The sequence below is a fragment of the Paenibacillus sp. FSL E2-0177 genome, assembly GCF_037992975.1.
GTDB lineage: Bacteria > Bacillota > Bacilli > Paenibacillales > Paenibacillaceae > Paenibacillus_AQ > Paenibacillus_AQ odorifer.
The window spans coordinates 3344950-3402620 of sequence record NZ_CP150307.1 but is presented as its reverse complement, the minus strand read 5'-3'; the positions used below and the strand labels follow the sequence as shown (position 1 = coordinate 3402620).

44 protein-coding genes and 1 pseudogene (2 of these 45 only partly in view) are annotated in these 57671 nt (G+C 42.8%); 10 read left to right on the top strand and 35 right to left on the bottom strand.

The window, feature by feature from the left end; genetic code table 11:
* The 10 genes from MHI25_RS15300 to MHI25_RS15255 all read right to left on the bottom strand — a co-directional run.
* On the bottom strand, positions 1-83 hold the beginning of the coding sequence (locus tag MHI25_RS15300; protein WP_340395623.1) for a glucuronate isomerase. It extends 1117 nt beyond the left edge of the window; 83 of the gene's 1200 nt are visible here — the first part of the coding sequence; it begins with the start codon at positions 81-83; its stop codon lies beyond the left edge, outside the window.
* A gap of 59 nt (positions 84-142) precedes the next feature.
* On the bottom strand, positions 143-1705 hold the full coding sequence (locus MHI25_RS15295; protein WP_076125644.1) for an extracellular solute-binding protein: 1563 nt from the start codon (positions 1703-1705) through the stop codon (positions 143-145).
* 209 nt (positions 1706-1914) lie between these two features.
* Positions 1915-3741 (bottom strand): sensor histidine kinase, encoded by a 1827-nt coding sequence (locus tag MHI25_RS15290; protein WP_076125645.1) that lies wholly within the window; start codon positions 3739-3741, stop codon positions 1915-1917.
* Entirely contained in the window at positions 3741-4766 is a 1026-nt protein-coding gene (locus tag MHI25_RS15285) for a response regulator (protein WP_248548260.1), read from the bottom strand. Before MHI25_RS15285 ends, MHI25_RS15290 begins: the two co-directional genes overlap by 1 nt.
* 171 nt (positions 4767-4937) lie before the next feature.
* Positions 4938-5801: a carbohydrate ABC transporter permease gene (locus tag MHI25_RS15280; RefSeq protein WP_076184580.1), complete on the bottom strand. Its 864-nt coding sequence runs from the start codon at positions 5799-5801 to the stop codon at positions 4938-4940.
* Between the two features lie 18 nt (positions 5802-5819).
* Positions 5820-6713 (bottom strand): ABC transporter permease subunit, encoded by an 894-nt coding sequence (locus MHI25_RS15275; protein ID WP_076190487.1) that lies wholly within the window; start codon positions 6711-6713, stop codon positions 5820-5822.
* Positions 6714-6892: 179 nt separating this feature from the next.
* Positions 6893-9253, bottom strand: a complete 2361-nt coding sequence (locus tag MHI25_RS15270; protein WP_340395622.1) for a glycoside hydrolase family 95 protein — start codon at positions 9251-9253, stop codon at positions 6893-6895.
* 170 nt (positions 9254-9423) lie between these two features.
* A complete protein-coding gene (locus MHI25_RS15265) occupies positions 9424-11238 on the bottom strand; it encodes a hypothetical protein (RefSeq protein WP_340395621.1) in 1815 nt (604 codons plus the stop codon).
* Positions 11239-11527: 289 nt separating this feature from the next.
* Complete coding sequence (locus MHI25_RS15260; RefSeq protein ID WP_076184577.1) at positions 11528-12511, bottom strand: aldo/keto reductase; 984 nt, start codon at positions 12509-12511, stop codon at positions 11528-11530.
* 15 nt (positions 12512-12526) lie between these two features.
* Positions 12527-13117, bottom strand: a complete 591-nt coding sequence (locus tag MHI25_RS15255; protein ID WP_076125657.1) for an SDR family oxidoreductase — start codon at positions 13115-13117, stop codon at positions 12527-12529.
* A gap of 156 nt (positions 13118-13273) precedes the next feature.
* Between MHI25_RS15255 and MHI25_RS15250 the strand changes: the two genes are divergently transcribed.
* Positions 13274-14182, top strand: coding sequence for an AraC family transcriptional regulator (locus tag MHI25_RS15250; RefSeq protein ID WP_076184576.1), 909 nt, complete (start codon positions 13274-13276; stop codon positions 14180-14182).
* A complete protein-coding gene (locus MHI25_RS15245; RefSeq protein ID WP_280752948.1) occupies positions 14175-14330 on the top strand; it encodes a hypothetical protein in 156 nt (51 codons plus the stop codon). Before MHI25_RS15250 ends, MHI25_RS15245 begins: the two co-directional genes overlap by 8 nt.
* A 350-nt stretch (positions 14331-14680) precedes the next feature.
* Here MHI25_RS15245 and MHI25_RS15240 read toward each other — a convergent pair whose 3' ends face one another.
* Positions 14681-16177, bottom strand: coding sequence for a glycoside hydrolase family 43 protein (locus MHI25_RS15240; RefSeq protein ID WP_340395620.1), 1497 nt, complete (start codon positions 16175-16177; stop codon positions 14681-14683).
* 143 nt (positions 16178-16320) lie between these two features.
* Here MHI25_RS15240 and MHI25_RS15235 point away from each other — a divergent pair, with 143 nt between their 5' ends.
* Entirely contained in the window at positions 16321-17184 is an 864-nt protein-coding gene (locus MHI25_RS15235) for an AraC family transcriptional regulator (RefSeq protein ID WP_076125669.1), read from the top strand.
* Between the two features lie 459 nt (positions 17185-17643).
* On the opposite strand, the gene MHI25_RS15230 is transcribed toward MHI25_RS15235, so the two are convergent.
* Positions 17644-18624 (bottom strand): aldo/keto reductase, encoded by a 981-nt coding sequence (locus MHI25_RS15230; RefSeq protein ID WP_340395619.1) that lies wholly within the window; start codon positions 18622-18624, stop codon positions 17644-17646.
* Positions 18625-18976: 352 nt separating this feature from the next.
* Here MHI25_RS15230 and MHI25_RS15225 point away from each other — a divergent pair, with 352 nt between their 5' ends.
* Positions 18977-20107 (top strand): glycosyltransferase family 61 protein, encoded by a 1131-nt coding sequence (locus MHI25_RS15225; protein ID WP_340395618.1) that lies wholly within the window; start codon positions 18977-18979, stop codon positions 20105-20107.
* 77 nt (positions 20108-20184) lie between these two features.
* On the opposite strand, the gene MHI25_RS15220 is transcribed toward MHI25_RS15225, so the two are convergent.
* A complete protein-coding gene (locus MHI25_RS15220) occupies positions 20185-20448 on the bottom strand; it encodes a dihydrofolate reductase family protein (protein WP_340395681.1) in 264 nt (87 codons plus the stop codon).
* Between the two features lie 85 nt (positions 20449-20533).
* Here MHI25_RS15220 and MHI25_RS15215 point away from each other — a divergent pair.
* A pseudogene (locus tag MHI25_RS15215) lies at positions 20534-20755 on the top strand (TetR-like C-terminal domain-containing protein); the annotation flags it as partial.
* 318 nt (positions 20756-21073) lie between these two features.
* Here MHI25_RS15215 and MHI25_RS15210 read toward each other — a convergent pair.
* The 11 genes from MHI25_RS15210 to MHI25_RS15160 form a co-directional block, all read right to left on the bottom strand.
* A complete protein-coding gene (locus MHI25_RS15210) occupies positions 21074-22939 on the bottom strand; it encodes an ABC transporter ATP-binding protein (RefSeq protein ID WP_340395617.1) in 1866 nt (621 codons plus the stop codon).
* Positions 22926-24665 (bottom strand): ABC transporter ATP-binding protein, encoded by a 1740-nt coding sequence (locus MHI25_RS15205; RefSeq protein ID WP_076309405.1) that lies wholly within the window; start codon positions 24663-24665, stop codon positions 22926-22928. The genes MHI25_RS15210 and MHI25_RS15205 overlap by 14 nt, the downstream gene beginning before the upstream one ends.
* 18 nt (positions 24666-24683) lie before the next feature.
* A complete protein-coding gene (locus MHI25_RS15200) occupies positions 24684-25169 on the bottom strand; it encodes a nitroreductase (protein ID WP_340395616.1) in 486 nt (161 codons plus the stop codon).
* Positions 25156-25548, bottom strand: coding sequence for a hypothetical protein (locus MHI25_RS15195; RefSeq protein WP_076217567.1), 393 nt, complete (start codon positions 25546-25548; stop codon positions 25156-25158). The genes MHI25_RS15200 and MHI25_RS15195 overlap by 14 nt, the downstream gene beginning before the upstream one ends.
* 201 nt (positions 25549-25749) lie before the next feature.
* A complete protein-coding gene (locus MHI25_RS15190) occupies positions 25750-27354 on the bottom strand; it encodes a response regulator (RefSeq protein WP_339282092.1) in 1605 nt (534 codons plus the stop codon).
* Positions 27344-29110, bottom strand: a complete 1767-nt coding sequence (locus MHI25_RS15185) for a sensor histidine kinase (RefSeq protein WP_340395615.1) — start codon at positions 29108-29110, stop codon at positions 27344-27346. Before MHI25_RS15185 ends, MHI25_RS15190 begins: the two co-directional genes overlap by 11 nt.
* Positions 29111-29213: 103 nt before the next feature.
* A complete protein-coding gene (locus tag MHI25_RS15180) occupies positions 29214-30053 on the bottom strand; it encodes a carbohydrate ABC transporter permease (RefSeq protein ID WP_076302063.1) in 840 nt (279 codons plus the stop codon).
* The gene (locus MHI25_RS15175) at positions 30053-30952 is read right to left on the bottom strand and encodes a sugar ABC transporter permease (protein WP_076125692.1); all 900 of its coding nucleotides are present in this window, start codon (positions 30950-30952) and stop codon (positions 30053-30055) included. Before MHI25_RS15175 ends, MHI25_RS15180 begins: the two co-directional genes overlap by 1 nt.
* Positions 30953-31009: 57 nt before the next feature.
* The gene (locus MHI25_RS15170) at positions 31010-32365 is read right to left on the bottom strand and encodes an extracellular solute-binding protein (protein WP_076302062.1); all 1356 of its coding nucleotides are present in this window, start codon (positions 32363-32365) and stop codon (positions 31010-31012) included.
* Positions 32366-32590: 225 nt separating this feature from the next.
* Complete coding sequence (locus MHI25_RS15165; protein ID WP_340395614.1) at positions 32591-32920, bottom strand: hypothetical protein; 330 nt, start codon at positions 32918-32920, stop codon at positions 32591-32593.
* A 42-nt stretch (positions 32921-32962) separates the two neighbouring features.
* Positions 32963-33208: a hypothetical protein gene (locus MHI25_RS15160; protein WP_340395613.1), complete on the bottom strand. Its 246-nt coding sequence runs from the start codon at positions 33206-33208 to the stop codon at positions 32963-32965.
* 154 nt (positions 33209-33362) lie between these two features.
* On the opposite strand from MHI25_RS15160, the gene MHI25_RS15155 reads away from it, so the two are divergent.
* Both MHI25_RS15155 and shc read left to right on the top strand, forming a co-directional pair.
* Complete coding sequence (locus MHI25_RS15155) at positions 33363-33809, top strand: OsmC family protein (protein ID WP_076125698.1); 447 nt, start codon at positions 33363-33365, stop codon at positions 33807-33809.
* A gap of 134 nt (positions 33810-33943) precedes the next feature.
* Complete coding sequence (gene shc / locus MHI25_RS15150) at positions 33944-35836, top strand: squalene--hopene cyclase (RefSeq protein ID WP_340395612.1); 1893 nt, start codon at positions 33944-33946, stop codon at positions 35834-35836.
* Positions 35837-37050: 1214 nt separating this feature from the next.
* Here shc and spoVB read toward each other — a convergent pair.
* On the bottom strand, positions 37051-38607 hold the full coding sequence (spoVB, locus tag MHI25_RS15145; protein WP_340395611.1) for a stage V sporulation protein B: 1557 nt from the start codon (positions 38605-38607) through the stop codon (positions 37051-37053).
* A 471-nt stretch (positions 38608-39078) separates the two neighbouring features.
* On the opposite strand from spoVB, the gene MHI25_RS15140 reads away from it, so the two are divergent.
* Positions 39079-42558, top strand: coding sequence for a sugar-binding domain-containing protein (locus MHI25_RS15140; RefSeq protein WP_340395610.1), 3480 nt, complete (start codon positions 39079-39081; stop codon positions 42556-42558).
* 92 nt (positions 42559-42650) lie between these two features.
* On the opposite strand, the gene MHI25_RS15135 is transcribed toward MHI25_RS15140, so the two are convergent.
* The 8 genes from MHI25_RS15135 to MHI25_RS15100 form a co-directional block, all read right to left on the bottom strand.
* Positions 42651-45440: a glycoside hydrolase family 3 C-terminal domain-containing protein gene (locus tag MHI25_RS15135; RefSeq protein WP_340395609.1), complete on the bottom strand. Its 2790-nt coding sequence runs from the start codon at positions 45438-45440 to the stop codon at positions 42651-42653.
* 180 nt (positions 45441-45620) lie between these two features.
* On the bottom strand, positions 45621-47102 hold the full coding sequence (locus MHI25_RS15130; RefSeq protein ID WP_076125716.1) for an Lsa family ABC-F type ribosomal protection protein: 1482 nt from the start codon (positions 47100-47102) through the stop codon (positions 45621-45623).
* 301 nt (positions 47103-47403) lie between these two features.
* Positions 47404-48312 carry an NAD(P)/FAD-dependent oxidoreductase gene (locus tag MHI25_RS15125; RefSeq protein ID WP_076302056.1) on the bottom strand — a complete coding sequence of 303 codons (909 nt, stop codon included), beginning with the start codon at positions 48310-48312 and terminating at the stop codon, positions 47404-47406.
* A gap of 279 nt (positions 48313-48591) precedes the next feature.
* Entirely contained in the window at positions 48592-49104 is a 513-nt protein-coding gene (locus tag MHI25_RS15120; protein ID WP_076184561.1) for a DinB family protein, read from the bottom strand.
* Positions 49105-49517: 413 nt separating this feature from the next.
* Positions 49518-50063, bottom strand: coding sequence for a CueP family metal-binding protein (locus MHI25_RS15115; protein ID WP_076125722.1), 546 nt, complete (start codon positions 50061-50063; stop codon positions 49518-49520).
* A gap of 212 nt (positions 50064-50275) precedes the next feature.
* The gene (locus MHI25_RS15110; RefSeq protein WP_076184560.1) at positions 50276-51142 is read right to left on the bottom strand and encodes an SDR family oxidoreductase; all 867 of its coding nucleotides are present in this window, start codon (positions 51140-51142) and stop codon (positions 50276-50278) included.
* A gap of 195 nt (positions 51143-51337) precedes the next feature.
* Positions 51338-53089 carry a HAMP domain-containing sensor histidine kinase gene (locus tag MHI25_RS15105; protein ID WP_340395608.1) on the bottom strand — a complete coding sequence of 584 codons (1752 nt, stop codon included), beginning with the start codon at positions 53087-53089 and terminating at the stop codon, positions 51338-51340.
* On the bottom strand, positions 53086-53841 hold the full coding sequence (locus MHI25_RS15100; RefSeq protein ID WP_340395607.1) for a response regulator transcription factor: 756 nt from the start codon (positions 53839-53841) through the stop codon (positions 53086-53088). Before MHI25_RS15100 ends, MHI25_RS15105 begins: the two co-directional genes overlap by 4 nt.
* A 191-nt stretch (positions 53842-54032) precedes the next feature.
* Between MHI25_RS15100 and MHI25_RS15095 the strand changes: the two genes are divergently transcribed.
* Both MHI25_RS15095 and MHI25_RS15090 read left to right on the top strand, forming a co-directional pair.
* Positions 54033-55064, top strand: a complete 1032-nt coding sequence (locus MHI25_RS15095; protein WP_340395606.1) for a M23 family metallopeptidase — start codon at positions 54033-54035, stop codon at positions 55062-55064.
* A gap of 200 nt (positions 55065-55264) precedes the next feature.
* Positions 55265-56140, top strand: coding sequence for a deoxyribonuclease IV (locus tag MHI25_RS15090; protein ID WP_340395605.1), 876 nt, complete (start codon positions 55265-55267; stop codon positions 56138-56140).
* A gap of 44 nt (positions 56141-56184) precedes the next feature.
* Here MHI25_RS15090 and MHI25_RS15085 read toward each other — a convergent pair whose 3' ends face one another.
* Positions 56185-56508: a hypothetical protein gene (locus MHI25_RS15085; protein WP_248548239.1), complete on the bottom strand. Its 324-nt coding sequence runs from the start codon at positions 56506-56508 to the stop codon at positions 56185-56187.
* 84 nt (positions 56509-56592) lie between these two features.
* Positions 56593-57671: the 3' portion of a GNAT family N-acetyltransferase gene (locus MHI25_RS15080; protein ID WP_076302051.1), read on the bottom strand. 142 nt of this gene lie beyond the right edge of the window; the window shows 1079 of its 1221 coding nt (coding positions 143-1221); the start codon falls outside the window, past its right edge — the gene reads right to left on this strand; its stop codon occupies positions 56593-56595.

The window sequence follows — 57671 nt, the reverse complement described above, 5'->3', positions numbered from 1 at the left end:
TTTAGCTTATCGCCGACGAGATGGGTATGTGTATCGATTACAGGCAGACGCATGATTTCATCACACAGAGCAGTTTGACTCATTGTTCTCCCTCCTAACTGGCAGGAAGCCCTTCGAATGAAGAGGCTTCCTGAGAATCTATCTATTTCCGGCTTTGCTGATTAAGGATTCCCTCATTATTTTTGTAGCGTTCTGTTGCTTCTTTTAAGATTTCTTCGCCGCCCTTTTGCTTATATTCCTCGATGACTTTTGGGAAATCGCTAATCGGTTCTTTGCCATAAATCATTTTGACCATATGGTCTATGATCAGTTTTGGTGCCTGATCGGGACGTTTGGAGGCAAGATCAGGGAACTTGCTGAAAGACTCCAGATCAGGTACAAATCCGATGCCCCCTAAGCCTTCTTTACTCAGAGTTTCATCCAATGCTTTCAAAACATCTTTACCACCCGTAAGCAGCTCAGTTCGTTCGCGGTTGATTGTTCCGTCCCCTACCCAGCGCAGCTGTGTGCGGAATTTCTCTTCATCTTGGGCAGCCTTGTTCTCTGGCAGCTTATAATCAACTTTTCCGTCTTTTACCGTGTAATTCTCGCCTTCAATCCCAAAGCTATAGAAATTACTGGCTTCCGGGGTCTGCATCCATTCAAACATTTGGACAATCCGGGCAGCCTTTTCTTTACTGACCTTATTGTTGATATACAGTGAGGTATTGACCGAACTATACAAACCGTATCCTTTTTGTCCATTGTCACCGGTTGGCGACGAGATAATATCCACTTTCGCTTCCGGATTGGACGCGGCGATCTGGGTCCGGAAATCCAGGAGATTCTGCGCATTAGCTGTCCAGATCCCTGCATTGCCTGCAGCAATATTTTCACCATACTGTGCCGTTTGAATTGTCGCAAAATCCTTCTGAATGAGGCCTTCGTCATACATCGTCTTGTATACGTTCAGTGCTTTTTCCATATTCTCGGAATTATAAAATTTGGGTACGATCTCTCCATTATCCTCTGTAAACTGATAGCCAAGCGCGTCATATGCACCAAATGCGATATCTGCATACTTGAAGTTCTCACGCATCTGATAAGGAGCGCTCACACCGAGTTTCTTAAAAGCGCGCAGCACATTCAAGAAATCTTCAATCGTTACTGGTACCGGAAGGCCAGTTTTCTCCAATAAATCAGTTCGGATAAAGGTGGCACGTCGAGACGGATTGCTGAGCCAAGTCGGAATGCCATATATTTTTCCGTCGTAGCTGACTTCATCCCATGCTTCCTGCGGGACAACCTTCATCAGGTTGGGCGCATTCTCCTTCAGCAGATCATCCAGCGGCATAAAAACACCAGCCTGAACCGACCCCGCCATCGATTTATCCGTAGCCCCTCCGACATTTTGAACCACATCCGGGATATCACCGCCGGCAAACATAACAGCCATTTTGGAATCAAAGTCCTTCAAAGGAATTAACTTAATGTCTAAATCGACATTCGCCCGTTTCTCTAACTCCTTGACCCACTTATCGGTGTTAATGTCTTTAGAACTTTCCGTGTAAGCGTTTCCGCTTGTGTTTAACGAAATACTAAATTTAAGCGGTTTTGTTTCGCCTGCTGCATCGACGTTACCGTCCGATGTTTCATTGCTTCCGCATCCTGCGACGAGACTTGAGACAAGCGCCGTGGATAGGATCAGACTAACCCATTTTTTCATCTGGATAATCCCCCTTATTAGTATAAAAAGGTATTTGGTTTACCTGTACCCATCATAAAGCTGTATCAACAGCACTCCCATGGGGTGGATTATTGTGGGATGTGTTTTTTTGTGATCGGTTATCGTTTTAAAAAAAGGCCATCCCCAAAAGTCCGCGGCTCGGACCTCAGGACAGCCTTTTGATCCTCTTTCTCTTCGGCGATTAGCACCTATGCATTAAGTACTTGATGTTCCTTCCTTCCGGAAATCGGCATTCTCATGATCATGCGTGTTCCGCATTCTGGACTGCTTTCTACGTCAACGCCGAATTCTTCTCCGAAGACAAGCTGAATCCGGCGATGAACATTTTGCACACCGATGCCGCCTGGGCTTCCTTTCCCTTCCTCCACATCGGCGAGTCGATTTTCACTCAGTTTGAGGCGAAGTTCTTCAAGCCGCTCCGGGGTCATCCCGCTGCCATTATCCGTAATGCTGACCCAGAAGATATCGCCATCCTCTCCAGCATCAATCGTAATTGTGTGATAATCTTCAACACCATAACGAAAGGCGTGCTGGAACACATTTTCCACAAGTGGCTGTAAGGTCAAGCGAACCATTTTGCGCAGAAGCATTTCAGGCTTTATCCGCACATCGATTTCAAACGGCCTTCCGATCCGGTGATTGATAATGACCATATAATGGATGACATGCTTCAGCTCATTTGCTACGGTTATCTCTTCAAGATTGGTGCGCACCGAATAATGCAGCATGTAGGACAGGGCTCCGACAATTTCTGATATTTCATCTGAATCCTGAATTACTGCATAGCAGACCACCGTTTCGAGCGTATTGTATAAAAAATGAGGGTTGATTTGCAGCTGTAAGGATTGGAATTCGGCCTTCTGCCGCTCAGCTTCCATTTCCTTGTTCTTCAGTTCTGACTGATACACGGTGTCCACAAGCTCTGACAGGCGGGTTACCATCAGATTGTAACGAACGATAAGCCCAGTGACCTCATCCTGGCTTTTCGGAAGGGAGATTAATTCCCAATTTCCTTTTTCGGTCTGGCTCATTCCTTTCATCAGTATACGGATGGGTGTAGTAACGGACTTACCAAATCGGCTTGCCAGAAACAGCGCTATCATAAATGTCAAAATCGCGACAACAATAATATAATTCCGGATGGTAATTAGCGGCTTTTGCAGCTGAGTGTCTGGGATGGATACAACCAGATGCCAACCGGAATATTCCGCATTACGGCTGATATAAGATTTTTCCACGCCCTCTGCCGAACTGCGGAACATCGCCTCTCCTGCTTGCTCAATTTGCTTGCCAAGACTATCGGGAATCAACGTCCCTACTTTGTTTTGATCGTTATGATATTGAATCCTGCCTTCGCCATCTACAATAAAAAAATAGCTTTCGGGACCAAGATCGATTCCTTTCCATAACGTAGAGAGCTCCTCCGCTTTGACTTCGATGCCTACGAATCCTTTCATCTCTGGTGACTGAAGACCGCGAATGCTGCGGATTAAGGTCAACATCGGCGTTTGATCCCCACGGATACTGTAATTGATTACATTCAACTGTCCACTGACATCTGTATGTTCTTTGAAATACCGGATCTGTCTAGCGGTGTCTTCCTGTGTAAAAGATGGCGCTGAACCGCCATTATAATAATAAAGCGCATTCCCGGAATACCCGATAATATATAGGGCTTCAATCTCGGGATTGCGAATCCATACAGGTTCAACAATAGCATCGCGAATATCGGTCGTGTAGCGGTAATTTTCATATTCCTCACGATCTGCTGATAGATCAATATATCTTTTAACTCTCAAATCCGTTAGTAGCGCCACGGTCGACCGTTGATAGGATGAAATATATAGATTGGTATGATGAACTGCATTATTTACGATCTGAATCATTTGGTTTTCAGTGCTTGACTGCAATTGCTTGGCAGAAATGCTGTAAAAGGAAATCCCCAGCGCTGACAGGGAAAGTAAGATGACAATGGTAAAATAAAATAGCAGCTTCCGGCTGAGGGTTGCTCTCATTATTCAATGCCAAACGAAGCACGGTATTCCGAAGGTGACACACCCACGAGATTTTTAAATGTCTTCGTAAAATGAGGATAATCCTCGTAACCTACATGAATCGAGATGTCACTGATTGTCATGGTGGGTACGGCAAGAAGTCTGCGCGCTTCCTCCATTCGTCTCCGGATCCGATAGTGTACGAAGGTTTCCCCCGTCATTTTTTTGAATAATGCGCTGAAGTAGGTGCGGGCAAGTCCCACCCGTTTGGCTACTTCTTCTAACGACACATCCTCAGCCAGATGTTTATCAATGAAAGCTTTTGCTTCTTCAACCGGGTCCTTATAGTTGCCTTTGCGAGTAAGCTGCAGCTCCGCAAGTATACCGTTTATTATCGCGACAAATGCTAACATCGTTTCTTTTTTCGTATTGGGGGCTTTTACCCCTCCACAGCACCGGGACGGAGGCTTCCAGCCTCGGCGTTCCAAGCGATCTACGATCATTTGCAGACAATCATTCAGCACTGCATCCATGCTAAAGACGTTCAATCCTTCAAATAAACCCGATGTTTCTCTTTCATCAAGCAGACGGTTTGTCTCATCACGTTGCAGCAGCCAGATGTGTTGTTCCAGCTGTTCGGCCCAATCCACGTATTTATGAACAGGAATAATGCTGCCTGTCATGCCGGATATCAGTTCTCTCAGCATATCATGCACATCCTGCTGGAGAACCGGCTTCAGTAAATACCGCTTAACGCCATAAGCCATTGCTCGTTGTGCATATTGAAAGTCATTGTACCCGGAAATGACTGCCACCTGGACATGACTGTAATCACGGTGAATTCGTTCACATAAATCAAGGCCATCCATCCGCTTCATGCGCAAATCTGTCAGCACTAAATGCGGTTCTAGCTTTTGGATAGTTTCTAAAGCTGCTTCTCCGTCGTCGGCTGTATAAATCGCGGTGAATGAGACCGGATAACGCTGGACCATCTTCACCAATCCTTTTTGAATGACAGGCTCATCTTCTACAATCAATACTCGCACTTGTATCAAATCCCTTCCGGAATGGAATCAGAATCAGTTGTCTTGTGGTATGAAATTGATTTGAAGTTGCGATTATTGGCAACGCTTCCATTTTTGAGTTTGGATTATATCTTACCATATTTTGATAAGCAGATGGCTGTTTCTTTTAAAGGATGATGCAAGCTGATTAATTTAAGACTTAATAGATCCGATTAACATCCCTTTGATAAAATACTTTTGCAGAAACGGATACACGATAATAATCGGTATGACGGAGACGACAATAACTGCCATTTGCACACCTGCCGGAGATACTTCATTTACGTTTTCTAATAAGCTGCCCGCTTGCCCAAGGTCGTTACTCAGTACGATTTCCCGAAGCCGCAGCTGAAGTGGATAAAGCGCTCGTGTATTGATAAAATACAACGCCGATGAATAAGAATTCCAATGGGATACCGCGTAAAACAAGCCCATAGTTGCCATAACTGGTTTGGACAAAGGAAGGATGACGCTCCACATCGTGCGCAGCTCTCCCGCTCCATCCATTCGCGCGCTATCTATCAGCTCAGTAGGCAGGGCTGAGAAAAAAGAACGCATGATGAACAGGTTATATGCACTGATGGCCGATGGGATGATTAATACCCATAAAGAGTCGATCAAGTGCAAGTTTTTGATGACCATATAGTTCGGTATGAGCGGAGCGTGAAATATCATCGTAATTAGGATTAAAATCAGAACTCCTTTGCGCATCGAATATTCGGATCTGGATAAAGGATAGGCCAGTGATGCAGTTAAAATCAGATTAATAAGCGTTCCGACAACTGTAATAAATATACTTACCATGAAAGCTCTCCAGATGGAGGTATCCCCAAGAATAACTTGATAATTCATAAGCGTCCAATCTACAGGGAATAGCTTAACCTCGCCTGCATTAATGGCATGAGTGCTGCTAAATGATTTGGCGAGCACATGCAGCAGAGGGAAGACCATCAAGCACCCGACCAGCATCAGAAACATATAGTTGAAAACGTCAAATAGGCGACCTTTATTTTTCATTTACTCTTCGACTCCTTTCTAGTAAAGTCCATCCCCTGATGCTTTTTTACTAAGCGTATTCCCGATCATGACTAGCAACAGTCCGACGACCGATTTAAAGAGGCCTATAGCTGTTGTATAGCTGTATTGCTGATCAATAAGACCCACTCGGTATATATAAGTATCGAGAATATCTCCATTGGTCTCATTAAGCGAATTGATAAATACAAACACTCGCTCAAAGCCAAAATCAAGGAAGTTACCGATATGAAGCAGGAACATAATCATGATAGTAGGCAAGATCGTCGGGATCGTTATAGATAAGGTTTGTTTCCAACGATTTGCTCCGTCAATCCGAGCCGCTTCGTACAGCTCAGGATTCACAGCAGCGAGTGCGGCTAAATAAACAATAGTTCCCCATCCACTGTCTTTCCATATGCCTGTTCCAACCAGGATGGTACGAATATACGAGTCCTCGCCCAGAAAATAAACGGAGTCGAGCCCAAAAGTATTTAAGATCTGGTTCACGATACCTGTCGTTGGGGACAAAATGCCAATCATAATCCCCCCAATAATGACCCATGAGAGAAAATGGGGCAAATAAACGACGGTCTGCAAAATCCGTTTATAAAAAGCTTTTCTCACTTCATTAAGAAGGAGGGCGAATATTATGGGAACCGGAAACGCAAAGACCATATCATATAGGCCGATCAGGATAGTATTTTCAAGAATTCTCAAAAACTCTGGATAGGTGAACATCCGCCGGAACTGATCAAGGCCAACCCACGGACTGCCTGTAAAACCTTTGAATATGTTGTAGTTTTGAAAGGCCATGATGGAACCCGCCAAGGGTAAGTATTTAAATACGATAAAAAAAATAATGCCTGGAAGTGAAATGAGATATAGCGCCTTATATTTGCGCAAATTGGTCATTCGTCTTTGGAATGGGGAAAGATCTGGCCTGCTCGCTGGCAATGCGGCTGGCACTTGTTGTGGCATAAATATCGCTCCTTTGGTTGCAGTTTGGATTTTGTTGTATGGCTAATGTTAATCCAATATCCAGGTCTTCAAAATGGAGATTTTTCGGCTTGCCTGTGTTTTATTACGATTGACTATTGTGCACAAATCTTGCGGGACTTCCCTGCAACTGAAGAAAAAGTATATTCAAATCCCTGACCATCGCTAATAAGAGATTGTTCTGGCAGATCGAGCGGAACGGCAGACCAAATTCGATATTCAGCGGTAACCGTAGAGTGAATCGTCGCTTCATCCAGCTTTCCTTGGCTCCAAAAAAGATCAACGGTAAAACCACCTCTTGCTCTCATCCCCCTTATGCTGCCTGAAGACCACTCCTTGGGAAGGGCAGGTAATAGTCGAAGTTCTCCTCGGTGGGATTGCAGCAGCATTTCTGCTACCCCTGCTGCTCCACCAAAATTGCCGTCTATTTGAAAGGGTGGATGGCAGTCTAAAAGATTCGAATACGTGGAGGAGGCTAACAGTTTAATTAAATGCTCATAGGCTTCCGTACCCATACCGAGACGGGCATAAAAGTTGACGATCCATGCCCTGCTCCAGCCGGTATGACCTCCACCTCCGTCAAGGCGGCGTTCAAGCGTTCGCCGGGCTGCTGCAGCAAGCTCAGGGGTGTGCCTCATGTCAATCTGTTCCCCCGGATGTAATGCGAACAACTGAGAAATATGCCGGTGACCTGCGTCTTGCTCTTCGTAGTCAAACAGCCATTCCTTAATCTGTCCATGACTGCCCACACTCGGCTGTGGAATGTGTTCAAGCATCTCATGTAGTTCAGAGAGAAACATTGTATCTTCTTCTCCGATAATTAATGCCGCTTCTGAACAGGCGGATAGCAATGTATATGCGATTTGCAAATCCATGGATGGTCCCATACAGAGGCTGCCGTTGCTTCCGTCCGAAAGTAGGAAGCGGTTTTCCGGGGAGACAGAAGGCCCAGTAATTCGTAAGCCACCTTCCTCTACCATGTAATCAAGCAGAAAAATCGCTGCTTCCTTCATCACTGGATAGGCCCTTTCCTTGAGAAAAGAAAGGTTCAGTCCAAACCGGTAGTGTTCCCACAAATGAAGGCATAACCAAGCAGCACCCATTGGCCAGACCGTGCAGGTAATTAGGATGCCTTCTGGTCGGGTTTCCGCCCATAAGTTAGTGTTATGATGAGCAACAAAACCGCGACAGCCATACATTTCTTTTGCCGTTTCTTGACCGTTCAACTGCATCCGTTCGATCAGATCAAACAGCGGTTCATGGCATTCAGCCATATTTAGGACTTCGGCAGGCCAGTAATTCATCTGGAGGTTAATATTAATTGTATATTTTGATTCCCATGGCGGGGTAAAGCTATCATTCCATATGCCTTGCAGATTAGCAGGCAACGTACCTGGTCGAGAACTGGAAAGCAGTAAGTAGCGCCCATACTGTACATATAGTGCAACTAGTCCCGGATCACCAGACTCATTGGGATTGCTTCTTTCATCTTTTGCTTGCTGTAAACGCTGTAATCTCTTATCGGTAGGAAGCTCTGCGAACGGGTCTCCATCCCTAGTTAAATCGATTGAAAATCGAGCAAACCGGGACTTGTATTCCTCCTTATGCTGCTTTATTAGAGTTGCAAAAGACTGAGCCGTAGCTTGATCCAATTGCTCTAGACAGGCTTTTTCAGGTTGATCTACACGGAAGGTACTCTGCGCTGCCAGCATAAGGGTGACGGAGTCTGCCCCCTCAATAGAGATGAAATCCCCGATGAGCCTCTGGCGGCCCCCTTGTTGAACTGCCCTTAGTGCTGTGCAAAAGCGAACGCCATCCGCTCCGCATTCCCCATTCATTAAAACTGTGTTTGCAGGACCAGTGCTACAGCCGGTATCGAACGGACGACGCATAAGATTCGCAGCCAACGTGATCTTGCCAAGTCTGTCAGCTGTCAATCGGACTACCAATACACCGTCCGGTTCACTTATAAAATATTGCCTGTAATAGCGAACCCCGCCACAACGGTACGATACCGTAACGACCGCTTGCTCCAAGTCGAGCTCCCGCTCGTATTTTTCTATAACCTCACTGGAATCCAGAAACTTTAAAATCAAATCTCCAAGTGGCTGGTACGGCTGCTCATATTTTGGTGAAGCAGTCATAGCCATTCGTGCCAAATGTTCTGCCTCCGCCTGCCTGCCGTCTTTCAGCATTTGCCGAATCTCTGTTAAATATGGCTGAGCTGCAGGATTAGCTGCACGTCCAGGGCCGCCGTACCAAATTGAATCTTCGTTAAGCTGGATTTTATCTTGGCCGATCATACCGGACACCATTGCCCCGAGGCGCCCATTTCCTATGGGAAGAGCCTCATTCCAATTTGACGCCGGGCTTGTATACCATAATCGAAGACGTTCTGATTCCTGCTTGGTTGCCGGTAATGCTACCTCTTGTTTCGCTCGTCTTCTTTCACTCAACTCTTGTTCACCTGGCCTTTCCTATTTTCAGTTCATATCATTCGTCAGTAACTCCACTTCCTATGCTACTCTTGATCCTGATGTCTCTCCATGGCATAGATTGTTAGGGGTTGTGTTTTTTTATGATCCAAACTAAAAAGGATGCGGAAAATTCCGCACCCTACTGTAAATTATTTTTTTATATTATTGAGCGCATTTCGACCTAAACGTTCCATCAGCTGCTGCTTGTAGAGACTATTAATGACGACATGTTGACCGCAACTGCACCAATATCCATCTTCACGGGGCCGGGAATCATAATCGTTAGGAAGCAGTCCGGGTATCTTGCTACCAACATGGCCAATGGCGTAGTTTTGAGCGGTTGGTGGCCGCTGTAAAGTGAGCTCTCCTTGTGTATTCCAAGTCACATAATTCGCACCTGCCCAGCCATGTCCGCTGCCTAACCACGCCCTATCCCGAATAGAGATGGGAGCTTTGATATTATCGAACAGGCCTCCGACTGACCAGCGATGATGAGGTTCACTGGTGTTATAATTTTTAACAGCTTCTCCATCCAGAAATACATTCGGCCCCGGTACCCAGCTATCGACGGTGAACGCATGCCGCGCCGTCTCTGTATAAATACGTTGAGCGAGATTTAGCTGGCCCATCTGATGTATGACATAACGGCGACCCCCAGTAACCACACTGATCATATCGTACATTTGACAGTCCTGAACCGTAACCCATTTGGAATAACGCTTCATTTGAACGAGAGAATAGGACAGATGGTAACCTCTCACCTCTCGAACCCAGCCATTCTTCACACTGTTGAACACGACGAAACGTTCAGCATGTTTTTCGTCCGCATAATAAGGATCTGTTGTATCGTTATCCATCTTAATATCTATAATACTTGGGTCAAAATCGGACTCTACCCTCATTTTCTCTACCCCCACCTGCTGAATGCGGGCATGGTCTGTATATTTATAGATCTCTCCGCCGCCCCACTGACGTTCGATAGCATTCGCCAATGGGGCATCGACCGTAATCGTATTACCTACAATAGCAGTGATGACTCGGTCAAAATCCAGATTGAACGGTGACCATTGGGTTACGGTTCCACCCGGGCGCTTATATATGTTATCCATACCAATTTCGTGAATCCAGTTTTTATTACCTATTCTGCGGACTATGATCTGATCGCCTACATTGTAAGCACCCCCGTCTTCTACATGGAAAGAACGCGAGCCTGAGGGCACATACAAATCTGAAATCATCTGCTTCGAGTTGCTGTCCAGCATAAGATCTGCATTTTCACCAATTTCAATTAGATTTCGCAGTTTCGCTCCGGTACCATAGAGAATAGTGCCCTCTTTGTCCTGACCTTCACCGCGAAGGACGATCCCGCTTTCTTTAATGAACAACGTGCCTCCGACTTCATATCTGCCTTTTTTCAAAAGGACTGCCCCGCGGAATCCGTTCTTATCGAGCGGGAGCATAGCCAACTGGTCAATTGCCACCTGAATACGGTCCGTCGCGTCTCCGTCCAAGGGTAGAACGGTCGACTTAACGGGAATATTCGGGATCTCAACACCACCACCCCTATAACCCGCATTAGAAAAGTCCAAGATCCGATTACCTCGATAATCACCGATATACATCATCATTCCATCGTTACCAAGGAAAGCGATTGTGCTCTGTCCCGCGGGGATGCTCTTTGGATCCAGCACGGTAAAATAATATGAGTCATACTGAGGAGCTTTTCCGTCCTGCTTGAGGGTCATTCGCAGTTCATAAGTACCCAGTAGATCAGCCGTGCCTAACGGTGTCCATTCCATTAACGAGTCTTTAACCATAGGAGTCTCAGGCAACTCAGTCACCAGTTTCGTTCTATCAAAAATCAATTCACCGGCAACCCTTCCGTTAACACACGGTGTGAAGGAAACCGTCGGGTACACCTGACTTGGATTGAGGATGGCTGGTTGGCCAATTTCAGTATTCATGTGCGTATGCTTCAATGTGGAATTAATAATAAAGAGTTCATCTCCTTTTCTATATTCACTCTCACATATCGGATACATATTACCTTGGCTTAAGAAGAATTAACATGTCATTTTTATCGATTGGAATGTGTTTTCTTATTCACCTATTTATGCAAACCCTTGCACCCGCATGGTGCTGAGCAACGATTAAGCCAAACTAAAGACAAGTTTCTAAAGGCACTAAATGGTAGATGAAAGTTTAGCTTAGGTAAAAAAAAGGCGCGATCCCCAAGGGTATCACGCTTTTTATCTAGCTTAGATTTCCTATAACTGGGTGTGGCACATAAGGCTCTTCCAGACTCGCTATTTCACTTGGCTCCAGCTTCACTGATACCGCTGCAACGGCGTCCTCCAGATGATTTGCTTTGGTTGCACCAATGATAGGCGATGTTACTTGCTCTTTTTGCAGAACCCAAGCAAGCGCTACTTGGGCACGTGGAATCCCGCGCTTTGCCGCAATTTCGGCAACTACCTCAACAACCTTGCGGTCAGCCTCAGCCATTTTTGCATAAAATGCCTTTCCGACTTCGTCTATCTCTGAACGAGCTGTTTGTTCATTCCAATCACGGGTTAGTCGACCTTTAGCAAGCGGACTCCATGGGATCACACCGATTCCTTCTTCCCGGCAAAGAGGCAACATTTCCCGTTCTTCTTCCCTGTAGAGTAGATTCAAGTAATTTTGCATAGAGACAAATTTAGTCCAACCGTTACGCTCAGCAACATGCTGTGCCTGCAAGAACTGCCAAGCATACATAGAGGACGCACCAATATATCTAACTTTACCTGCCTTTACTACGTCATGAAGGGCCTCCATGGTCTCTTCGATAGGAGTGTCATTATCCCAACGATGGATCTGGTATAGGTCCACATAATCTGTGCCCAGCCGTTTTAGACTGTTGTCTATTTCGGTCATAATCGCTTTGCGTGAAAGTCCTGCTCCATTTGGTCCCTGATGCATCCGGAAAAACACCTTTGTAGCAATGACTACCTCATCGCGGCGAGCGAATTCTTTTAAGGCACGTCCGACAATTTCTTCGCTTGTTCCGTCAGAGTATACATTAGCCGTATCAAAGAAGTTGATGCCAAGCTCCAGGGCTCTTTTAATAAAGGGTCTGCTCTGCTCCTCATTTAGCGACCACGGAGCCATTCCACGTTCAGGTACTCCGTAACTCATACAACCAAGACAAATTCTAGATACATCCAAACCAGTACGACCAAGTTTTGTATATTCCATTAGTTTGTGTCTCCTTTAGATTTTGGGTTTGTTTACTCCTAAACTGCGGCGAATTTCCATATCTGGTGACTCGGCCAATTTAACAACTAATGCAGCCACACTTTTTCGCGACACTTCTCTCCCTTTAAAAGGTTCACCTTTCTGAGTTGTTTCGTAGTCTATCTCGTCTTTATAGGTAAACCATCCAGGTCTCAGAATTGTATAGTTAAGATTTGAAGCTTCAATAATTTCTGCAGATTTACGATATGGATCCAATATACTGCTGTACTTCTCTCCTGGAACTTCATCGTAAATGCCCATTGAGCTGATAAAAATCAAACGTTTAAGACCAGTGGTGTTCATTGCTTCAACGATAGTCTTAGACATTTTCTCCAAATTACCTGCCAGATTAGCATAAACAACATCTTGCCCGATCATCGCTTCTTTTAATTGCTCACTATCCAACACATCTCCTTCAACTACTCGAGCACGGCTGGATGTTATATGGCTTAATCTGTCCGAGTTACGGAGATAAAGTGTTAAGCGGGCATCGGTTTCGTTCAAAAACAAATCAATCGCATGTCGTGCAATTCCGCCATTAGCGCCTATGATCAAAACATTGCTCAATTTCAAAACCCCTTTCTTAGTTCTAATTATGCGATAAATGAAGTGAACGCCGTTATCTCAATTATCTTAAATGATTGCCTATTCCTCTCACTATCACTAACACAAAAGATGTTTTTACTTTATAATTGAATAAGAACAAAACATTAGGAGGAGCACATGTCTAAAGAATTACTAGAGCGGAAAGAAGAACTCGCCAGATTGATTGAACATCATTCGAGCCAGGATGGAGTATATGAGACCGCTATCCCCTCATTGTTTGTGATTCGTAACTCCAATGTGACCGAGCCAGTATACAGAGTATACAAACCTTCTTTATGTTTCATTGCGCAGGGAACAAAGGAGATCTTATTGGCCAAGGAGCGTTTTGAGTATGGTCCCGCAAATTATCTAATATCATCAATGAATTTACCCGTTATCGGTCAGATTATAAAAGCTTCTCCCAACGCACCCTATTTAAGCTTTAAGCTAGAATTCACGCAGAGTCAGATTTTGAAAGTACTAAATGATTCCGAATTTAAACTCGCTCCGAAAGAAAATGCTAAGCGCGCTATGTATGTCGGGCAGATAGAGTTACCACTATTGGATGCGATCCTGAGATTGGTACGTTTGCTGGATGATCCCAAGGACATTCCGTTTTTGGCTCCGATTTATACTGATGAAATTCTATACCGGCTTCTACAGGGACCCTATGGAGTTACACTCGCTCAAATTGCGATGGAAGGTAGCAGCACCTACCGCATTCGGGAGGCCATCGAACAGATTATCGAGAACTGTGATAAACCTTTGCGGATTGAAGAGCTTGCTGAAACAGCCAGTATGAGTATTTCTTCGTTCCATAGACACTTCAAAGAGGTAACTGCCATGAGTCCTATTCAGTTTCAAAAGCATCTGCGCTTACAGGAAGCTCGCCGCCTTTTATTATCTGAATCAGCGGATGCAGCGGATGTCGCGTTCCGAGTTGGCTATGAAAGTGCATCACAATTCAGCCGCGAATATTCTCGGATGTTTGGTTCACCACCTAGAGCAGACATCAAGCGTTTGAAGGAAGATATGCTCATTGGATAAAAGCGAACGTGTTCGTCATTCACAATATGGAACTATCAGCTTAACACCAACTTGTATGGGTAACCTTTGCGCACAGGCTGATTCTATCGGGCTGGTCCTATCAGGTTTATCCTATCTGCTGATCACTATCGGACCCATGGGACCTTAAACGTAGTATTATCTCACATTTGGGATGCTAAAGGACCGCATAGCCGCTATTGGCTCAGAAAACACTCAATATGAATCTATTTCGAAGTAATAGCTGCATTGGGGTCCGAAACTATGCTTAAAAAGGGATTAATATGCAAATAACATCCTCTGAGTCCTTAAGCCCAAGAGGTTGATAAATACAAGCTGAGGGAGACAACCAACGACGACAAAAAAACAACGATATCCAAACAACAACAACAACAACCAAAAAACACAAAGCAGCGATTCATCCATACTTGGAGAATCGCTGCTTTGTATTTTTCACAAGCTAACACTGCTTTTTCTGACGATCACGTAGCCGACCGCCTTTTATTTCTTTTGATAGCTAAACCAATCATAATAAGCAGTTGTTCCATAAGGAGAGTAGTTATACATGCCGAAGAATACTCCAGTAAATCCGCCTGCGACTTCAGTAGATATCAAGTGTGTCTCGGCTTCGCCAAGCAGATGCCATATTTGATCCACACCTCGATAGTAAAATATATATTTTTCAGGTAATGCCTGGATTCTCAATTCTACCCCTGTACCTTCGAAAGCCGAAGAATATGCCACATCACTAATGCTCCCTACCTGTCTGCGCAGCGTAATAACATTTTCACCTTCCATCTGCGTTAGTCCAATTGCGTAGTGATACTTCTGATCCATAAAAACTACAAGACCAGCTTCGTCACCCTCAAGAGGGCTAAATTCCATTTTGGTGGTAATTTCACAATTCAAATGCCGCTGTCTACAGCCAATAAAAGCAGGCGTACCCTTCTCATTTAATCTCACATCTGATCCACGTAAAGCTAGCCACCCTCCCCGTTCCTGCAATGACCAATCCACCTTATTAGCATTACGAATGAAATTCCAGCTCATTCTTAGGTCAGATTGATCAAAATCGTCGGTTTCAGGCTCTTCTTCCCACGGCATTGGTGAGGGCAGGTCAGCTTCCATTTCTAAACCAACCACTCCGTTATCACCAATCATTGGCCACCCCTCCTCCGTCCACTGAACCGGAGCCAAATATGTCTCTCTGCCAAGATGATGACGGTAAGGATAACCTACTGGTCGAATCCCCAGAAATACCGCCCACCAGCTACCATCCTGTGCTTCAACTAAATCGGCATGCCCTGTAGCTTGAATGGGGTAATCTGAACTTCGATGTGTCAAAATGGGATTGTGAGGAGACGATTCATAAGGCCCATATGGCGATCTACTTCTTGCCATAGTCTCCATATGTCCATATTCTGTCCCACCTTCCGCACACATCAAATAGTAGTAATCGTTTATTTTGTAAAGATGTGGACCCTCAGGGAATTTCCCTCCGCTGCCAGTCCAGATCAAGCGTGTATCGCTAAGCTTTTGACCCGTTTCAATATCAATCTCACATTGGTAGATCCCCATCCCTTGCTCGGAGCCTGTGCTTGTGAAATAAACCTTTCCATCGTCAAAAAACAAGGAGGGATCAATGCCTTCCTGCTCCACATAAAGTGGATTCGACCATTCGCCTGCCGGGTCATCCGCCCAAACGTAGAAATGACCTCCGCTATCCTGATTTGTCGTAACCATATAAAAACGACCGTTATAATAACGAAGAGTCGGCGCCCAAACACCTCCGGACACCACGGATTCATCAAATTGAAGCTGATTCTCACGAGTCAAACAGTACCCAAGCTGCTTCCAATGCACCAAATCCTTGCTGTGCCAAATGGGTATTCCCGGAGAATAGGCAAATGAACTATTTACCAGATAAAAATCCTCGTCTACTCTGCAAATGCTTGGATCTGGATAAAACCCCGGGATAATCGGATTGTTATATTTCATGTAGTATTCTCCTTCTCTATCTTAATCACTGAAACCTATGTCAAGGATTATACTGCTTCAACTGGATAGAAAGCCTTGATTATTCGGTCCTAAAATAGCATGATATAGACATTCATCTAGACAAGCTTTTGGAGGGTAACGAGTTGAGTGAATTTTATTTAAAATGGTTTACATCTGATCGTCAATTTCCATTTTTTATTCAATACGGCTATCATGACGAAGACACCGATCTACATAGACATGCGGACTTTTCAGAGCTCGTAATTGTATTGAGTGGCACAGCTACACATATTGTTAATACTGAGGAGTCTTTTATCAAAAAGGGAAATGTGTTTGTAATTAATGGTTCGACCCCGCATGCTTTTAAAGATCCTCAGGATTTCAAGATCTGCAATGTTATGTTTCAGCCTGAATTGCTATCGACGGCCGGAGCGGATTTGCGGACATCCAACGGCTTTCAAGCCTTATTTGTGTTGGAACCCCTGTATCGTCATAAACATTCCTACACAAGCAAACTCAGCTTGCCGATTCCTAACCTGGAGTATGTCTCTTTTCTCATTGCGGGTATGATTGAAGAATATCACAACAAGCTACAGGGTTATCAGACCATGCTGGGCTCCAAGTTTATGGAACTGGTCGTCTATTTGTCCAGACATTATGACCCACAGGAAAAAGGGATTCAGGGGAACCATCTGATGCATTTGGCGAATGCACTCTCATATATGGAAGATCGTTATCTTGAGCCGTTAACACTGGATCAGATCGCCAAACATTCGGACATATCAGTCAGACACTTAAACCGGATCTTTCGCTCCTACTATCAGACAACCCCGATCGCTTATCTTCATCGTTTACGTCTGGAACGGGCTTGCGGGTTATTAAAGCATTCTAATCTCAGTATCACCCAAATCTCACATGAATGCGGGTTTAGTGATAGTAATTATTTTACTCGCCAATTCACTAAAATCTATGGGATGTCACCCAAGGTCTATAGGAACAAGCTTTGAGGGTAAAAAAAGAACACCAGGCAGCGATTCTCCTATTATTGGAAAATTACTCCCTGGTGTTTTTGAATTAATGCGCATTACCTGATCAGATTATGGGCAAGTGAATATAAACAGACTAATGGTCGCTAATCGCTTTTAACAAACCTTGGACTTGAAGCGATCGGAAGTTCCTCTCCGCATTCATGTAGCTCTACGTTTTAATGGAATCTGGGAGATAACTGCATTCTATACACTTATTCCGTACGCAGAAAGAACCTTCATACTTTAACTGCACTTTATACAACTAAAAACATCCAAACCTACCTAATGGGTAGAAAATCAAGGAAATAGATGTACGAAGTACACTTATATCCCCGAGCTGAGTGATTTGAAGGAATATAGCTGTACAAAATACAGTTAAACGTTGGTAAACATCGCTGACTTCGGCTCTACGGGATTATCCTCCCCATTGATTTTTTATTAATTAAAACCAACGATGGAATGAGGTACATAAGGCTCCTCTAAAAACGCAATTTCTTCAGAGGTTAAAGTAATGGATAACGCACCTACGGCATCTTCGAGATGCGATGTTTTTGTAGCCCCGATGATAGGTGCTGTAACAGGTTCTTTTTGAAGCAACCAAGCAAGAGCGATATGAATCCGTTGAACACCGTGTTTTTCGGCGATTGTCGCAACTCGCTCCACGACTAATTGATCGGTATCGGCAGTTCCATCATATTTAGATTTTTGAATCTGATCAGTTTCTGAACGATGAGTTGATACCGCCCAGTCTCGCGTAAGTCTTCCTGATGCAAGGGGACTATAGGGAATAACACCAATATTCTCTTCCTTACAAAGCGGCAACATCTCTCGTTCTTCTTCACGATAGATAAGATTGAGATGATTTTGCATAGATACAAATCGGGTCCAACCGTTTTTCTCCGCTACATATAACGCTTTTTGAAACTGCCAAGCATACATTGCTGAGGCACCTATGTATCTTGCCTTACCAGCCTTCACTACATCATGAAGAGCTTCCATCGTTTCTTCGATAGGTGTGTGATAATCCCAGCGATGAATCTGATATAGATCTACATAATCTGTTCCCAACCTCTTGAGACTCTTATCAATCTCACTCATAATTGCTTTCCGGGATAATCCTGCTCCGTTCGGACCTTCATGCATACGGTTAAAGACCTTAGTTGCTAAAACAATCTCGTCTCGATTGGCATAATCCTTAAGCGCTCGTCCAACGATTTCTTCACTCGTTCCATCGGAGTATACATTCGCTGTATCAAAAAAATTAATACCCAGGTCAAGCGCTTTTTTTATGATAACACGGCTCTGCTTCTCATCAAGCACCCATTGATGGATCCAACGTTCGGCAACGCCAAAGCTCATACAACCTAAACACAGTTGGGATACGTCCAGCCCCGCTTTTCCAAGTTTTGTATATTTCATTTATCTCGAATCCACACTTTCCAATTAAATTGTAATATCTTAATGCCCTATCTTAAAGGGGTACATATTAATTCATAAAACAGCTCCAACGCATACCGATGAAAAGGAACTGGGGAATAGTTAACACTTCCGGCAGTACATTGCACCTAATCGATGATTTAAACGGCGTTTGAATAAACTGAATTTATATTCAATCCTAGTCCATGTCAAGCCTATTAATCAAGTAATAACAGCATTTGAATCAAATCTTGTTCATCCGCCTCTTTCCGTGTAAGTCTGTGTCCGAAGATTCTTCATTTCATAAAATAGCTTAATAAGTTTTCTGCGCTTCTACTTGGGAATATGAGGTGACATGATGTTATTTTCTGCACAAGGGGTACCACCCCAAGGATATTACCAAAGCATCTGGGACTTTACTTCCCACAACGAAAACAGTACAAAGGAAGCTGGGAATGTCGTTCCTTTTGACTTCGGACGGGCGGCTGAGTTCAGAGCGCCTAAAAGCATTGAAACGAGTATTGCTCCAGCACTAACACCTTATTGTTTAAAGCCCTTTGGCGGATACGTTGCCACCATTTCCAGAGGGAAGGTATGGGGAGAATCTGGTGCCGTTCTAACACCAGAAGGGAAATTGATCTTTGATCTTTCCCAAGAATATGATGCCAAGCAATATAGGATGCTTGAAGCAGATGAGCACCCAGTGTTTCACCGGTGGAACGGTCCGCAGCTTCAACATTTTGCCGGGACCGCGGCGGTGTTAACCTTTTGCGGAGCCCATAACTATTTTCATTGGATGTATGATGTGCTTCCTAGATTAGCGATGCTTCAATCGAGCGGAATCACTTACTCCACTATTATCATGAATCCAAATCCGTATGGACCCTTTGTGGAACAAACGTGGGCCATGCTTGGGATATCCGAGTCATTGGTGATCCGGACGAATTCAGAAGCATATGTTCAGGCTGACCAGCTACTCGTCCCTTCCTTAATGATGAATTCACATTATCCTCCTTGGACCACGGATACACTGCGGAGATTTTTGTTACCGCATAGAGAAACAACACTAGTCACTCCGGAACGTTTTTATATCTCACGAAAAAAAGCAAGCTCAAGACGGTTGGTTAATGAAGATGATGTCATCCGCTGCCTTGAGAATTTTAATATCGTACCGATTTGTCTAGAGGACTGGACGGTTTCCCAGCAAATCCAATTATTCGCCTCAGCGAAAGTAATCGTAGGTCCACATGGTGCTGGACTCGCTAATCTGGCTTTTTGCCAGCCTGGAACACAGGTCATTGAAATTTTCCATGCCCAGCATGTTGTTCCAACCTATTGGATGATCAGCAACCATAATAATCTCGAATATTATATGGTGTACGGGCAAGGTGTAGCCGATCCTGCGATTCGTTTTCCAGGATTGGAGGACATCTATGTGAACGTAGATCGTCTGAAACAAACGATGCATCTGGCAGGCTTGGAATGAGAAGATTGGTTACTACTTTTTCGAAATCAAAAAAGCGCAAAGCATATTTTGCTTTGCGCTTTTTAAGAAACATAGATTTAATCACGCCGTGTTACATACTTCAACCATAGCCCATCATCAGCAAGTTTTTCTACACTCTTCAAGCTGAAATTTGCTGGGGGCTGTTGTTTCAAAGATGCATCCATTTCAAATAAGGTCACCAAATTAGAGGCACCATCTGCGATGGGAACTATAACCAGGCTCAACTCATCAATTAAATCTTCATTCAGGAAAGACCCGTTTAAAACGCCCCCACCCTCCAGCATCAATTCATCGATTGAGAAATAATTGAGTACTTCAATAATATGATCCTCTGTTCTATTGTGACTTCCTTCTGAAATTCAAAACTCAAGATGCGCTTAAAAAGGCTGTTATTGTAAAGGTGCTCCTTATTTCCGAAATCGTTTCTTAAACTTTCTTCTCGACGAGTTTCGGCATGAAGTAAATGTCACCGCAGGAATAAACCTAGGGTTAAATGAAGAGGTTATTATTAGTTTTGTTGCATCAGCTTATGCAGGGGTAGTCGAATGGTGGTTCAAGAATGAAAGACCTGTGACCTATCAAGTCTTGGCTGAACAACTCGGAACGTTATTAGAGAGGAATTTATAAAAAAAAGCGGCGATTCTCCTATAATAGGTGAAACGCCGCTCTTTTTTATCGGGCATTAATTACGCCGATAGATTACACATCTTTTTAAGGACTTCGGTCCCAGATGACGTTATTTGGTAGTTTTCAGCTCTTGAAACAGGGCTTCGGACCTCAAGGACGTTATTCCTTAGAAAGTGACTTATATTTGGTGTTTTTCACGCCAATAGCTGCAGTGGGGTCCTTTAATCTTCTTAAAATCAGAAAATCTCGCCTTTAAGGTCTGATGAGTCCGATAAAAGCATCTACTTACAAATGTTATCGGTTCAAGTAAAGATTCTTTTAAATCGCTCGTTTGAACTGGGTATTGTACAACTCGTAATAAACGCCTTGCAGCGCAAGAAGCTCTTTATGACTGCCTTGCTCGGCAATTCCGCCACCCTGAATAACGAGTATACGATCAGCATCCTGGATGGTACTAAGCCTATGGGCGATCACAAAGCTTGTTCGTCCCTTCATTAGCTTTTCCATCGCCTGTTGAATATGCATTTCCGTACGCGTATCCACACTGCTGGTTGCCTCATCTAGGATCAAAATAGCTGGATCAGCTAGAATGGCGCGGGCAATCGTTAAAAGCTGACGCTGGCCGTGGCTCAAATTACTGCCTTCCGCATGGAGAATAGTCTCATATCCATGCGGCAGTCTATTAATAAAGGCATCTGCATTGGCCAATCTTGCCGCTTCCTCTACCTCTTGGTCAGTCGCATCAAGACGGCCAAAGCGAATATTTTCCCGAATCGTTCCCGAGAATACATGCGCGTCTTGCAATACCATTCCCAATTGACTACGAAGTGCATTTTTATCCAGTTCTCCAATATCGCGGCCATCAATGAATATGGAGCCGCCGCTCAAATCATAGAATCTGATCAGCAAGTTGACAATGGTCGTTTTTCCAGCTCCCGTTGGGCCAACAAGCGCAATTTTCTCTCCGGGTTTTGCTTCAAACGTAACCCCGCTCAGAATCGGTGAATCCGGCTTGTAAGCAAATGAAACGTCTTTGAAAATAACATTCCCTTTTAACCTTGGCAGATCGTCACTTTGTTCATCACCGTCACCGTATTCGGATGGCATATCCATAACTTCAAACACACGCTCCGCACCAGCAATTGCCGACTGAATTAGATTGTACTGGTTAGCAAGATCGGAGATCGGTCGTCCGAACTGTTTGGAATACGTAAGGAAACTAACGATTACGCCAACCGTAGCCATGTTATGAAAAGCCATCCAGCCACCCACCCCGGCAATGATCGCAAATCCAAGGTTATTAATCATGTTCATGACCGGTCCCACTAATCCGGAAACAATTTGTGCTTTAATGCCGACTTTATTCAACTCTCCACTGATTTTGCGGAACCGTTTCACTTCTGTCTCTTCCCTGCTGTATTGTTTGACTACTTTTTGTCCGCTGATGGTTTCTTCGATAAATCCACCCAACTCACCTAGATGGCGTTGCTGATTTTTAAAATAAGTTCGACTTAAACCTATGATTTTACGGCTGGACAATAACACAAGAGGGATCGTTATCAGTGAAACTACGGTCAACGGAACGTTCATCATTAACATGATCACTAGTGAACCGCTTAGGGTGATCAAACTGTTTAATAACTGGGTCACACTCTGATTAAGTGTACTGGATACGCTCTCTATATCGTTGGTTGCCCGGCTCATTAGTTCTCCGTTAGCTTGCGTGTCAAAAAACTTAATCGGTAGCTGTTGATATTTGCTGAACAGATCACGACGCAGCTCAAACACGGTATTCTGTGAGACGGATGTCATAACATAGGCTTGCACCCAAGCAACCACACTGCTTAGCCCATAAATACCTATTAGGAGTAGACAAAAACGAATAAGACCCTGATAATCGTGAGGAATTACCGCAGTATCAATCGCTTTACCGATTAGATAAGGCCCAATCAACGAAAGAATTGCATTTAACACAGTAAATACATACACAATGATTAACCCGAACCGCTGGCGGTTCAAATACATCCAAATGCGTTTGAGTGTGCCCGCTTGATTCTTAGCACGTACGATTGGCACAGCTCCGCCCCGTCCGGGACCAGATCCCGGTCCAGATCCAGATCCAGGTCCGAATCCGCCTGATCGATTAAAAGGAGTGGTGTTCATGCCATTATTAAGCTTTGACATAAGGCACCTCCTCTCCCTTCATCTGTGATCTCCAGATATCTCTGTATATTTCACTGCTGTTCATAAGCCCATCATGTGTACCTTGTACAGCAATTCGGCCATTTTCTAATACCAGAATACGATCAGCATCAATTACAGAGGTGACACGCTGAGCTATCAAAATATTCGTGCTGCTGCGCAGCCGTGTTTTTAACATCTGCCGGATTCGTGACTCTGTCGCTGCATCGAGCGCACTAGTGCTGTCATCCATAATGAGGATTGTTGGCTGAATTAAAAGTGCCCGTGCAATCGAAAGCCGCTGCTTTTGCCCACCGGACAGGTTAATGCCACGCTGGCCGAGCTCTGTATCGTAACCCTGTGGAAGTTCTAAAATGAAATTGTGAGCTTCAGCGGCTATTGCTGCTTCTTCCACTTCCTCATCTGTGGCATCCGGTCTGCCGTATCGGATATTATCGCGGATAGTACCGCTGAACAGAATAGCCTGCTGCATAACATATCCGATTCTGCTACGCAAATCTTCCAGAGCAATCATACGAGTGTCGGAGCCATCAATTGTAATGGATCCAGAGGACACTTCGTAAAACCGGGGAATGAGGCTGACCAATGATGATTTACCAGTACCGGTGGCACCAAGAATGGCCACTGTTTCTCCTGGCTCCGCAGTGAAATTAATATCGTCTAACACTAGATTTTCATCCGAAGGATTATAAGCAAAAGATACATTGTCAAATACGATCCGACCGTTGTGTATGGCATCTTTTTTAGCGTTGGCAACTTCTGTAATCTCACTAATGGTGGAAAATACTTCATTCTCCCGATCGGCAGAAACCTTGGCTCGTGAGAAGAAGGTCAACATATTGCTTAACATCAGCATTGACATCAACAATTGGGTTATATAGTTAATAAAAGCGATCAGCTGACCAACTGGCAGCCCACCGTTCCAGCTTTGCACTCCCCCAAACCATAGTACAGCAACAATACTGGCATTTAGTACAAGCATCATTAGCGGCATATTTAATGACATTAACCGTACCGCTTTTATCGCAATTTCTGTATAATCCTTGTTAGCTGTATTAAAGCGTTTCTGTTCATGGTTAGCGCGGACGAATGCTTTGACTACACGAATGCCTGATAAATTTTCCTGCAACACTGTGTTCACACCGTCTAATTTGACCTGCATTTTCTGAAACAAAGGAAAAGAAAGTCGGATTAACCCATACAAAATTAAACTCAAGAGTGGCACGGCAACGGCTAGGATGAGGGTCAGCATAGGACTAATCCGAATCGCCATCACCAAGCTTCCGACTAATAGCAAGGGAGATCGAATACTCCGCAAAATCATTTGCACAAAGGTTTGCAGCTGTACCACATCATTTGTTAATCGTGTAATCAGTGAGCCCGTCTTCAATTGATCCAGGTTCTTATTAGAAAATTTCTGAATATGTTCAAACAAGCTAATCCGCAAATCATTTCCGAAGTTTTGAGAAGCAATACTCGAAAAAATAGTGCAGCCCACCCCACCAATTAGACCGATAAACGCTACACCAAGCATGATCAGTCCGGTCGAGAAAATATGAGACAAGTCTTTTGTCATGACACCCTTATCCACAATGCTCGCCATGAGCGTGGGCTGCAGTAAATCCATAGTTACTTCGACCAGCATCAGCAATGGTGCCAACACACACCACACCCAATATGGCCTCAAATAATGCTTAAGCTTCCACATTCCGCCACCTTCAATTGTTTAAGATAAATACGTGATTTTAGAACTAATCGGTGTTCTGGGTTTCGCATTCGGCACTTCCTCCGGATACCCCATTCCAAATATCCCAATAACATCGTAATTTTCTTGAACACTAAGAATCTCACGATTATGAGGCAAAGCCCCCAGCGAAGCCCAATACGTACCTACACCTGCTTCATGTGCAGCTAATAAGAAATTTTGTACGAAACAAGCAGCAGCCATAACATTCTCATCGCGTTCAAACGCAGTTGCGGCAGGCCTAGACAGAACTGCAAAAACAACAGGTGCGTTGCCAAAATCCGTTTTATGCTTTAATTTCGCTCTAGTATTGGGTCCGATGAAAAGAAGCTCCCAAGGTTCGGTCATACGATGATTAGGAGCGTAACTTGCAGCCTCCAGCCATGAATGTAACTCCTCTTCACGAATTGGAGTCTGTTTGAATTGTTTTGTACTTCTACGGGTTTTAATGAGCTCAGTTATTTTCATCTTTTTCTTTACTCTCCTCTTTATTAACATTTGATGTTGTATCTTCTGGAGCGATCTCATGAATCTGAAAGATTTGTTTAAACTCTTCAATGATCGCTTCCGTTGCTTTTAATTCACCGCTAACCACTTGTTTAATCGATTCAAGCTCAGGCTGATTTAACTGCCGCTGTAATGTAGCCCGGTTAACCATAAGCTTATCTAAAAAAGCGATGGCTCTGCCACGGCGAAAAGTTTGAGCACTTTTAGGATGTGGATCCATTGATTCCGTCATCCCATGTTTCATAAAGCCACGATCTCTGTGTTCGCCACGTCCCTCACGATCTCTGTGCTCTCCATGCTCCCTATGACCGCCACGTTTGCCGACATGTCCTTCACGCATTTTATTTCCTCCTTTTACGGTGTATACATTTGTATACACGCTCTTCATGTATACAAATGTATACGATAGAAACCATTTCTGTCAAGATCATTTTTCCATTTTGTAACATCATTATTGCTTACTTTATATCTAAAAAAACAATAAAAAACCCGCATAAAGTGCGGGCTTAAAGAGAAAAATTATCAAATTCAACGGAGTGATTTATAGGGAAAAGCTATTTTTCTTATACTCCTGAACGGATACTCCCATTACTTTTTTAAAACAGTTACTGAAGTAAAATGGATCTTTAATGCCGACCTTTTCAGCAATTTGATAAGCTTTCCAATCCGTTTCATTCAGAAGCTTCACCGCTTTTTCCATTCTGCACTTGAGAAGATAATCCGTAAAGCTAATCCCTGTGTCCTGCTTAAAGATCCGGCTAAAGTAACTGGAATTCATGTGGAATTTATTCGATACATAGGATAAAGACATCTCCGGAATGTGCATCTCCTGTTGAATAAATTCTTTAACTTCATGGATAATATTATTAGTTTTTTTGCTTCGTGCCCGGGTTACTTGAGAGGTTACCTTCTCTGTGAGTTCAAGTAATGTCTGTTGCATGTCTGGCAGGCTATCGAGCTCAAAAATCCTTTTATATGGCGAAATATCGAAAGAAAGATTATTATCTAGTATAACTCCCATTTCAGCGAGTGAATTGATTAATGTGGAGACAAATTGGGCCGAAACCAGCCTAGCTCGTTCCACAGAAAAAGCCTTGGACTTCTCCAAATCCTGAAACATTTTCTCAATGGATTGCACAGCCTTGTCTAAGACACCAGCTTTTACAAAAAACAAAATTTCCTCAATTTCATTCGTCTTAACTTCCCAGGATCGGCCCCCGAAATGAATTTCATCATTAAAAAAATAGATGGCGTTACTGCCCTTTAACTTACCATATCTAACTGCCTCCAGCGCCTCTTTATAGGATTCTTTGATCCTATTGAAATCCGTACAGGTACTACCTACGCCAATGCAAGCTTTACATCCAAGCTTTTCATGGAGCGATTGGGCCAGCCACTCTCCAATCTTCGTAAGATTCTGATTATCTTTTCTATTAAGAAGGACAATCCGTTGACTGTTATCAAAAAAAACTTCGATTCCCTCATACTCTTCAAGCGCGTAATCAATAAACCTCTTACAACGCAAAGACTGCAGGATACGTTGTTCCTCCCCTTCTTCTATGGGAATTTGAAGTTCAATAAGCATGATTGAAAACAAGCTGTTCACTGATTCAGGAAAAAAGTAATGGAATCGGCTATCCAGCTGATCGGGGTCCCAGAGGCCTGATAACAAATCATTTAGAAATTTTTCTTTTAGTTGAACGGCGTGTTCTTTTAACTGTCGATTCAGCTCCTGATATTCGTTCCACCGCTCTGTCTCTTCCCGGATTTTCCCATGAAGATCTACCGCAACTCTTCGTACCTCCTCGGCTTGGAGCGGCTTCAAGATAAAATTTTGTACTCCAATGTCCAGGCTTCTTTTTGCATATTCGAATTCGGGATGTGCAGTGATGATCACAATTTTGACTAGCGGATACCTTTCTTTTATCAACCGGCTTAATTCCAGTCCATCCATAAAAGGCATACTGATATCTGTAAATACTACATCCGGTTTCATGGTTTCGATCAGATCTAACGCTTCGCTTCCATTCGAGGCCTCACCTACGAATCTGTAACCAACTGCTTGCCAATCTATAATGATGGGAACAATTTTTCTCGCATTAATTTCATCATCCACAATAATGGCTCTGAGCAGTTCAAGCTCCATGACTATTCCCCTCCTCAAGCGGTAGTTCCAATTCAATCCGAGTTCCTTCTCCCGGTGCACTGACCAAACTACAATTCATGTCCGCCCCATAGTACAGCTTCAAACGCATCAAAGTACCGCGCAACCCAAAACTGGACTCATTTTGCCCATAGGGCTCAGCTTGCATTTCCCGACGTTTGTCTTCATTCATCCCCACACCATCATCTTCCACGACTAGCTTCAGTCGATTCCCCTGAATTCGGGCAAGGATGCGAATCTTACCACACTCCCCTAAAGGGCGAATACCATGATAAAGCGCATTTTCTACAAGCGGCTGAAGCGTCAATTTGGGTATCCGAACATACTCAGCTTCTTCCGACACCTCAATTTCACTGATGAAAATTTCTGGATAGCGAATATTTTGTATACTCAGATAACTTTTAGTGATCTCTACTTCTTCTCTTAACGTTACTACATCACTGCCCTTACTAAGACTCTGACGATAGAAGGCTGCAAGCTCAGAAATAATCTGGTACGCCTCATTATTATTTCCTGACAAAGTTAAATAGCCAGCTGATTCTAACGTGTTATATAAAAAATGTGGTTTAATTTGCTGCTGCAAAATATCCAATTCGAGTTTCCGAATCAATTTCTGTTCTTCTTTCTCCCGCTTAAGCGCTTGCTCAATGGTCATAATCATATTGTTATACCTATCTTTCAACTGGTTCAGCTCATCCGTTCTCGCCTCGTACCGAACCAAACTGAACTCTCCAATCTCCACTTTTTTCATGGATCGCAGCATATGTAAAATAGGTGTAGTAATGAATCTAGAAATCCAGACGGAACCTAAAAATATAGAAATGAAATTAAACAACATAATCATTAACAGCATCAGATTAAATTGACGATAGGGGCTTTCCCATTCCCCCAAAGGCTGAGCGCTAGTAAACCTCCAACCACGATCCATTGAAACCAGAGAAGAGATCAGATAATTATGATCTTTGATCTTTACGATTTCGCTACTGCCGAGCGGCACATCAAGCATAGAAGAGTTTGTATAGTTCGATAATTCAGGCCGTGTAAAATCAAGGAGTGTCTCATATCCAGTTTCGATCATTAAATCAGGTTTATTATCGTTGATCGAACGTTCATAGCTTTTTTTCAGCTCCTGAACCGTAATGTTCACGACTAATACTCCTATTTTCTTGGAAGTGTTCATGTCGTTTACGATACGAATCAGAGAAATATATTGTGGATCCTGCTGGGGTTCCTTCGTCTCAAAATTGAAGATACCTCCGGCATTTTTCCTCCAAATTGCTTTTCCGTCCAAGGCGACTGCCTCGGAGTACCATTCCGCTGACTCGATCCCATCTGTTCTGATCGGTTTTGCAGACTGCAAATCAATCGCAAACTTACGTCCTGCATTATCGAATAGATAGACAGAAGAGATAGAGGGCTCTGCGAGCATAAAATCTGACAGAGCAACCTCTAGCTTGTAAGTTAAAATTCCGATGTCGTTACCCGCCAGATCACTGCCCAAAATTTCCTGAACCGTATTGTTCGACACGATCATCTTGGAATAATTATTCGTGCTGTCAAGAAGTGATTCGATTCCGGAATTCATGGCGTTCAAGGTTTGAAGCGATACCTCACCTACCTTTTCCTCGGTGAATTTCTCATTGATTCGTTGGTACATAATACCGCTTGCAATCATGGAAACCACTAATAAGACCAAGTAGTAAAAAACGATTTGTGATCGGATACGTGCAAACCTCATCGGTAACCTCCTGGCCGACATTAAGCGAATACGGACTTTTATTTATAGCTTCTTCAATACGACACTAGTATAGCATTTTTCGAAAGATTCCTATCCCATTGCTTTAACCCTTAACTGCCCCGGCAATAATGCTTTTTTGGACTTGATTACTTAGGAACAAGTAGATAATGATCATGGGTAGTGTAGCCACAACCATTCCTGCGAACATAGGTCCGAATTCTGTGGCATAGGCACTTTTAAACGAATTGATGGCGACGGTAATTGTTGCTAAGTCAGGATCATTAATGAATGTATTGGCAAACATCAGTTCGTTCCAAGCAGATAAAAAAGTAAAGATGGAAGTGGTTACGATAGCCGGCTTTACAAGCGGAAGCATAATACGGAAAAAAACCTGATAAATATTGCAGCCGTCTACAACGCTGGCTTCTTCCAACTCCCCTGGCAGCGCTCTAAAGAAACCAATCATGATAAAGATTGTAGTAGGAAGTGCACTAACGGTATAAGGAATGATTAAGGCCCACGGCGTATTCAGCAAGCTTGTCATTTTTAACATCTGAAAGACAGGTAGCAGCGTAGCATGAACGGGGATCATCAATCCCAGCATGAAGAAAGTAAGCACCACATTATTAAGCTTCCACTTCATTCTTGCGACAGCAAAAGAAACCATTGCCGATAACAGAGCAGAAATAATGACGGTTACCGTTGTATACATAAGGCTGTTCAAAAAGTTACGTGCGATATTCCCCTTAAAAAGTGCGTAGTCGTAGTTCGCCCACCGCCACTCATTAGGCAAGCCCATCACATTTGAGCCTGTAATTTCTATGTTTGTTTTAAAGGAGGAAAATACAAGCCACACGAGCGGATACAGTTGAATAACTGCGAAGATTAGAAACGCAATCTGCAAAACAACCTTTGGCCAGCGGCGGTTATGTGTTGTTGTCATTAGCTCTCCTCCTTATCATCGTAGGTTCTGATCAGTTTTTGTAGAACTAAGTAGAAAAAGAGACATTCCACAACCATAAACACGGCCATCGCGCTGCCGTACCCATACATATTGCGATTAAAAATCGACGAATACATCAATGTACTTGGAACACTAGTTTCCGGTGTAGGGTAGCCATTGGTCATAATGAAGACTAAATCGAAAAACTTCAATGATCCCAAAACAGCAAATATGACGCATACCTTCAGGATCGGTGAAATAAGTGGAATAGTGATAGAGAAGGCGGTTCTTATACTTGATGCTCCGTCAATTTTTGCAGCCTCGTACAAATCTTCAGGAATCCCTTTGATGGCAGCGTACATTAGAAGCATATGGTAGCCGATATATTGCCAAACGATTGGAATCATAACACTTATTAGTGCAGTTCCGCTTTCCGTTAACCAATCATGTGTCCAGGAGGACAAGCCTAATTGATTGAGTATCGTATTCAGCAAGCCATATTCAGGCTGATAGATTTTCAGAAACATAACCCCGATGACAGAGGAGGATACCAAGACTGGAATGAAATACAAAGTACGATACAGCTTTTCACCCCACACCCCTCTGGCAAGAACCAGAGCGAGCACCAGAGCTATCGGAAGTTGCATGAAAACAGAAAGAACTGCCAGATACAACGTATTAAGTATCGAATGATTAAAATCCATGCCGTACGTATCTGCAAAAAATAAATCCTTATAAGAAGCTAAACCAATAAATTTAGCCGGTTGTATCCCATCCCAGTCCAGCAGACTGTAATACATAGACTGAAGGATCGGGAAAAAACCGACAAGAATGTATAAAATCAAAGCAGGAACAACAAATACGGCGATAGCCTTTTTGTTTCCGAATACTTGATGCATGCTTCACTCCACCTTAAATCGATCAGGCGGCGAACAATTCTCGCCGCCTAACGCAGATTATTGTCCTTGATTGACCTTGCTCTGTAGTTCTTTCGTGTAGTCTTCAGGTGTTGTTTTTCCGGCGACGAATTTCATCAGCGAACCGAACATAGATTCAGTGTCATTACCATTCAGCAGTTGATCCCACCAGTAGGAGAAACCAGTTGCTGATGAGGACAATTCACCAATTTGCAGAGCCAGTGGATTCATTTGAGAAGTGTCACCTACATCAACTTTCCATGCTGAGGAGCCTGAACCAGCCAGAAATACTTCTTTAGACATGGTCTCAATAAAGAACTTGTATACTTCCCATATTCTTTCCTTGTTTTTCAGATCGGCATTGAGCACGAATGTTTCACCCGAACCTCCGAACCACTCGTCAGCATTTCCTTTCCCCCCTGGAATGGTTGGAAATTTAATCGGTACCACTTTACCTTTGACCAGAGAGTTATCATCTTCAATCTGTCCGTTGACCCAAGCGCCCATGAACATCATAGCTGCTTTGCCTGATAGGAACATATTTGTCGCGTCATCATAAGAAGTTCCAACAAAATGTTTGCCGAAGGAGTCCGCATCAATCAATTGTTTGTATTTCGCAGCAGCTTCTGTGAATTCAGCTGTGTCGAATGATCCTGTTTTCGTTAAAGCGGCATTTACAGCATCCACGCCTGCCATCCGGATGGCTAGAATCGCGTTCCATTGCATTGCTGGCCATCTGTCTTTAGCCCCAAGTGCAATCGGCTGAATGCCTTTTGCTTTTAGTGCTTCAATCGCAGCAACAAGCTCATCCCATGTTTCCGGAATTTTCGCTCCTGCTTGCTCAAATAGTTCTTTATTGACGTACATTTGAGCAGTAGCTATATTGATCGGCAGACCGTAAAGCTTGCTATCGAAGATGAAATTGTCTGTCGTACCTGGTACAATTTGGTCCAGCGTTCCATCTTTTGCGAGATCATCAATGGACAAAATCCGGTTCCCCGCTATAAATGGCTCAGAGAATCCGCCACCCCAGGTGTAAAAAATGTCGGGCAGCTCATTGGCGGCTGAAGCCGCTTTCACTTTTGTTTTATAAGATTCGCCCCCAACACCCACATGCTCGATTTCAACATTAGGAAATTTAGCCTGGGTTGCTTCAAGTGCTTTATAAAAACCAACAAACCCGCCGTCTTTAGAATTTGGATCCGCGAATTGGGACCACATAGTAATCTTGAGCTTCTCTTCCGCCGCAGGGGTTTTTTCCGTTTTGCCTGCGTTTGCATTAGCCTCAGAATTCACGTTATTCCCGTTGTTCCCACCACAAGCAGTGATAAGCATGGACATAGCCATCAACACTGTTAGAGTTAGGTTAATCCTTTTTTTGTTGACTTTTTTCATTCTTTTTCGCCCCCCATTTTTATATTGCTTACAGGACTAATTATATAAATCAATTTATCGAGTGAACATGAAAGCGTTTTACTTAATGATGTATTCTCTTTACATTAGACATTTTTCTTTATTAGCTACACATAAAGAAGACCTCTGATTTCTTCAGAAGTCTTTTTTTCATTCATATCAAAACTTAGGGAATGAACACCTCTATATAGCTGAGTGGCTTAGGTTCTATCTTCTCTCTTCTCTATTATCAGAAGTTATCTCATGAATCTGAAACATATGTATGAACTCATCGATGATCGCTTCCGTAGCTTTTAGTTCACCACTAATGACTTGTTTTGTCGTTTCAATCTCTGACTCTTTTAGCTGCTGCTGCAACGCCGAACGATTAATCATTAGCTTGTCCAAAAATGCGATAGCCCTAGCACGACGAAAGGTCTGAGCGCTTTTGTGAGGATGCTCCGAACCCTCCTTGACTCCATTTATATTCATTTCTCCATGCTCTCCGTATTCTCGATGCTCGTTATAACCGTGCTTATCTATGTGCCCTTCGCACATAATTATTCCCTCCTCTAATTCCACTTACAAATCCATAACTCATTAATAAGACCGGGCAAGATGGAAGCCGTCTGACTCCTTATCCCAAATAACAGGTTTTAGATCTCCATGTGATGAGTTATTAATTATAGCATTGTATAGATCCTCAGTTACAGGATAGGGTGCAAGAAGAAACGGTTTGATTTCTGCTTTCCATCTACGCTTTATCCGATCGTCTCTTAATTCTATTTCTCCCCCTAAAATTTGCAACCTAGGATAGTCCAAATAGCTCTCAATTTCGGTCGACACTCTAGTTGTCTCCTAACTATTATTTTAATCATGTATTGACGGGTATACAGAATAGAACTATAATCTATACAATTCCTAGAAACATACTATGAATTACAAAAAATAAGAAACATTAAATCATCCTTAGTTTGTCCACAAGAAGGAGTGTAAACACATGCCAAATGTTCAAACTTTCAAAGCAACTGCTCATTTGCAAGACGGCGTAAAGGTCGTTACTAATGCAAGACAATTCGAGCTGGTCATCGATGAACCGACAAGTCTTGGGGGCACAGATACAGGAATGAATCCTGTTGAAGCTTTGCTCGCTTCTTTGGGTGCCTGCCAATCCATAGTAGCTCGGGTCTACGCCTCTAAATTTGAGGTGGAGCTTGAAGATTTCAGAGTAGATGTGGAAGGTGACTTGGATCTCGACGGATTCTTCAACCGCTCTGAAGTACGTCCTGGCTATTCCGATATTCGGTATACATTCTACATAAAGACTCCATCCCCTGCTGAGAAGGTCGAACAGTTCGTACAATTTCTGGAGAGCAAATGCCCTGTAGGTGACACCATTGCAGCTCCGGTTAATCTCAAGCTAAATCGTATTGTGATTGAAAATTAACCGTTTTATAATGCTAAGACGGAATGTAAAAAGGGCTGCAAAGTTGCTTAAAAGCGACTAAGCAGCTCTTTTTCATGTCCTGTTCTCCGACTTCATATAATGTTAAAAATAATGCCTTCGGAGGAACCCAAAACATGACGGATATACTAAGTAAAGTAGATGAAGAAATCGAACGTTTGTCAACGTTCTTGCTACAACAGCAGAAGGATGACGGCTCATGGCATTTTTGTTTTGAGAACGGGATTGTGATCGATGCTTATATGATCATTCTCTTTAGGGTGTTGAACCTGCAGAATGAAACGCTCATTCGGCAGCTACATGATCGCATTCTTGATGCACAACAGCGAGAGGGTTGCTGGCAGTTATATAAGGACGAAGAAGCTGGGAACTTATCCACATCAGTCGAAGCTTATTATGCCCTGCTCTATTCTGGATACAGTAAGATAACAGACGAGCCAATACTGCGGGCTAAACGTTATATACTGTCTAAAGGTGGATTAGGCAAAGTCACAAGTATCTTAACTAGAGTCATACTCGCTGCAACGGGTCAAAGCAAGTGGCCTTTAGCAATTTCTTCGATTCCACTGGAGGTGCTTTTGTTTCCCTCTTACTTCCCTATTAACTATTTCGAATTCTCTGGCTACTCTAGGGTACACCTCACTCCTATGCTCATTATGGCCGATCGGCGATTTTCGATCACTACAGCCCATGCTCCTGATCTGTCAGATCTTATAGAGACACGATTGGATACAGATGAATCGCCCACCCGTGGATATCAGGAGATGCAGGATGTTATTCAAATGGGTTTGAGCAGATTACTCGGGAGTCCACACTACATACATGAAGCTGCCAAAAACAAAGCGGAACAATATATGCTCCAGCGAATCGAATCCGACGGTACCTTTTACAGCTATGCCAGCAGTACAATTCTTATGGTTTTTGCCCTGCTTGCTCTCGATTATGATCGGCAGCATCCAATAATTACACAGGCCATTCAAGGTCTCACCGCACTGCAATGCCAATCAAATCATAATACTACAATTCAAAACTCTCCATCTACAATATGGGATACAGCGTTAATCTCCTATGCTTTACAAGAGGCTCAAATTCCGGTTGATCACAAAGGAATAAAACACGCTGCATCTTATCTTCTGGATAAACAGCATCATAAACCTGCTGATTGGAGCATCCATAATCCGGATACAGTTCCCGGTGGATGGGGATTCTCTGAGTCTAATACAATCAATCCGGACGTAGATGATACAACGGCAGCCTTGCGAGCCATCCGAAGCTTATCAACCATTCACCCTTCATATCTGGAATCATGGAATCGCGGACTGAATTGGGTCCTATCGATGCAAAATAACGACGGCGGCTGGCCGGCATTCGAAAAAAACACCAATAAAGAAATGCTCACATGGCTCGCTATCGATGGTGCTAAATCTGCAGCCATTGATCCTTCGGAAGCAGATCTTACCGGACGAACTTTGGAGTTTCTCGGAAACTTCGCTGGTTTAAATACACAACACGAGTTCATTAAAAGGGGTACAAAATGGCTGATTCAACATCAGGAGAAGGATGGTTCGTGGTATGGAAGATGGGGGGTATGTTATATTTATGGCACTTGGGCATCATTAACAGGCCTGCAGGCTGTTGGGGTCCCTATAAATCATGATACATTGCAAAAAGGAGTGAAGTGGCTTCTAAGCATTCAGAACTCGGACGGCGGTTGGGGGGAGTCTTGTCACAGCGACCGGCTTCTACAATATGTTCCTTTAGGAGAAAGCACACCTTCACAAACCGCCTGGGCACTTGATGCGATTATCGCCGTTCAGCCAGAGTCAACAGCTGCGGTGGAAAAAGGAATTCAAAGACTAATCACGTCTATTCATGAAGAGGATTGGAAAACTTCTTATCCCACTGGCGCTGGTCTCCCCGGTAATTTCTATTCCAATTATCATAGTTATCGGTATATCTGGCCACTACTCACACTGAGTCATTACAGAAAAAAATACGGTCAAGGTTAGTACTCGGTAATACTCGGTAATAACTAGCGTTGTCCTGCTCCACTTTTTAACTGTCTCGTAAAAGCTTGAATCGCACCATTTGCCGTCCTTTACGACAAACTCTCCTTATCAGTACTTACTTAATAGTATACATCTCCATTACAGTCAGTCCGTAAACGGGTACGAACCAGTAACGCAACCAAATCATTCATTAAATGCCATAGGGATTGGTATATCAGCTCCCCTACCCTCTCCAATAACTTGCTCCAGTACGTATTCATCTGTTCAAACTATACTACATGTTTTCATTCCATAAAGACCGCCTACTATTTCTTTTAGTAAAAAACAGCAGAGCAGCGATCATCCGTTATAGGAGAATTGTTGCTTTGCTGTTATGAACCGGGGGTCGAATGCTTTTATCCGTTGCACCTACCTAAATCACCCAGTCTTAATCAAGATTAGAGCTTTAGGACTCAGAAGACGCTATTTGCTTGTTTTTAGGCTTTTGAGTTAGGTTACGGACTCCAGTGCAACTATTCCTTAAAAAGAGAGTCATTTCGGGTGTTATTCATGGTAATAACTGCGATGGGGTCCGTTAAAATTCCAAATGTAAGCTAAATCTGCTCTTAAGCTCAGCTGTGTCCGATAGCAAATACGTGTGCGCAAAATGTTACCTAATCAATCCAACTTGCCATATGGATCATCCCTATAGGAATTACTAAAATTACTTATGAGATAGACTCCATTTTTTCTTTGAGTCAATTGAGTGTAGTTCACACATAGTCAATCAGGCAGCAATCTCCAATAATCAAGGATCGCTGCCTGATATTTTAGATCACTGGCGTTTTGCCTGAGCAAATTATGATTGTAACTTCTGATATCCACACTCCGTATATTTGTAGCTCAGGATTTTAACGTAATCTAATGAAATAACTGCATTTTATACACTTAATCGATATTGCTAGGGAATAACTCCGACTTTAACTGCACTCTATACAATTAAAATCAAGAGAAATCACCTAATAGGCTTTAACTCGTGAGAATAGATGTAAGAAATACAGCTATTTTCAATACACAACTGTTTTGAACGATTATAGCTGCACAAAATACAGTTAAACATCTCGCTGCTCCCCATCCGTTACCTTCATCCGCCCCCATACTGGTACACAGAGGGTTGCATTATTACTCAATTTACTTTTTGGAGCACGGTACCGGAATATCAGAAATATTCCTTTTCAAGAAACAGGTGTAATCGTTGGTGGTTTCGGTGCCCTTTCCCACGCATGGGTTACCTGCAATGTTGCTGCATAGGTGATTAACGAAACAAGCAACGCTCCGAACAGTTCAATGACCTGCCCCAGGTGCAATCTTTCCAGAATTCCGTGAGCCGCCAACCCGCTAAGCGCCATGACAATTCCTCCTGCTCCCACCTTGAATACAATACGAAAGTCAAAATAAAACCCGATCGTTCCTGCCACAGATAAAAAATTCAACAGTGTCAGCAGCAAGAGCCCCAGTCCGAATCCCATGGCCACCCCTTCGATTCCAATATTAGAACCTAGAACAAAGATCGCAATCACTTCAAAAATATTCGTAAGAATATGATTCCACATAACGGTTGATGCTTTCCCCAAACCAAGCAAAATTGCTTGCAGTGGCGCTCCGAAATAATAAAGAAAAAATAAGGGTGCAATTAACCTTAGCAGCTCGCCCGCTTCTGGCGAATGATAGATCATAGTTGTTAAGGGTACAGCCCATAAGTACAGGATGATTGTACATGGGAAACCTACTATAAGCGCGGATCGCATAGCCATATCCATCCGATTATGCATAAGCTTGCTATTGTTGCTCACACTTGCTTCGCTGATCGCCGGAATTAATGCAGTCGACAACGATTGTGTGAAGAAGCTGGGGAGAAACAACATGGGAAGAGCATAACCCGCTAGAAGTCCGAATTGCTTGGTCGCCATCTCAACACCTACACCAAACAGTACTAGACTTTTCGTAATCAGCAGTGGTAGAAAGGCATGATAGAGCGAATGAATAAAACCGCTGCCTGTCATCGGTAAGCCGATACGCAGCAAATCTCTCAACGTACTGTCTCCTTTAAGTGAAATTCTTGACGTAGGTGGTGGAGAGGTTTTGACCTTACCTCGATTTGCCCATTTGAAAACAGCAAACAAATAGAGCAAACCAAAACCTTCCCCAACAACGGAGGCAGCCATTGCGCCAGCAGCCGCATAGGCAATACCGTAGGGCAACAATACGTTGACAACACCGATAATGACAATGATTTGCGCCAGATTCTCAATAATATCGGAAAAGGCAAGTGGGTTCATGTTCTGTTTTCCACGAAAATAACCTTTCAGTACAGCAGACATCGCAATAATTGGAATGATCGGCGTAATAGCAACCATAGCATAATACGCCCGCTGATCGGCCAAAAAAATCGATGCGATCCATTTTGAGCCTAATAGAGCCACTAAAGTTAATATAATACTCAACGTACCCGTAATGCTTAAGGATACTGTGAGAATACGCTTTACTCGCGCTTCATCCTGCTTAACCTCAGCTTCCGATACAAGCTTTGAAATCGCAACAGGAAGCCCCAGCTCTGTCAGCGTAATAAATAAGGGAAGCAGTGGATGAGCAATCATAAGCAGCCCTACTCCCTCTGCTCCCAAAAAACGTGCCAGCAAGACTCCGTTCAAAAAACCAAGCCCTTTTGTGAAAAATGACGACACGGTTAATATGAACGTGCCACGAATAAAACTTTGTTTACGCATCCCCATTTATACGCATCTCCACCTATGGTTTGTCCTGTCCTTCTTTCTAACTTATTCGAACAAACACAAGTACATGCAGACAAGTATTTGTAAAGTATTAAATCAGCGATAAGCCCAACACATCTTAGCCGGTGTACCAGGCAATTTCCCTCACTTTCATTAGCTTCTGTAGCAATAACATTTTTCATAGACCAGAGATACTTCTCTGTATTGTTCATTAGTACTGTTTTTGTATAAATTTCATCCTCCGCAATAAAAGATATATTAAGAAATAAATAGATAATTTACCAATGGCATGTTATCATTTTGAATGCGATTTCAATAGCTTTGTTATTACAGTTTTTTTACTCTTCTTCGTGAATGTCTTTTTGCAAAATCTTTGATATGATAAAAAAGAATACAAAAGGCTTTACGGAAATCATTCACATCGTTAATAACCACTTCTAAATTTTCCAAAGATAAAGGAGAACTTCATTCATGAGTCAGAAAACAAGATTAAATAATGACTGGTTATTCAGCAAACAGCCGCTTAAGTCCACTTTAGAATCGGTGATAGCAGCTGATTCGGAGTGGATCGACGTAACCTTACCCCATGACTGGCTAATTTTTGATACACATAATCTATATGAAAGTGGAGAAGGCTGGTACCGTAAAAGCATAGTTGTAGATGAGAAAGTGCCAAATAGTCGTGTCTCGCTTCGTTTTGAAGGCGTATACATGGACTCCACTCTCTATGTGAACGGCCATATCGCAGGCGTCTGGAAAAATGGATACTCCACTTTTGAAATAGATATCACGCCATACATATTTGAAGGTATCAACGAAATCTATGTTCAAGTGGTTCATGAGTCTCCTAATTCACGCTGGTATTCCGGTGCGGGCATCTATCGGAGTGTATGGCTGAAGACGTATCCAGGGACACATATTGTGCCTGATGGTATTTATATCTCTACTCACAAAAAAGAGGATTCCTGGAATGTTGAGGTAGATACCGAAGTCTTGTGCAATGATCTATTGCAAAGCGCAAAGCACTACATAATTCGTCACAGTATACTGGACGCTTCAGGTATCTGTATCTCTCATGCAGAAAATGAAAGTCCAGTACAAGTCGGGTCTGCTGTATCCAGCTCTGCCCTCTTATCCGTCAATAATCCAATGCTCTGGGATATTAACCAGCCTTACTTATATTCCCTAAAAACTGAACTGCTGGAGAATGATCAGGTAATTGAAGAAGAAATCCAAACCTTCGGATTCCGTACGATGGAGTTTGACAGCCAACAAGGTTTCTTTTTGAATGGCCGAAAGGTGAAGATTCATGGCGTATGCCAACATCATGATTTGGGATGTTTGGGGGCTGCGGTGAATAAGGTAGCTCTAAAAAGACAGATTATCCTCCTGCAGGAGATGGGCGTAAACGCTATTCGTACGGCCCACAATATGCCAGCCGTTGAACTGATGGAACTAGCGGATGAGATGGGCGTGCTCATAGTTTCCGAAGCATTCGATATGTGGGAACGCAGTAAAACTCCTTTTGACTACGCCAGATTTTATCCGGATTGGTGGAAACAAGATATTGCCAGCTGGGTACGCCGGGATAGAAATCGCCCCTCCATGCTCATGTGGAGTATCGGAAATGAAATATACGACACCCATGCTGATGAACGTGGGCAAGAGTTGACCATAGAATTACGCGATCTGGTGCAGGTTCATGACCCTAAAGGAAATGCAGTAGTTACTATCGGTTCCAACTATATGCCATGGGAGAATGCACAGAAATGCGCAGATCTAGTGAAGTTCGCAGGATATAACTATGCTGAAAAATACTATGACCAGCATCATGAGGAACATCCCGACTGGATTATTTATGGTAGTGAAACTTCGTCTACTGTACAGAGCAGAGGCATCTACCACTTCCCTTATGCTCAGTCTGTATTGTCTGACGATGATGAACAATGCTCAGCCTTAGGGAACAGTTCTACTAGCTGGGGTGCCAAAAACACAGAAGCTTGCATCATCGCAGATCGTGATGCGACCTACTCGCCGGGACAATTTATTTGGACTGGATTTGACTATATCGGGGAGCCAACCCCGTACTTCACTAAAAACTCGTATTTCGGTCAACTGGATACCGCAGGATTCAAAAAGGATTCCTATTATATTTATCAAGCAGAATGGACGGATTACAAGGTCGCCCCGATGATTCATATTTTTCCGTACTGGGATTTCTCTAAAGGGCAGCTTATTGATGTGCGAGTATGCTCCAACGCACCACAAATCGAATTGTTCTTTAATGATCAATCCATGGGCACGGTTAACATTGACCATAAACATGGTAAAAAGCTGCTTGGGGAATGGCAGCTCCCCTATAGCGATGGTACTCTGCGAGCAGTCGCTTATGATGAACACGGAGTGCAGATCGCTGAAGATACGGTAACTTCTTTCGGAGATTCGGCCACTGTGGTCATGAATCCTGATAAAACTCAGTTGACTGCTGACGGATCGGACTTGGTATTTGTTGAGATCTCGACTCTCGATCAAGAAGGACGTCCCGTGGAGAATGCCAATAATCGTATTCAAATCTCTGTAGAAGGGCCGGGGCGTCTTGTTGGTTTGGATAATGGTGACAGCACTGACTACGATTCATATAAAGGAACAAGTCGCCGGATGTTCAGCGGCAAATTGCTTGCGGTCATTGCCTCTTCATTGGAGTCAGGTACAATCGTTGTACGTGCATCTTCCCATGGCTTACAGTCTGCTGAGCTTACACTGACTTCCGAAGCACGAGAGCTAGATCATTCTAAGGACGAAGAGCTTATACTTTATCAGCATTCGTCACAATCACTATCGGATGTGAGCGAGTTATCCCAAGACTATTTATCAGATGAAATTCCCGTTCGCAAGCTGGAAATCATATGCCCACAAGGAAATCAACTAACGAAGGACACTCGAGCACTTCCGGTTCGTGTGCAAATTCATCCAGAGAACGCAACCTATCAGGAAATTGAATGGCGAGTTACGAATGCTGCCGGTATTGACGCCAATATAGCCGTTCTTGAGGCAAATGGGCATGAAGCAGTAATATCGGCATTGGGAGACGGAGACGTCTATGTACGGTGTGCAACGAAAAACGGTGCAGATCAAGTGCGCCTGTACTCGCTTATGGAATTCCATATTCGAGATATGGGAGCTGCCTTTTTGAATCCTTATGAGTTTGTTTCCGCTGGTTATCATAGCAATACGAGCCGGAACTTAACAAATGGGAATGAACGCGGAGTGGCTACTGCAAGAGAAGGAGAAAGCTGGATCTGTTTCGACAACATCGATTTCGGTGATTATGGAGCTACTGAACTTACCCTTCCTATCTTCGCGCTAGATAACGATAAATATACGATTGATATATGGAAAGGTACTCCGGATGCTCCAAACGCAGCTCTGCTGACACAGGTAACCTATCAAAAACCTTCCATATGGAATGTATATCAAGAGGAAACCTACTCATTACCTGAGCGAATAAAAGGTGTCACCACCCTTTGTTTTGTTCTTCATAAAAAGATTCATCTCAAGGGCTTTCAGTTTAACAAACCTTTAAAAGCGTACGAACAACTTAACGTTCTGGAATACAATCAGATTTATGGGGATTCCTTTACACTGGCAGATGGACAAATCAAAAATATTGGTAACAACGTCTCTCTCATCTTTAAAGATATGGACTTCGGTGATACTGGAAGCACTAAACTAACCTTATGCGGGCATTCGCCTATCGATAAAAATACTCTGCATATTCTATTTAGCGGACCAGAGGGTGAAAAGAGACAGCTTGTGGAGTTTACACAGTCAAGTGATTATTGCGAAAGAGAATTTGTATTGGAGCGCATAACCGGTCCGCAAACCGTCACCTTTATATTTCTACCGGGGAGCCAGTTTGATTTTAAGTGGTTCCGGTTCCAAGCAGAGTAAGGTATTTTCAACTTTAAACTAATCGATTAGCAAAAGGAAAAACCCTGCGCATTAGCGCAGGGTTTTTCCTTTAACTTATATTTAGAGCTTACTTAGTCAACTTTATTAAATTCGATCCAGTCGATCTGTAAACCTGGTTTAATGAATTCCAGTTTCATTTCATAAAGACCTGCTTCGAGTTCTACTTTCACAAGCTTTTGTCTAATCCATTGACCTTCTGTCCCGTTGGTTTGAATGGTTGTCATCAATTGATCATTCAAATTAACATTGCATGCACTTTGAGCCAGCTCAGGCTCTGTTGACATGATATGCACGAGGATCCGATATTGTCCAGCTTGGCCAACTTCAAAGAAAGTCGATCCTTCAACGGCTGGCTTAACCTGTGGATTTTGAGATAAGGATTGTACTTGTTCTGCAGTAAGTGAAGGATTAGCCTTAAAGGACTCAACCGTTTCAACAATTTGCTGTTTTCTCGAGAATACTGGAGCATGTATGATGAACTCACAAATATTCATTGCAGAACGTTGCAGCTCTCCTCTAGTCAAAGATCCATTTTCCAAGGATTCAATGGTGTTGTCATTCCATCCATTAATTTCGGCGCCATAGTTAGCTACAACCATGTACAGGTCATTTTGTGCACGGACCATCCAATTTGTAAATTTCCGGTCTGCAGCTCCACCATTAACGACATCATTCATGATGGCCCACCAGTCTGTCATGACAATACCTTTGAAGCCCCATTCTCCGCGGAGAATTGTAGTGTTCAAATCGTAATTTGAAGCGGCCCAATGTCCATTAACAGGGTTATAGGAGGTCATAATTGAATTCGCTCCACCCTGCTTCACTGCAATTTCAAAACCTTTCAAATAAATCTCGCGAAGCGCACGTTCCGACACAACAGCGTCCACTTTACTGCGATGTTTCTCCTGATTATTGCAGGCAAAATGCTTCAGCGTGGCATTAGAGCCACCTTTCATAATCCCACGTGTACATGCAGCGGCAAACACCCCAGAAATCAAAGGATCTTCAGAAAAATACTCAAAGTTGCGGCCATTAAGCGGGCTGCGACGAATATTTAGACCTGGTCCAAGCAAGGTGTCTATGTTGTTTCGTACCAACTCTTGTCCTTCTAACACATACAGCTCTTCGACTAATTCGGCATTCCAAGTAGCTGCAAGAAGCGTTCCGATCGCAACCTGAGTCGCTTTTGCTCCACTATCCATACGAATTCCTGAAGGACCATCTGCCGTACATGCAACAGGGATTCCTAAGTTATATAGACTATCACTTACTCCTCCAAATGCAGAAGCTGTACCCGGTGTAACCAATGGGCTGCTCATACCTTCACCCCGTACAATGGCAGCCAAATCATCGTCACTAAGCTGGGCAATAAAAGCTTCCATACTAACTTTTTGTTCAAATACATCTCTTAATTTATGCCCTTGATTGCCTGTCTGGGAGATCGTTGTTGGTAGATTGCTCTCGATCCGTTCTGCTAACGAAATCTTGCGTGTTGGAACCTCTGCATAAACAAGTTCATATGAACCGTCTACTTTTTGAACACCTGGTTGCATTCTTGTAAAGCTTTGCGTGGGTGCAAGAGCTTCTTGTAACTGTTCCACAACTTGAAGAGTTTCCACGACATAGCCGCTATTCCCTTCAACTTTGACTTCCTCCACTTTTTTAACACTCGTTCCCACAAATATGCGGTACGTGCCTTCTTCTAGCACATAAGCGGAAGCATGCCCTGACACACCAGCATCATCATAGGAAGCCATTGAATGAACAGGGAAACTCACGGTAAGACGTTGAGCTTCGCCTGGCTGAAGGACTTCTGTTTTTGCGAAGGCTGCCAAAGCTTTAGCAGGCTGTCCCAATTTTCCTTGTGGAGCTTCATAATAGACCTGAACAACCTCTTTTCCAGCAAAGGTAGTTCCTGTATTAGTTACGGTTACGCCGACTTCAACATTAAGTTCGCCAGCTTTGTAAATAAGTTTAGCTTCTTCTGGCTCGAGCTTAAACGTGGTATACGATATTCCATAACCAAATTCATATTGAACCTTTTCTGGGCAAAATGTCTCGAAATAACGATAACCAACATAGATATCTTCCTGATAAAGGTTTGTAAATTCATTACCGTAGTTGTGTGTTGACGGGTAATCGTTGATGGAATATGCGATCGTGTCTGTTAATTTTCCGCTAGGAGTTACTTCTCCAGCCAGCACGTCCGCAATTGCATTACCACCTTCCATTCCCCCCTGCCAAGAGTAGATGACAGACGAAATCGGATTTTTATAGCTTTCATCGTTCAGCCAGCTCATATCAATAATATTAGAGACGTTCAGTACAACAATCGTTTGCTCAAAATATGTAGTTACCTGCTTCAGCATCGCCTTTTCATCAGCTGTTAGTTGGTAGCTTCCTGAACCATCGACATTATCCTGATCTTCTCCTGCTGTACGTCCGATTACAATGATTGCTTTGTTCGATTTACTTCTAGCCTCAGCTACCAATTCGTCGGATAAAAGCATTTCCTTCTGGTTCCATGGCTCTGCAGCCCAAACGCCGCCACCATTATCAAATGGATTTTGCTCAATCCACTTCTCATATACTGCTGCCAAATCTTCGTTGATCGTAAGGTTCTTTTTACTGCGAAGACCGCCCAGCAGGTTGGTCGTATAAGTAACATGAACACTACCGCCCGAACCAGTACCACTGCGATAATAATTCACTTGAGTTCTGCCAAAAACAGCAATATTATCACTTTCAGCAAGCGGAAGCACCTGATAATCATTCTTCAACAGTACCGCACCTTCTGCTGCTACCGTTCGGCTAAATTCTGCAAAACCTTCTAATGGAATTCCCACACTCTGTGTACTCAACTTGTTTCCTCCTGTTGTTCAATTCTATAGGTTGTTTCTTTAGGCATCAATTACATATCATAAAGTTTAACTATACCATTATAGTACATTGGATAACTGTAATATATATAATAATTATCTTTATTAATATAATAATATTGGTCTGTTAGAGTTGGAAATTTTCAATCGATGTTAAAAATATCAGCTAAGTTCAATGATCTTCGTGGCAACATTATGGCAAAATTCGCGATCATGCTCCACAAAAACGAGTGTTGGTGTATATTCAAGCAATAGCTCCTCAATTTGCATACGTGAAATAACATCAATAAAATTAAGCGGTTCATCCCAAATATACAAATGAGCTTTTTCACTAAGACTTTTGGCGATCAGGACTTTTTTCTTTTGGCCGCCACTGTAAGTGGATATATCCTTATCAAATTGAATTCTAGAGAAATCAAGCTTTCGCAGAATAGATTTAAAAAGACTTTCATCTATCCCATTCTCTCTAGCATAATCTGTTAAATCGCCCCGTAGATCTGAAGTGTCTTGTGATACGTAGGAAATGATAAGCTGGCTATCCTTAGTGAAGGTTCCGGTATAATCTATCTCCTCACCGCAGATCAATTTGATGATACTTGATTTGCCGGAACCATTTTTACCCGAGAGTGCAATTCTCTCCCCTTGCTCAATGGTAAAGCTTACTTCTGAACATACCCTTTTCTCTCCGTAAAAAACCGAAACATTATCCAGCTCCGCAAGATGACGTTTATGATAAGCAAGCTGCGTAATCTCTAAGTTCTCAGAATTTTCGATGTTTTTAAGAAGCTTAGACTTTTCGTTGATGGCAGATTGCTGTCTCTGCTCGATGGCTTTAGAACGTTTCATCATTTTAGCGGCCTTGTGTCCAACATAACCTTTATCTAACTTAGATCCAGAATTTCTAGTTCCATTTTTAGTTTTTTCCACCTCATGTGACCAGTTACCTGTTCGTTTAGATGAGGCTGACAAGCGTTTGATATCTCTTCTAAGTTTTTCGTCTTCCGCTATCTCAAAGTTATCTTGTCTGACTTTATTCTCCCACCAGCTAGAAAAATTGCCCTTTTGAATCTCTATATTGGTTTTGTTGATTGACAAGATGTGGTCCACACAATTATCAAGAAAGGATCTGTCGTGAGAGACCAGAATATATCCACTTTTCGTATTGAGGTAATCACTGACAAGCTTTCTTGCCGTCATATCCAAATGATTTGTAGGTTCATCAATCAACAGGAAGCTATTTTCCTTAATGAATAATGTGGCTAACAGCACTTTCGTTTGCTCTCCGTTAGACAATGAATCAAAGGGACGATATAACACATCCTCAGAAACCTTTAGCAAAGAAAGCTCACGCATTAACTTCCAATGAATATAATCCGGAAAAATCTCGCTGATCACATCTATGGTGTTAAGCTCCTTGTTATTCACCTGAAAAGGGAAATATTCAAAGCTGACATGAGCAGAAATATTTCCGCTGTATTCATGCTTTCCAAGCAATAAGCTAAGAAATGTAGTCTTTCCTCGACCATTTCTCCCTGTGAAACCTAATTTCCAATCGGTATCGATTTGAAAGTTTACGTTCTCAAATATGTTATCGTAGCTGCCTTCATAGGCAAAGGTTAGATTTGTGACATTTATTAATGACATAAAATAATCCTCCTGTATTTTAACAAAATAAAAGCCACAAGAAAGTTACTTTCTTGTGACTCAAATAAATACAGCAAATCCAGCCCCAAATGGAGTTAGATATGGATATATTTTCGAGTGAAAAGAAGTAGTAACTTTCTTGCATACAAAGAATAAAACAAACGAAATAAACCATTGTTGTTGTTTTATTCATCATGGGACGCAAGAATAATTACTACACTATACTTTTCAACTCCGATCATTAATTTGTAATTATGTTATCATGCATACTTATTATTTTCAACTTCCTACCCATAATTCGTTAAAAAAGTTCAAATTCTTCTTCTGTAAGATCCATATTTACACTCATAGCCGTCCGACTCCCGTCAGCCGCGGCAAACACAAGCTGAGAAGGCATAAAATAAGAAACATCTCCAGCCGAATATAATCCTGGAATCGAGGTTCTCCCCGACCCATCCGTGCTAAACCCACCAGAATCATTCCGCTCTACAGTCAAATGATCTACGATTGATGCCGTTTGGATCAAATTCGGAGAAATAAACCCTCCCGTTCTTAAGATCTCAGTACCATCTGCAAAGCGAACCGCCTGAAGTTGCCCGTCATGACCCATAAAAGAGGAAACTGATTGTTCATTGACTACAACCCCCTTGGCCTCAAGACTTTTTTTCTGTTCATCTGAAAGGAATGTCTTGCCGTTCGTGCAGATAACCAAATCTTTACTCCAATTGAGCAGCATTTTTGCCATATGAAAAACATGTGGATTTTCGGAAACAACGACAAGGGGTTGATCTCGTAATTCCCAGCCGTCACAATACGGGCAATTAAACAGACTTTTTCCGTATAATGGTCGTAAGCCCTCTATCTCAGGAAGGACCTCCTTTAACCCGGTCGCCAAAATCAATCTGCGAGCTTCAATGTGACGACCAAACGAATCATGTACCGCAAATCCAGAATCATTTTTGTTAATCGAAATAATCTCAGTCTGGATATGCTCAACTGACGGATAACGTAGTACCTCCTCATACGCAATGCGACGAAACTCGGCTGGTGTAACCCCGTCTCTTGTAATAAAACCATGTGATGCATGGGTAACAGCATTCCTTGGCTGATTATTATCAATTAAAGCTATTTTTCTTCTTGCCCTACCAAGAACAAGGGCTGCGTTCAAGCCTGCGGGTCCACCACCAACAATAATGCAATCGTAAATCATATGAATCATCTCCTATATGCAGATATTAAAGACTCTTTTTGTCTATTATTAAACCAAAAAAATATTCGTTCCATCATAGACTTAACGAATCTATAATATCTCCAAATTAACTAAAGTGTCAACCCAAACTTTCCGATCCTCCGTGAGTTTTATTTAGTGTAATACTAGAAAAAAGTAAATAAGCCCATTACCGTATGTTTGGAGGTAACTTAATACTCCAATATATCAGGTAAGAGCTATATGTTGAACTTACTTGGCAGTGCAGGGCTTCCTCACTTATCAACCTTCACCGTTTGCTAATTCTAAATCATCAGCCGAGGGTCCGTAAAGACCAGGTACCGGCACGTCAAGCAGCCGCAGATAAATTCCAAGCTGCGCCCGGTGGTGAACCATATGATTCAATCCGATGGTACGAAGCGCAGCTGCCCGTGTCTGACGACGGATGATCTGCTCCCCGTTCCGCAAGGTCCACTCCGCGCCGAGCATCTCCACATTGCTTGCAGTAATTAATTCCTCAATCTCACGAGCTTTCAGGTCGAACTCTTGTAGAACCGCGTCGGGACTCTCCAGTGCTTCTCGTCGATATGCCACAGATGCCAAATCAAACTCCGAGTAAAGTAGAATTGCAGATTGCCAGCTCAGAAGGTTAACGAGGTGTGTGGCCAGCCCACCCAGGCTCATTGACTTAGAGTGTGGTTTCCATGTCATATTCTCTTGAGGCAGCTTCTCCAGTATCCGACGTGTACCAGCCAGCTCTTGCAAAACATCCCCAATGATCAGCTCTTTAACCATTCATCTCTCTCCTCTCTTCTGTAAAGCAATTTCTTTTGATCATTCGTGTGATACTTTTGATTTCTTTTCCCAAACACTTTCTAACTCTCCGCTAGATCGGACCGAGGTGCACTTATTTCGTAGATTTATAGCATTTCACCAGGTTATCGGACCCAGATGCAGTTATTTCCCTAAATACACTCCAATTCTGTGCCAATACAAGCCAATAAGAGCTATGCAGTCCGATAAGCTTGAAAAATGCAGCGAAAATCTAAAATAGCTGCAATGGAGTCCGATACGATGGACATTTGGCGAAAGTCCAATACAGAATACATCAGAAGGAAGATCTAATTGGATTATGAATAACGACTTCGACATCGCTTAAGAAACATCCTGCTGAGCATTCGTTTTTCAAGTCTTCTCTCTGCAACTTTTTAGATACTTTCTGCCAATTGCATAGTGGTAACACATGTATTATCACTCTTAAAAGTGGAAAGCTCAGATTTTGCTGCTTTTCCATCCTGCTCAATGGTTACGTTATATTTTTTGTCCCGGGGTAACCAAAGATCAATAAATCCGTTAGATAGCGATTTCATTTCTTGATCCACAATCACATTGCCTTCGCTGTCTTCGATATATACTTTAAACTCATCATCCGTTAATTCCCCTTGGCAGCCAGTCAAGCTATGTGTTGCGCAAGGATGCGTATTCTCCACATATGGAGCTATAGAAACAAAAAACTCATCTTTAGGCAAGTCGTAAGTTTTCTCTTTATTGTTACTATCGGTTACAATAAGTTGCTCAGAAGTGATAGACGCGGACAGGTTTTCCAGACTGCTTGAACTATATTCTTGCACTAATTGCTTAATGTCGGTTGTATCTTGTGCTGAAGGCGTATCCTTATCGATACCTCCCAATAACAAATACGCACCTAATGCAACAACCGCCGCTCCCGATACCACCAAGATATTTCTTTTCATTTGTAATCATCTCCTTCGCTTATTCGCCAGATTATGTACTCACTCAAAGTATCTTCCATTTCTTTTAGTATAACTAGTTAAACTAAACTAACACAATTATGAACAAGGCAAAATAGTGAAAAGTTATGTATTTGATTCATCCTCTATCAACACAAAAAAAGGCCTCCTCACTGGTTTTTCAACCTCGAGGAAGCCTTTTATCTTTTATATTATTATGCTTGTAAATTACCGACCATAACACGAATGACATCCGCAAGAGGAGTAGCTGAACGTTTCAGCAGTTTCTCTAAATCGCTACTTTCAATATTAAGCCAACCTTCACGAATCCCACGTTGTATAGCTACAACTATTGGAAGCGCAGCTTCTGGGACACCCACCTCCGACATGGTCTTGGCATAAGCCTCGTCGTCAACCTGGATTACTTTGATTTCTTTACCGATTACACTGCCTATGATCTCAGTCAATTCCTCTTGTGTTAAAGGGTTGCCAGACAATTCATACACTGTGTTCTCATGTCCGTCACCTGTCAGAACATTTGCTGCAGCTTCTGCATAATCTCCGCGTGTAGCCCAGCCAACTTTACCATTCCCTGCTGAAGTCACCCATGGGGCACCTGCTAGAGCACCTTGAATGGAGCCGATCTCATTCTCCAAATACCAGTTATTACGGAGGAAGCTGTAAGGAATGCCAGTTGCGCGAATAGCTTCTTCGGTGATGCGGTGAACTTCAGCAAGAAATAGCTCACTCTTGTCTGCTTGTCCTACACTTGTGTAGGCAATGAAGCCGACGCCTGCTTTTTCCGCAGCAGCAACAGCTGCTTTATGTTGACGAATCCGGGTTTCATTATCACCATCTGCAGATACAATTAATAATCGATCCACACCGGCAAATGCTGATTCCAGCGTCTCAGGTTGATCAAAATCACCATGACGGACTTCCACTCCACGTGCCTGAAGATCACTTGCTTTTTCTGGGTTCCGCACACTAACTACAAGATCACCTGCAGGTACAGTTTTAAGTAAAGCTTCTATCACCAATGATCCGAATTGACCTGTTGCTCCTGTTATTGCTATTTTCATTTTTACTTCCTCCTCAAATTAGGATGATAAATTTATTTTAACCACTACCTGTAACTATTGTAGTTACAATCAGTTTGGATGTCAACTTATTTATGATCCCAACTCTGGCTGGATAATAAACAGGAGAATTAAAAAATTATATTCAGAACAAAAAAACCACCGTCATTTCCGTTAGGAAAAACGCTGGTTCTATGATTAGCTCCAACTCAACTTAATAATGGTCCCTTGTCCAGGGCTACTCTCAACAGCAATTCTGCCCTCCATACATTCGATTAATCCCTTGGAGATCGCCATGCCAAGGCCGGATCCGTTGGAGCTAGATACCGTGTCCGTTCCTCGATAATAACGTTCAAATAGACGGTTAAGTGTGACTTCATCCATTCCATCGCCATCATCGGAAAATTGAATAGTAAATCCACTGTCCAAATCATTCATAGTAAGCGAAACCGTTAAAATCGTATCCGAGGGGTTATGAAGTAAAGCATTCGCAGTCAAATTGTTGACCACCCGCTCTAGCCATGGAGTATACAATCGGGCTCTCACTTCGTTTGGTGCCGGCACAAATATAATTCGTTGCTTCCCATATTCGGGATTTGCAGCAGCTTGATCAAGGGCTTGATGTAGCCAAGAGTTCAATTCCACCTCCATCAGCTCTGGTGGCTTGATCCCTGTTTTTAGCCGATAGGTCATGGCAAGATCACTGATCAGCATGTCCATATGGGCTGATTTATCCAGCATCGTCCTTGTAAACTTGCGAACTTCCTCTTTCGACCAATCATACGAAGGCTCCGCCAGTAAATGGGCATAACCAGTTATAGAAGATAAAGGAGTTTTTAAATCATGTGTAACACCTGCGATCCATTCTTCCCTCAAATTCTCTGTTTGTTGCCGCAACGCCTGATCTCTCTGCAAATTAGCAGATAATTTCTCTATGGATACCATAACATCAGAAAAAACCCGGTATCTCCGCCTCCATTTACCTACGTGGGTTCGACTACGACGATTTCCTTTACGGTCCATAGGCTCTGTATATATGGCATTTCCAATGGAATCGAGCCATACAAGCATATGCAGCATTGGCGCTCCAAACCTATGAGCTTGCCATAAAGAAAGCAATATAAATGCAAGCAATAAAGCCGCGAGCATCGCTAATGAGCCTTTAATAACAATTTTAACCTCTTCAGGTACCCATACCTTTTGTCCTGTATCTGCACCCTTTACGTTCGGTTGTCCAACGATCCATGTTTGGCCCGTTTGTTTATCAAAAGAAGATCGGACATGATAGCCGTAACGTTCACTGTAGAGAGTGCGTAGTGCTAGCTCTGGCACTGAGTACTTGGTGGGAATCATCTTTGGCCTATTATAGGAGAGCAGCTCCGTACCCGATGAATCGATGAGTTGAACAAAAGCCTGTGATGATTTAATTTCTCTTTCAATCGAATCAGGCAGAACCAGATCTCCATCTACTGCATCAAATGTACCTTCGCTCATTTTTTTTAACAGAGGATCTAGTATATTTGGCGCGCCATAAAGAAGCGTGAATTGTCTCCCATTTTTCTCTTGAATCCATACAGCCAGAGTATACCGAAAAGGCTGAGTCCCTGTCCAATAGGCGACTACTTCACCCGGTCCATATTGAATTGGGACATCTTTTGGAGTGTTGTAGGCACTTTCAACTTTTCCATTTTCATCGATGTTTTGCAGCCAGCCCTTATTCTTCTTCACTTGCTCCAGCAAGCTCGGGGAAAATTGAATGCCCTTCTCATCAATTTTGGAGGATTCAACCAGTTGCTCTAAGCCAACATTCGCAAAATCACGCGTAATACTGATATCGAGAAAACGCAACAGCATCCAAGTAAACGTTACTGCTGCAATAGCGAGAACAACCATTCCCGTAATTGCTAGCTGTAGAACGAACCTTAACGTTAACCGACGTTTGATATTCATGGCATAGACAACTCCTGGCGGTCTACCTTCACCAGCTTATAACCAAGACCCCTAACGTTAACAATAAATTTTGGATCGGACGGGTCTGCTTCGATACGTTCTCTAATTCGATGAATATGAACCATGACCGTATTATCATCGCTCAGTGCTTCATCGCCCCATACTTTCTCATATAACTCACTTTTGCTGAAAATCTGATTGGGATGTTTGCATAAGAAGACCAGCAGTTGAAATACAAGTGCCGGACAAGCAACAGACTGACCCTCTACCAGGAGTTCTCCCGCTGTCTCATCTAGCTTAAACCTTCCGTAATCATATACATTTGCAGAATTATGGGGGACTATTTCTACACTCTTGCCAGTAGCCTGTTGGTTAGCAGAAGCAAAATATCTCCGCAGTTGTGCTCTTATACGAGCCACCACTTCAAGCGGGTTAAAGGGCTTGGTAATATAATCATCTCCGCCTATAGCAAATCCCGTTAATTTATCGAAATCAGACGTTCGAGCAGTCAGAAAAAGAATAGGGGCATCCGTCGTCTGACGGATAAAAGGGCAGATTTCGATACCACTTCGTCCGGGCAGCATTACATCCAGCACAATTAAATCATATTTTTTGGATTCACAGGCACTTACTGCTTCTTCACCTGTTTGCACTGTATCTATATTGGCGTAGCCTTCCTTACGCAGCACTGTCTCCATAATGTCTAAAAGCGATACCTCATCATCAACCAATAAAATTGAAGCCTCATTCATATAAATTTTCCCTTTCACAATAGACGTTTTTATCATCATAGCATGATTTTTTTGGCTAGCAATCTTACTAATCTTAACGGAAGCTTAATTCGTATTCATTATATAGCTAGTAAATTATGTAAGTGTTAATATAGAATTTCAGAAGCGCTAAGGATAGACTGCTACAATCGTAATACTGGGAGGCGATATATATGAACAAAAAACCTAAAAAAATCATTCATAAAGTTATTTTGAATACAAGAACTGCCTTGGCTGTAGGGTCATTGTCTTTATTAATGGCTGCCTGTGGAGGAGAGAATGCAGATGTGCCGACTACTGAAAAGGCGGAGCAGACAACAAGCCCGGCCACAGCTGCCATTCTGAGCGGATTTGCTCCAGATGAACTATCAAAGATTCTACTGGACGGGAAGTACAAGGAGTTGTATGCCCGCTTTAATCAGCCTTTAAAAGATGAAATAAGTGAAGCAGAATTAACAGAGACAGGAATAGAATTCACTAAGGGTATCCATACATTGGAAAAGGCATCGACCATGCAGCTTAATGGATTTGATCGACGCACATGGGTTAGTGATGCTGGCAATAAGGGGCTTGTCGGGATGTTTGATACGGATGGGACGATTACATTAATTCAAGTTCAAGAGCTTACCCCTTCTCCTGAAACCGACAATGTACTAAGCAAACATGAATACGCACTGCCGTTTGAGGGAGATTGGTATGTATTTTGGGGTGGTGAAAATGTGCTTGTGAATTATCATTATGAGTTAGAAATCCAGCGGTACGCTTACGATTTTATCCAAACCAAAGATAACTATTCCTATACAGGAGATCCACTAAAAAATGAAAGCTATTATGCCTTTGGCAAAAACATTCTCGCTCCAGCGGACGGCACCGTTGTATCGGTTGTGAATGACATTAAAGACAATGAGCCAGTTGGGGTCATGAATCCGAATCAAGCTACCGGAAATATCGTTGTCATTGATCATGGCGGGGAATATAGTCATTTGGCGCATCTCAAACAAGGGTCAGTTACTGTAAAACCGGGGGATAAAGTCGAAAAAGGTGAAGTTATTGGCTTAACAGGTAATTCTGGTAATACGAGCGAGGCCCATCTACACTTCCAAATCTCAGATGGAGCTGATCTATTCACTTCCCGGGCAATCAGAGTTAAATGGGAGAAAAATTTAAAACCAATTCAAGGTGAGACTATTTCCGCCGCTAATTAGCGCTAAATTCCGGGTCGCTAAGGTTGTCTCTCATAAATAATAAATCAGATGAGACAACCTTGATCTTCCCTAAAAAACATCCTACTTTCTTGTAATACCAATACATATAATCCGGGTAATTCACAAATAATAATAGACATATAGGATATATAGTGACTAAATATGGCTCTCTTTTCAGAGGAAAGGAAGTGTCAACCCCGATGTCTTTACTCCTAGGCTCTCATGTGTCTATGACCGGAACAAAAATGCTCCTTCGAGCTAGTGAAGAGGCAGCCTCTTATGGAGCGACCACCTTCCTTTTTTATACCGGAGCCCCACAAAATACACGCCGCAAACCCATTGAAGCTTTGAATATTGAAGCGGGACATGCTCATATGAGAGATAACGGTATTTCTAATATTATTGTTCACGCTCCATTTATTGTTAACTTAGGAAATACACTTTCGGCACAGGTCTTTAAGCATAGTATAGGATTTCTTCAATCAGAAATCATAAGAACAGAAGCTTTGGGTTCAACCCAAATCGTCCTACATCCTGGCTCCCATGTTGGTGCTGGCTCTCAAGCTGGAATCTCTCGGATCGTGGAAGGCTTAAACGAAGTGCTAACAGATAAACGAAATGTTCAGGTTTCATTAGAAACTATGGCTGGAAAAGGTAGTGAATGTGGAGTCTCTTTTGAAGAACTTGCAGCTATTATTGATGGAGTGACCCATAATGAGCGTCTATCAATTTGTTTGGATACTTGCCATATCCATGATGCCGGTTATAACGTAAAAGAAGATTTTGATGGCATATTGGATAAATTTGATCGATTGATCGGAATAGAGCGACTAAAGGTAATTCACGTCAATGATTCAAAGAATATCAAGGGCTCACATAAAGACAGGCACGAAAATATAGGACACGGATATATCGGCCTTCAGGCGCTTCGATATGTGGTCCACCATCCTCAACTATCAACCATTCCCAAACTCCTAGAGACTCCCTCCATCGGTGAAAAGAAATATGTAAACGCACCCTATAAGCATGAGATTTCCTTGTTAAGGGGAGAAACAAATGAGCTGGTAAAAAAATAAAAACCGCCAATTACGCGGTTTTTCATCTGTGCAGCCATGATCGACTATCCTTTTGTGGAATCAATTGTAATAGGTGCGGTTCCATTTAGCTGGAGTTTTTTTAACGAGTTTTTCTTTGCTGTTAATTCTTTGGAAAGATCAGCTTGCAGGCGATTCATGTTTTTAATTTCATCGTTAAGCTTTTTGATTCGCGTCATTTTACTGCTCAAATCTGTGTGAGACTTGCTAAATTTCATATCCTGTTCTAATTGATTAATTTTGAATTTGGATTTTTCCTTTTTGTTCTTCACGTTTTTGAGTTTGCTCTCTACCTCTATGATTTCTTGTTCTAACCTTTGGATCATTGGTTTGGTGAAATTAATCGCCATTCTTACACCCCATATCATTTAGTGTTGCCGAGAATCAATTCTACTATAAAAGAACAAAAAAGCACACTCATTAGAGTATGCTTTTTAAAAATAATCAGAGAAATAAGGATGTTCTGGCCTGATTAACCCTTCCAGGAATTGAACTGTAGCTTCATCTGCCTGGATCCGACCGATCCTAGCCAAATAGGTAGGTCGCTTATAGCCCATTAACATCGTGGTTAAAGTAGGAATGTCAATCAACAAGGAAGGGTTAGTCCCTCCTGCGTGCAAAATACCTGTTCCATCCTTATCCACATTAAGCGTAAATGTACCCCGGTTCCATTCCAGCATCGGATCACTCAAGGTGAAGATAAGGCAACCATCTTTATCCTGTTTTTTAAACGGATACTGTTCGATAAATAATTGCACATCCACTATCCGGGCCATAAAATAAGGAGCAATGGTTTCCTTGATGTCACCATCATCTAAAACGAAGGAAAGCGGCTCCCCTTTATAAATATCCCCTTTGACAAGAGTAATCATCGAAAAATGTGCACTTATAAAGTTCCATAATCCCACGCGAGCTTCTTCGTTAATATATACCATTTCTTTGATGTAAAAGATCTCCTCAGCAACCCAATACAACAAATACCCTGTGGGCAAATCATCATTGTTATAGTAGATGCCCACTGTCATTTCATCCAGATCCCAGCGTAAATATTCTTCCCAAGCCAACTTATTTCGAAGCATAGCTCCATGATGCTGCATGGAGAACTGATCATATATCTCCTTGATATCTGGATGTTCAATAGTTACCCGCTCCACGTTCCCAGGAACTTTTTTAGTTTTCGGCAGCTGGGTATCCGGAACTTCAAATGAGATTTTATCGGTAATGATCTCCCAGCCTTTCCGCCTATAATACGGAATAGAATACGGAAATAGATAAGAAATTGATTGCTTGCGGCCCCGCATTTTAGTTAATGCATGCAACATCAGCTTATTCATTAAACCTAAATTAGCATATTCGGGATAGGTTCCAACACCCGTCAGGCCACCCATCTCATAAATTCGCCCAAAAATATTTACTTGAAATGGGTATACTGCTAACTGTGAAATCAATTTATCACCATCAAACCAACCGACCACATCAGCATACTTTAGAACTGGCAGCTTCGCTTGGGTGA

Coding starts and splice junctions, on each gene's coding strand:
- MHI25_RS15295 (WP_076125644.1), bottom strand. CDS start 1,705: ATGAAAAAATGGGTTAGTCTGATCCTATCCACGGCGCTTGTCTCAAGT.
- MHI25_RS15290 (WP_076125645.1), bottom strand. CDS start 3,741: ATGAGAGCAACCCTCAGCCGGAAGCTGCTATTTTATTTTACCATTGTC.
- MHI25_RS15280 (WP_076184580.1), bottom strand. CDS start 5,801: ATGAAAAATAAAGGTCGCCTATTTGACGTTTTCAACTATATGTTTCTG.
- MHI25_RS15275 (WP_076190487.1), bottom strand. CDS start 6,713: ATGACCAATTTGCGCAAATATAAGGCGCTATATCTCATTTCACTTCCA.
- MHI25_RS15265 (WP_340395621.1), bottom strand. CDS start 11,238: ATGAATACTGAAATTGGCCAACCAGCCATCCTCAATCCAAGTCAGGTG.
- MHI25_RS15260 (WP_076184577.1), bottom strand. CDS start 12,511: ATGGAATATACAAAACTTGGTCGTACTGGTTTGGATGTATCTAGAATT.
- MHI25_RS15250 (WP_076184576.1), top strand. CDS start 13,274: ATGTCTAAAGAATTACTAGAGCGGAAAGAAGAACTCGCCAGATTGATT.
- MHI25_RS15240 (WP_340395620.1), bottom strand. CDS start 16,177: ATGAAATATAACAATCCGATTATCCCGGGGTTTTATCCAGATCCAAGC.
- MHI25_RS15230 (WP_340395619.1), bottom strand. CDS start 18,624: ATGAAATATACAAAACTTGGAAAAGCGGGGCTGGACGTATCCCAACTG.
- MHI25_RS15225 (WP_340395618.1), top strand. CDS start 18,977: ATGATGTTATTTTCTGCACAAGGGGTACCACCCCAAGGATATTACCAA.
- MHI25_RS15210 (WP_340395617.1), bottom strand. CDS start 22,939: ATGTCAAAGCTTAATAATGGCATGAACACCACTCCTTTTAATCGATCA.
- MHI25_RS15205 (WP_076309405.1), bottom strand. CDS start 24,665: ATGTGGAAGCTTAAGCATTATTTGAGGCCATATTGGGTGTGGTGTGTG.
- MHI25_RS15200 (WP_340395616.1), bottom strand. CDS start 25,169: ATGAAAATAACTGAGCTCATTAAAACCCGTAGAAGTACAAAACAATTC.
- MHI25_RS15195 (WP_076217567.1), bottom strand. CDS start 25,548: ATGCGTGAAGGACATGTCGGCAAACGTGGCGGTCATAGGGAGCATGGA.
- MHI25_RS15190 (WP_339282092.1), bottom strand. CDS start 27,354: ATGGAGCTTGAACTGCTCAGAGCCATTATTGTGGATGATGAAATTAAT.
- MHI25_RS15185 (WP_340395615.1), bottom strand. CDS start 29,110: ATGAGGTTTGCACGTATCCGATCACAAATCGTTTTTTACTACTTGGTC.
- MHI25_RS15180 (WP_076302063.1), bottom strand. CDS start 30,053: ATGACAACAACACATAACCGCCGCTGGCCAAAGGTTGTTTTGCAGATT.
- MHI25_RS15175 (WP_076125692.1), bottom strand. CDS start 30,952: ATGCATCAAGTATTCGGAAACAAAAAGGCTATCGCCGTATTTGTTGTT.
- MHI25_RS15170 (WP_076302062.1), bottom strand. CDS start 32,365: ATGAAAAAAGTCAACAAAAAAAGGATTAACCTAACTCTAACAGTGTTG.
- MHI25_RS15165 (WP_340395614.1), bottom strand. CDS start 32,920: ATGTGCGAAGGGCACATAGATAAGCACGGTTATAACGAGCATCGAGAA.
- MHI25_RS15155 (WP_076125698.1), top strand. CDS start 33,363: ATGCCAAATGTTCAAACTTTCAAAGCAACTGCTCATTTGCAAGACGGC.
- shc (WP_340395612.1), top strand. CDS start 33,944: ATGACGGATATACTAAGTAAAGTAGATGAAGAAATCGAACGTTTGTCA.
- spoVB (WP_340395611.1), bottom strand. CDS start 38,607: ATGGGGATGCGTAAACAAAGTTTTATTCGTGGCACGTTCATATTAACC.
- MHI25_RS15140 (WP_340395610.1), top strand. CDS start 39,079: ATGAGTCAGAAAACAAGATTAAATAATGACTGGTTATTCAGCAAACAG.
- MHI25_RS15130 (WP_076125716.1), bottom strand. CDS start 47,102: ATGTCATTAATAAATGTCACAAATCTAACCTTTGCCTATGAAGGCAGC.
- MHI25_RS15125 (WP_076302056.1), bottom strand. CDS start 48,312: ATGATTTACGATTGCATTATTGTTGGTGGTGGACCCGCAGGCTTGAAC.
- MHI25_RS15120 (WP_076184561.1), bottom strand. CDS start 49,104: ATGGTTAAAGAGCTGATCATTGGGGATGTTTTGCAAGAGCTGGCTGGT.
- MHI25_RS15115 (WP_076125722.1), bottom strand. CDS start 50,063: ATGAAAAGAAATATCTTGGTGGTATCGGGAGCGGCGGTTGTTGCATTA.
- MHI25_RS15110 (WP_076184560.1), bottom strand. CDS start 51,142: ATGAAAATAGCAATAACAGGAGCAACAGGTCAATTCGGATCATTGGTG.
- MHI25_RS15105 (WP_340395608.1), bottom strand. CDS start 53,089: ATGAATATCAAACGTCGGTTAACGTTAAGGTTCGTTCTACAGCTAGCA.
- MHI25_RS15100 (WP_340395607.1), bottom strand. CDS start 53,841: ATGAATGAGGCTTCAATTTTATTGGTTGATGATGAGGTATCGCTTTTA.
- MHI25_RS15095 (WP_340395606.1), top strand. CDS start 54,033: ATGAACAAAAAACCTAAAAAAATCATTCATAAAGTTATTTTGAATACA.
- MHI25_RS15090 (WP_340395605.1), top strand. CDS start 55,265: ATGTCTTTACTCCTAGGCTCTCATGTGTCTATGACCGGAACAAAAATG.
- MHI25_RS15085 (WP_248548239.1), bottom strand. CDS start 56,508: ATGGCGATTAATTTCACCAAACCAATGATCCAAAGGTTAGAACAAGAA.